A 57,671-nucleotide genomic window follows, 5' to 3' on the forward strand; every position below is an offset into this window, starting at 1 on the left:
GAACGATTCAGAATTAGCTTCGAGAAACAACTCTTGAGCTTCCTCGACCGACTCAACCGCCTTTAATTTTGTAACAAAGTTATCTTCAATCAGCTTGGTCGAGATCTGAGCCAGTACCTCGATATGATGGTCATCATTGTTGTCAGGCGAAGCGAGCATGAAGAACACATCAGACAGTTCACCACCATCAGCACCATAATCAATACCCGCTCGGCTAATCCCAACCGCAACGGCAGGCTTAGCAACCGCGGTACTTTTCGCGTGTGGAATGGCGATACCATCGTCAAAGCCCGTATTACCAATGGCCTCACGCTTCCAAATGTCATCAAGGAATTCACTTTTATTGGAAAGCTTACCAGCACGGTCGAGCAGTTCGACAAGCTCTTCAAATACCGCCTGTTTTGAGTCTGCTTTCAATTCCAAGCAGATAATCTCGGGCTCGATAATGTCAGTGATATCCATGTGCTGCCTCGTCCGAGTACCAATTTGAATGAATGAGATAAAGAGGTTAATAAGATGAAAAGATTAACGGTGTGGGGGCACTCAATATATAGGACGAAAGGTGCATTAACTGGATTATTGTAACCAAGAACTCAGAGTGTGACTTTCACCTTGGAATAAAAAACGCCAATCCATAAAATCCACAGAACCCATAACAATATCGCCCCTCCCCTATGCGAGCTTTCCATACTGGATTTCCCACGCAAGATAGCTTTTGCAAAATAGCTTCTGAAAGGTAGCTTATGTAACGTAACAGGGACGAGATTAAGCCGAGAATAATAATGAGAATTGTAGCGGTAACTGCGTGCCCTACAGGCATCGCACACACCTATATGGCAGCTGATGCTTTAAATAAAACAGCCCCTAAATTCAACGTTTCAATCAAAGTTGAAACACAAGGCGCTATGGGTATTGAAAACTTACTCTCTGCACAGGACATTAGCCTCGCAGACAAGGTGTTGATCGTCTCTGATATCGACATTGAACAGCCAAGCCGCTTCGACCCAGCTAAAACCTTATTCATTCCAATGGAAGAAGTGTTGTTGAGTGTCGATAAAGTCTTTATTAAGCATTGTCGAACCTAAACCTTTCATGAACGAATATCAGATCACCTTCTTCGTTGACGATCCTGCAGCTAACTCACACGTTGCGCAGCCACTTAGCCGCTTAGCAAAGAAATTCAAAAGTACCATCCGAATTATCAACATCACTCAAAATCGAACGGCTGATCTCTCCAAATCTGTTGCGATGTTGCAAGTGGGCCTACTTCGTGGCGATTTGTGCCAGATCACTGCCATTGGCATCGATGCCGAGCTAGCGTGTTTCGTTCTTAAAGATGTGATTGCTGAGCATTACGCCATGGTCGGCTCACAAGTGAACCATGAGTTCTCGAAAGACTTAATCCAGCGCATGCCGCAGATATGCCCGCCTTGTGACATCAAGTGGCACCATGCCAAAGCACAAACTCAACTGACCAAATTTGAATGCTTGAAAGGGCTTGCTCATCTGGTGTATCCACAAGATCCGGATGAACTGATTCTGGCGTTTATTAAACGAGAGGAACGCTCTTCGACGTGTGTGTCACCTGGGATCGCACTGCCGCATGTGATGTTTGAATCGACTCAAGATCTCTCGATTGCAGTCATTGTCAGTGATGATCCTATTGATTGGGCATCACGCATTGGTGAAGTGCATGTTGCAATCGCTTTGGTACTGCCTACCAAGTCACAGCGAGAGCACATTGTGGCGGCCACTAATCTAACCAGAAACCTGCTTCACGATCAGGTCAACGAGCGTTTACAAAAGACCCGTAGCAGTGTCGACCTACAGGCCCTATTGATGTACATCTCTTCACGCCTGATTTAGTTCATCTCCCCCTTTTAAATTCATTTCCCTAATCAACTAAGTTACTCACTCTATTGGTTATAATCTCAATGGCTCACACAATAAAAAACGGCTGAGCAATCACGCTCAGCCGTTCTATTTCTAAATTGCCTATCTTGTAGGTTTAGTTACCTAAGCCGTTTTGTTCTCTTGTTTCGCATCTTCCACCGAATCGTCCACGGCTTTCACCAACATTAGACCAACGATAAACACGATACCGCCACATAGCACGAACATCATTCTTCCCCAGAATGGGTTCGGTAGAGCAAACATCGCCATTACTGCCACACCAGATACTGCAATCAGTGAGCCCAGCATGTGACGTTGTTTGTTATCCAATTTCTTCTGTGCTGTTGATTCAGAAACCAACGGTGTCGCAAGGTTGTTGAAGAAGGTATCGACATCTTTCTGACGAGACGCTTCTAATGGTTTGTAGAACAAAGTCGACAGAATGAAGAAGCCACCGGTAAACGTTAAGTGAGCAATCAGACCTACCGCTACTTTCAAATCAGACCATTCACGGCCTGTTAGCGGCTCTAGATTGAACCAGTTTTGTAGCATTTCAGCGGTAGTCACGAAACCTACGATGTAAGACACAATCGCGCCAACCACTAGCGTGCCCCAACCTGCCCAGTCCGGAGTCTTCTTAATGAAGAAGCCACAGAATGCTGGAATCGTCATTGGGAAACCGATTAATGCACCAACGTACATCATAGTGTCGAACAAGCTCAAACCTTTCAGCGAGTTGATAAACAGTGCGATAAGGATGATAGCGACACCGAAAACCGAAGACATCAACTTAGACACAACCATCAACTCTTTCTCTGTCGCGTTTGGACGAAGAATAGGTTGGTAGAAGTTGATAACAAAGATACCTGAGTTACGGTTTAAACCTGAGTCCATTGAAGACATAGTTGCTGCAAACATTGCTGCGATGAGAAGCCCCACCATACCTGCTGGCATGTATTGCTCTACGAAGTATAGGTAAGCGAAGTCGCCCGCTTTAGAACCAGCATCTGGGTAATGCGCCGCAAGATCAACGCCTTGCCCTGCCACGAACCAAGGTGGCATGAACCAAATGATTGGACCAATTGTCATCAGAATACACGCCAACAGAGCCGCTTTTTTCGCATTCTTTGAATCTTTTGCAGCTAAGTAACGATAAGAGTTCAACATGTTGTTGGTGATACTGAACTGTTTGAAGAAGATGAAGAATGCCCAGATTCCGAAGATGCTTACGTAGTTCAGATTGTTACCAGAAACAAATGACGCGCCTTCTGCAACAGGGAAATCGTTGATGATTTCAGTAACGCCACCACCCTGCACGATAGCCACAGCTGCACACGTTACCGTTACCGCCATGATGATAACCATCTGCATGAAGTCAGACGCGATAACCGCCCATGAACCGCCAGTAACCGACATCACCAGTACAACAAGACCGGTTAGAACGATGGTTGTCGTCATATCGAAGCCAAAGATGCCCGATGCAATGATCGCCAAGCCATTTAACCAGATACCCGCAGAAACAATACTGTTCGGCATGCCAGACCAAGTAAACACTTGCTCGTTGAAGCTACCAAACCGCATGCGTATCGCGTCAATTGGCGTTACTACACGCAGTTGACGAAATTTCGGAGCAAAGTACAGGTAGTTCATCAAGTAACCAAATGCGTTTGCTAGGAAGATTACCGCGACAGCCATACCATCGGCATACGCTTTACCTGCTGCACCGGTGAAAGTCCAAGCACTGAACTGAGTCATAAACGCAGTTGCGCCAACCATCCACCAAAGCATGTTACCGCCCCCGCGGAAATAGTCACTGGTTGTACTGGTGAACGTTCTAAACATCCAACCTATTGCGATAAGGAAAAGGAAATAAATTCCTACGATCAGAGTATTGAGTTCCATGAATTAAGTCTTCTTTATTATTAATATCTGAAGAGCATATTATCCATAGAAAATTTAATTTGTAGTATTATAAGTCAAGATTGTGATGGGACATATAAACCTGAATATTCGATTTCGAGGCATTAATTACGCGCTAGTAAACAAAGAATAATCCGACATGAAGTAAACATTTAAAATCAATCACTTAAAAGAACCTCAATCAGTAACTCGGACAACAATAACAAGATTTTGTCGTCTCGATAAGTGGTTTTTAATTTACTTAACATTCATTAAATGCATCGCGTTAATACATCAACTCTCACACGTTTAATTCAATTAATAGAGAGCGGAAATAATAAGCAACTCGCAAAGCTAACTCTTAATGTTATTAATTAGGGGTATTTAGTGAAGTGGGATAAATAGAAAAACGAGCTTAGAGATGAAGCGTAGGAATAAACACTAGAGGAAAACACAAAGTAAGTGACCACCACAGCTCAGAGCCAGCAGTGATGCTCTAGTCATACAAATTTCGGTCGTATAAGCTCAGGTCAGAAAAGGGAACTTTAGAGTATATTAGATTGAACCACGATATTCGGTTGGGGTTTTTCCTGTTCGGTTTTTAAATACTCGGCAGAAGTAGTTCACATCTTTAAAGCCACAGCGGACTGACACTTCATTGAGTTTGAAGTTGTACTTCTTAAGCATGAACTTAGCGCGGTCGACACGAACACGGGTAATGTACTCCGCCAGGGTCATGTGGCCTTGTTGACGGAACATTCGCGACAAGTGGTTCGATGAAATGCTAAAGCGAGAGGCAATGCTGTCTCGGGTTATTTGGCGGTGGAAGTTCTCTTGAATGTAGATACAGATCCCCTGATACACATCCTGTACTCGGCTATGAGATTTTTCTACGGGCGCTTCCAACATCGTCTTGCTGTATTGCAGTAGAGCTTGCAACAATAACTCATCCATCGGCTTCTTGTTACTCTCTCTCGCTAACGAACTTAGCGCCTCCAAAATGTTATCAATCGCAAACCCAGAACGAGTCTGAATACTGTGCTTTTGAATATCGTAAAAGCTCTCCTCGCCTTTGCGCTTACTCACCAAACTTAAACCCAGCTGACGACGACCAAATAGCATGCTCAACACCGAACAGTCGGTATCCCAGTTAGGTTTATTCCAACAGTTCGGAGGGATGAAAATTGCGTCTCCGGCTTTGGCAATAACGTTGGTTATTTTGCGATCATGACTCTCCATTTCATTAACGTACTCTCCGTCTAGCACCAACTCTAAACGTGGAAAGTTCACCTGGTAACTGCACGCTGGAGGCGTATGAAAATCTCCAGCAAACCAGATGTTGTGAAACGGTTCTCGCTCATTTAATACAGAGGAGATTAAGTCATGAAATATCATTTTTAAAACTCTTATGGGCAGCAATAAAGCTATGGGAATAGATATACTCCTTAGTGAAACATAGTGCTATTGAGCAAAATCACAATTTGAGATCTAGGTTACAAAAATCCAGTTTTAGAAATAAATCTCCAGTACAAAAACTGATGAATCACGTTATTTCCCAGATAACAAAACACGCCGAATCCCTTATAAATAAAAGCACCAAAGCATGATAAGTCTTGTCAACACAAGCCTAAAAACGACCACTCGACCGATCAAAATCACACTCCATTTATAACGCAACAATCATCCAGTAAATGCATTTTTTCTTCACTACAGAAGGTAAGCCATAGATTCCAGAATACCCCTAACAAAATAAAAACAGAGTAGGGGTTCATTATGATCACAACATTGATCAATCAAGATTTGATTAAGCTTTCGCTTAGCGCTGATTCAAAAGAAGAGGTATTTAAAGAGCTGATAGACATACTTTATGCGCAAGGTCGAATTTCAGACAAAGCACAGTTTCTTGCCGACATTAAGGCGCGTGAAGAACAAGGCAACACAGGGTTTGAAGAAGGCATCGCCCTGCCACATGCGAAAAGCGCTGCGGTGATCAAACCCGCGGTTGTTATCGGCGTCCATAAACAGGGTATCGAGTACGGCGCCGATGACGGTCAGCCATCAAAACTGTTCTTCATGATTGCCTCTCCTGATGGCGGCGATAATCACCACATCGAAGTACTGGCAGAGCTTTCTTCAAAACTGATTGAAGAAGGCTTTATTGAAAGCTTTATGAATGCTCAATCTGAACAAGAAGCATTAGAACTGCTGCTTAGCAAACCTGAGCCTTCAGCAACCGAAACCAACGTTGAGAAACAAGGCTTCATCATTGGTGTGACAGGCTGCCCAGCTGGCGTTGCGCACACTTATTTGGCAGCTGAAGCGCTAGAGAAAGGAGCGGCGGCTCTTGGCTACGACATCAAGGTAGAGACCAACGGCTCTATCGGGGTTAAAAACAGCCCAACTCAAGAAGAGATCGAACGTGCAGACGCGATTGTCGTGGCTTGCGATAAACAGGTCGACATGGCTCGCTTCGCTGGAAAACGTGTCATTAGCACTAACGTAAAAGCACCAATCAAAGACGCACAAAGCTTGATTAAGCAAGCGCTCAACGCACTTAGTTACCAAGCTGAACAAGCGCCGACCAACCAATCTGTTGTAGAAAAAGCCTCACAAGCACGTTCAGACCTTTACCGTTACTTGATGAATGGCGTATCTCACATGATCCCATTCGTCGTGACTGGCGGCCTATTGATAGCCCTTGCACTGGCGATTGGCGGCGAGCCAAGTGAATCAGGCATGGCGATTCCTGCTGGCAGCATGTGGAACCAAATTCTCGAAGTCGGTGTGGTTGCGTTCACCCTGATGATCCCAATCTTGGCTGGCTACATTGCTTACGCGATTGCTGACCGCCCTGCCCTAACCCCTGGCCTTATCGGTGGTTGGATTGCTAACAACGGCTCTTTCTACGGCGCTGACGCAGGTACAGGCTTTATTGGCGCAATCATCGCTGGCCTATTAGTCGGCTACTTCGTTAAATGGATTACCTCGTTTAACTACCACAAGTTCGTTCAACCGCTTGTGCCTATCATGATCGCTCCGATCACAGGTTCTCTATTCATCGCGGGTCTATTCATCTTTGTTATCGGTGCACCTATCGCAGGGCTAATGGATGCTCTAACTGCACTACTAACGAGCATGAGTACAGGCAACGTGGTTCTGCTAGGCATCGTACTGGGTGGCATGGCCGGTTTCGATATGGGCGGTCCGTTCAACAAGGTGGCGTTCCTATTCTCAGTCGGCATGATTGCCAGCGGTCAAACTCAGTTCATGGGTGCAATGGCATGTGCAATTCCTGTCGCTCCACTGGGTATGGCTATCGCAACCAGACTTGGCCGTAAGTTCGACCTGTTCGAATCTTCTGAAATTGAAGCGGGTAAAGCAGCAGGCGCGATGGGCTTAGTAGGTATCTCTGAAGGTGCAATTCCTTTCGCGGCTCAAGACCCGATGTCGGTTATCCCGGCGAATGTACTTGGCTCAATGACGGCAGCGGTTATGGCGTTCTCATTTGGTATCACCAATAGCGTTGCTCACGGTGGTCCAGTGGTCGCTTTACTAGGCGCAATGAACTACCCATTGCTGGCACTTCTGTGCATGGCATCTGGTGCGGGTGTGACTGCGGTGACTTGTATCGCGCTTAAAAATCTACGCAAAGCCAAGCTAACGACAGCAGCGGCTTAAGCCATTTCAACTCCAATGGCTTGAACCCTTCTACTCTCCTTTTTTTAGTCGCTAATACTTTAGTTGCAAATAGGTCGAATAGAGCTCAAGCCATGTTTCCCTTCATGGTGATTTCGATGTCTGATTTTTCTTTAGCGAACGATTCGTTCGTACAACGCTTTTTCTACCCTATGACCAACGTGATTCAAAACTACGCATGGGGTAGCCCTTCTTCGTTTAGCCAACTGTTTGGTATTGATAACCAGTCTGGTGAGCCGCAAGCGGAGATCTGGATGGGTGCTCACCCGAATGGTTGCTCAATGGTCACTGATAACGGGCAGCAGACCACATTATCGAGCTTGATTTCTAAGAACCTCAACCTGTTCTTAAGCGAGAAAGTAGCAAGTCGTTTTGGTGAGCTGCCATATCTATTCAAGGTGTTAGCAGCAGAGAAAGCGCTGTCTGTTCAAGTTCACCCGAACAAGCAACAAGCGGAATCTGGATATGCTCTTGAAGAGCAGCAAGGCATTCCGATGACAGCGGGTAACCGTAACTACAAGGATCCCAACCACAAACCAGAGCTGGTGTATGCCCTAACCGACTACACCGCGATGAATGGCTTTAGGTCGATCAACGAGATTCTTGAGCACTTCCATTACCTTGATATTCCCGAACTGCATTCGATGGTCAATGACCTCGCGGGCGACCAAACGCCTAATGGATTAGCGAGCTTCTTCGCGAGCTTATTGTCTTTGCAAGGTGAACAAAAAGGCATGGCGCTGACCATGTTGCTGGTGAAGGCGAAGCTTTCAGATACACCTGTGTTTCAGTTGATTTCAGAGCTGGAAGATCAATACCCAGGTGATGTCGGCCTATTCGCACCACTGCTATTGAACGTGATCACCCTAAAGCCGGGGCAAGCCATGTATCTGGATGCCGAAACGCCCCACGCTTACATCAAAGGGACAGGCTTAGAGATCATGGCGAACTCAGACAATGTGTTGCGCGCTGGGTTGACGCCTAAATACATGGACGTGAATGAGCTGGTTTCTTGTACTCGATTTAATGAAAAGCCTGCGGATAGATTACTGCTCAGCCCTATTGAACAAGGTGATGTGATGGAATACGAAATTCCAGTGGAGGATTTTAAGTTCTCTATCGTGCAAAACTCACATCAACGACAGATCACCACCGAAGGTGCCGAGATCCTATTGCCGCTTGACGAATCTATGGTGCTCACTCACCAATGTGGCGAAACCTGCGTGATAGAGAAAGGCCAGTCCGTGTTCATTCCTGCTTATGCAGAGAGCTATAAACTGGATTGCGCTGGACGCGTAGCGCGCGCTTACAGCTAGCTCCCTTAGAACTCAGTACAAAGTCTTACTGCCCTGCTCATGCGGGGCATTTTTGTTTCTGAGGAGGTCGCTCGGCGTATCAAAAACATAATCAAATATGACCTATCTCGCACTGCATTAATGATGCAAATCACACTTAATTTTGCTGGATACAAATGTACAGTGAAGGGCTTTTATTTGCTATTTCGCGAATGCCGTTAATCCATTAATTTTAATTCAAGAACTTCAAAAGTGAATGAGTTAATAAATGATCACACAGCTAACTAACGTCAACTTAATTAATAACAACCTTCAAGCGAATAATAAAAAAGAACTGTTTGAAGAATTGGCAGGTATGTTATTTGAGAACAACCGAATCAGTAATAAAGAAGCCTTCTTGGCAGACATCGAAATTCGTGAATCTCAAAGCATTACCTCAATGGACGGTATCGCTTATCCGCACTCAAAAAGCAAGGCTGTCACTGAGCCAGCAATCGCTGTCGGTGTTAAGCGTGAAGGCATTGAGTATGGCGATGAAGACGGCATCAATCCAACCGTGTTTTTTATGATCGCATCACCCGACAACGGTGCTGACCATCATATTTATGTACTACAAGAACTGTTTGGAAAATTCAGCGATGAATTTATCCAGAATATCCATAACGCAAAAGATGAACATCAAATCCTTAATATTTTAATTAATTCATAAGGCGTAGAAAATTATGAGCACCCTAGCAAATCAAGCTACGAATACCAGTAGCAATTCTAATAATAGAAATAGTAGTAGCGACTATAAAAAAATCCTCAGTACCATGAAAGGCCATCTGCTTTTCGGAACCTCACACATGCTGCCTTTCATCGTAGCCGGTGGTGTTCTGTTGGCCTTAGCGGTCATGGCATCAGGCAAAGGTGCGGTTCCAGCCGACGGTTTGCTGGCAGACATCTCTAATATCGGTATCAAGGGCCTTGTTCTTTTCCCAATCATTCTTGGCGGCTTTATTGGTTACTCAATTGCAGATAAACCAGCACTTGCTCCTGCGATGATCTCTTCTGGCATCATGGCTGACATGGGCGGTGGCTTCCTTGGTTGTATCGTGGCAGGCTTTATCGCCGGTGGCGTGGTGTTCCAACTTAAGAAGATCCCGCTTTCTGCAAACATGACTGCGCTGGGTGCTTACTTCATCTACCCGCTTCTAGGCACGTTAATCTCTGCTGGTATCGTACTGTGGGGCATCGGTGAGCCAATCAAACTGTTCATGTCTTCAATGAACGAATTCCTAGCTTCAATGGCTGGCGCATCTAAGATGGTTCTAGGCACAATCCTTGGCGGTATGACGGCGTTTGATATGGGCGGCCCTATCAACAAAGTAGCGACCCTATTTGCTCAAACTCAAGTAGACACGCAACCTTGGCTAATGGGCGGCGTAGGCATCGCAATTTGTACACCACCTCTAGGCATGGCACTGGCGACTTTCCTATTCAAAAACAAGTTCTCTAAACAAGAGCGAGAAGCAGGAAAAGCAGCAGCAATTATGGGTTCTATCGGTATCTCGGAAGGTGCTATCCCATTCGCAGCAAACGACCCAATGCGCGTACTTCCTTCAATCGTTGCCGGTGGTATCGTGGGCTGTGTATTCGGCTTCATGACAGACGTTCTACTGCACGCACCGTGGGGCGGCCTAATCACGGCACCAGTATCTAGCAACATTCCAATGTACGTTGTCGGTATTGCGCTAGGTTCACTGACAACAGCGGTTATCGTTGGTTTCTGGAAACCTGTAGCAGTTGAAACCGAAGAAGACATGGTTGAAGCACCAGTACAAGCTCAAGCAGCTCCTGTAGCAGGCGAAGGCGAGTACGACATCGTAGCCGTAACATGTTGCCCTTCTGGTGTTGCACACACCTTCATGGCAGCGAAAGCTCTAGAGAAAGCAGGCTTAGCAGCAGGCCTTAACATTAAGGTAGAAACTCAAGGGCAAAACGGTATTCAGAACCGCATCACTGACCTAGATGTGGCGAACGCAAGACTGGTTATCTTGGCTCACGATATTCAAGTGAAAGACGCTCACCGCTTTGCGAATGCGAACGTGATTGAGTGTTCAACGAAGGAAGCAATGAAGAAAGCTGCGACTATGGTGGCTATCTAAAATCTGAAACAAGTTAGAAGATAAAATTACTACCCCCTAGTAGCTAAAATCCCCATTCGTTTTGTCAGCGAATGGGGATTTTTTTATTGGTAGACCGACAAATCCTTCTCGATAATCAGTCATCTGAGTGTCTGTCATATAATATGAAAAGAAACTCGTTATGTTGCTGAACATGGTTCTGTTTCAGAAGTGATACTTTCTTTTAACTGTTTGGACGGCACCGGATAGCCAAGATAATAACCTTGGGCTTGTTCGCAATTTAACGTTTTTAAAATTGACAACTGTTGGGCATTTTCAACCCCTTCAGCCACCACATGAATGCCAAATCCTCGAGCTATATCAATGATCCCAGACGTTATGGCTCTAGAACGATAATCATCTTCTAACCCATTGATATAACTGCGATCAACTTTAATCTCATCAACATCCAACTTACTGAATATACCAAAAGAAGTGTAACCAACACCAAAGTCATCTATCGAAAAAGATACCCCATGCTTTTTTAATTTTTGAACAGCGATTGCACACTGATCTATATCTTTTAAAATAGCGGTTTCAGTGATTTCAAGACAAAGTAAGCGAGCAAATTCGGGGTCCTTTCGTAGATAATTATCCAGATGGTCCATGTCATCAACGCTATTTAGCTCTACCGCTGAAATATTGACCGAGACACTATTAAGGACACTCCCAAGCAAACCACAAGCTCTTAGTTGTACCGCAGTTTTCTCTAGAACTAACGTGGTCAAATCTCGACAAAAATGATTCTCTTCTGCTAGCGCGACAAAGATATCAGGTGAAACAACACCATAGCGTTCATGCGTCCAACGGGATAACACTTCCACACCTGAGACGAGTCTATTTTCAATGTTGTATTTCGGCTGAAAAACAATATCAATCGCTTTGTCATCAATCGCTTTACGTAACTCTTGCACCATTTCTTGACGCTGACGTTCAAGCTCTGTGAGTTTGGGGTCATGAAATTCAATCGAATTTTTGCTTTTTTTTGCTTCCGTTAAAGCATGGGTCGCTGACGCCATAAGTTGTTTGGCATTATGACCATCCGAAGGAAATAGGGCGGCACCGATACAGCAAGTTGCGTTGGTATTATAACGATAAGCACATTGGTTAAATCTACGATGTACGAGAGCAATGTAGGATTCAATATCTTCTTTATCATTGAGTTTGACTAAACACGCAAAACCATCGGAGTGTACCCGAGACGAAAGCGGTAGATGCTCAATAGGAAGTTCAATAGATCGTGCGATATCTTTTAAAAATGAATTAGTGTTTTCAAACCCAATCTGGTCAGCGACAGATTTGAAGTTATCAATGTCGAGTAAGAAGAGGACATAATGATCAGTGACCTGGGATTTTTTCAGTCTTTTGTTTAAATATCGATAAAAAACTGATGGGCTATGAAGTCCAGTTACACTATCAAGGTCGTTGGCGCTCTCTAAATCACGATTATTTTTCCGAACCATTATCCACAATAAAGTAGACGTCAGAACGATAAAGATCAGACCTTTGATTGTCTGTGCTAAAGCATGTTCTTGTAAGTCATTTGATAGTGATTCAACCACAAGATCAGAGAAAAAAACCCATAATGATGACAGTATTAAGTAGCTGAGTACTATATTTACCGGATATCGTTTTATCTTATTCATCGTTAGCTGCTGTCTCTCAATCTAATGTGTCATGACTCATATGTTATAAATTGTACATAACGTAGCACTAACATAAGTCACAATCTACCGTTCGAGCTTTTATTTTTTAACCTTAGTTTTGCAATTTTCATCACAGCTCTAAGCAACAAAAACATTTTAAGGTTAAAACATTACAAAAACAATTTGTGAGAATGCTAGGTATCCACTGAACTAACTCTTAGTCAAACTAGGAGTTGCTTACCGCTTTTGTTGGTATCGAGTAATTGTTATGTGACTCTTCAATCACAATGGTATTTCGTCCTTTGAGCTTTGCTTGATAAAGAGCTCTGTCCGCGCGCGCGACACAGTCTTTCCAATTTTCATTTTCTGATAGCAAGCTAATACCAAAACTTGACGTAATTTTCAGGGATGGTTGTTGCTCAAGTCTGATCTTCTGAATCGCCGAGCGTAGCTTTTCTGAAAGCGCAGCGGCTCGTTCCAGGTTCGAATTGGGTAACCAGATAAGAATTTCATCTCCTCCAAGCCGGAAGACCGTATTAGGTAAATCGATTAACCTCAATACCGTTGTCGCTAAAGCTTTAATCGCATCGTCACCTACAAGATGCCCAAACTGATCGTTCACTTGTTTAAAGTTATCGATATCCAGTAATACAATGCAAACCGGCTTATAATTCACCTGTACTTGATGTTTTTTTACTGCCTGATCCAGAGCTCGACGGTTCTTTAGTGCCGTAAGAGGATCCTGTTGTGAAAGGCATTGAAGTGAATGTACGAGCCTCGCGTTTATCAACCAAAGCATTGAGAAGGACATAGATACAATAAGAATAATACTTAAAATATACGTATATTCATTTAAGTAGTTCGCGCTGATAAGGCTATTCATCTCGTTCAATGAAAAATGCGTTTTTATAGCTCGAAAAGTCATAAAAAAGCTATAAATAATAAAAGGCAAAGCCATCATATTTACAGCCAACGAAAGATCATTCCTTTTCCCGTTCAGTATCACTATAGCCGAACTTGCGGTTACGAATGCTAAGTAGAGACTCATAACAATAATGCGGTTTTGAATAGACTGTTCGTAATAAGTAAATTGAACAAAACTTACTAAAACCAAAAACAGTGCAATGCGACTATATTGAACAATCTGACGTGAATGACGACGAAAAACAGTCAAACTATGTAGTACCAAATGAAAACCATAAGCAATGGTTAAATTTCCAACAATAATACTCATAAAGTCCGAGATAGAGCCTCTCAAGCTTAATAGTATGGTACCACTGCCAATCACGAACATAGATGATGAAAAAAGGGAAAGCCCCAGGACTTGTTTCTGAGCTGACTGGAATAATAACAAGCCAATACTAAAGATAAGTGAGAATATAATGAAAATTATACTTAGAGTTCTTATATCTAACGGGAGATTATCCATATTTTTCCTTAAATAGGATAGAAAATCATATCATATTGCTTTTATTAAACATGACATGTTGCTTTCTACCTTCCTTCTCTCATTTCAATTTTTCATCAAGCAAATTAAAATGCACTAAACTGCATAGCACCGCAACAATACAGGCGGCCGAGTATAGCAATTTTTAATACAAATCACATCTCTGAACCATTTCTCCTACCTTGAGAGATTTTGTTCTATGGAACGAACTGATATAAGGGTTAGTAAAAAATCAAATAGCTCCATAAGCGATAATCCAGTTCTTTAAGTTACTGCCTTTCTTAGTTAATCCATTATAAATAAAGTGGGTAACAGTTGAAATATGTCACTACCTGAAATAGGGTTAAACAGGTATTTTCATAATAAGAACATCAGAAGGACATTGATCAGATATTGATGATCAACGTCCCTTTTCTTCTATTTCTTATTTCTATTTTTATACTCAATGCCTTCGCTTCGTCATATCAGAGCTCGCATCAGGATTATCTATTCTTTTATATAAAGATCCTTAGAATAGATGCGCCCTTCAACGTTGTTCTTAGCAAAACCACCGACACTTGGTCGCACTAGGCGGGCCTGCATGTAGTAATAGATTGGCGCGATAGGCATATCTTCAGCCAGTAACTGCTCGGCTTGATCATAGAAACTTTGGCGATCTTGCTCATTGGTTGCGGCTAATGCGCTGTCCATCGCTGAGTCGTACTTGTCGTTGTTGTAACGAGCAAAATTACCCGATGACTCAGAGCGCAATAGGCTCAAGAAGGTCGACGCTTCATTGTAGTCACCACACCAAGACGCTCGCATTACATCAAAATCACCTTGGCGACGTGATACTAGGTAAGACTTCCACTCTTGGTTTTCCAGCTCAACTTGCGCGCCTAGGTTGCCTTTCAGCATTGAAGCGATGGCCACTGCAATCGACTTGTTCGACTCACTGGTGTTGTAGAGCAATTTGAAATCCAATGGATTAGCTGCATCGTACCCCGCTTCTTTCAGTAGCTCTTTTGCTTTTTGGTCACGTTCCTTTTGAGTCCATGTGCTGTATTCAGGCTGAGTCGCATCAAAACCTGCCGTGTACTCATGGGCAAAAGTATAAGCAGGTAGGTTACCCACCTGAGTGACACCATTGGTGATCACATCACGCATCATTGAATACGATACCGCTTTACGCACTCGTGAATCGTCAAACGGTGGACGCGTGGTATTGAACGCGTAGTAGTAGGTACACAACAAAGGTACCGCGGTAAACGCATCTTGGTATTTGGTTTTAAGCTGCTGCGCCATGTGTGTTGGTACGTCAGACGTGATATCGACCTCGCCCACCGCATAACGGTTAATCGAAGCGTTTTGGTTTTCGAACGGAATGTAAGTCACTTGGGTTAGATTGGTATCTGAGCTATCCCAGTAGTTAGAATTCTTCTTCAGTTCAATCCGTTCGTTAACCACCCACTCATCTAAAACAAAAGCGCCATTCCCTACAAACTGCTTAGGGTCGCTCCACGGCTTATCGCTGTTTTCTAGCGTTGCCTTATGAACGGGCATCATAGATGTGTGACCCGTCATCGCAACAAAGTATGGCACTTTGCTATCAAGATCGAACTTCACCGTGTGTTTATCGACAGCAGAGATACCGAGCTCTTCGACGGGCTTTTTACCTTCTGCTACGTCAGCAATATTGTTGATTTTGGTAAGCTTGAGATACCAAACATTCGGCGAAGCAAGTTTCGGGTCTACCGCACGTCTTATCGCATACACGAAATCATCGGCTGTCACCGGATCGCCATTCGACCATTTAGCATCTTTACGTAGGTGGAATACAAACGTCTGGTTGTCTTCGGTTTCCCAAGATTCCGCAACACCAGGAGTAATGTTGCCATCGCGATCTTGAATCACTAAACCTTCAAATAGGTCTCGTAAAATGTGCATTTCAGGCAGGCCTTCAGCTTTCGCAGGATCGAGTGTCGCCGCTTCTGCATCATTGGCACGAACTAAGTGTTGGTCTTTTGCCAATGAAACACCAGCAGGTAAGGTTTCAGCAACGGCTGTCACTGCGATAAAAGGGGTCAATAGAGATGAAATGAGTAAAGCCGTTGAATGTTTTTTAAAATCCATGTTTGTTTGCTCTCCTAGCCTATCTTTGAAGCAAGTAATAAAATTAACAATGTGACGGTTGACGAGTTTTGACGCTATGGTTTATTAAATAGAGGTCATCTAAATAGTAGTTATAGCAATCACAGTAAGGAAGTGTTCAAAAATAGCGCAGGAAAAAAGCTTGAGAACAAGGCGGCTTTTTTCGATAAGTAGTTATTCTACAATCAAAAAATCTAACGACGTTATCGAGATTTTTAACAAGCTAGGGTGAACAGTTATTTACTACGATTGGTTTTACTATTTGATAGTACTTGATCAATCAGGAGATTAAGGTGAGTTTAATTCCAAGAACGGAAAGAGCTGCGTTTTCGATAAAGCCGCTGTCATATGGAAAATCGGTGTTAGGTGCGCCTTTGCTCTACTTCCCCGCACAAATAGAAAGCGAATCTCGCGGGCTGATTTTAGCAGGCACACACGGCGATGAAACCGCTTCTATCGCGGGTTTGTCTTGCGCCCTAAGAAGCTTGCCTGCCGCCAACTTACGACACGATGTGATTCTGTCGATGAACCCAGATGGCAATCAGCTAGGTACCCGCGCTAATGCTAACCAAGTCGATTTGAACCGCGCCTTTCCGACTCAAAACTGGACTGAAAACGGCACCGTCTATCGCTGGAGTTCCCACACACCTGTCAGAGATGTCAAAGTGAAAACCGGCCAAGCCAACCAGCTCGAACCAGAAGTGCAGTCACTCATCAACCTCATTGAGCAACGCAAACCCAAGTTCGTCATCTCTTTCCACGAACCTCTCGCCATGGTCGACGACCCAAACCAATCAGAACTCGCCTCTTGGTTAGGCAAACAGTTCAACCTACCAATCGTCGAAGACGTTGATTACGAAACCCCAGGCTCATTCGGCACTTGGTGCCAAGAAAGAAACCTACCGTGTATTACCGTAGAATTACCACCCGTTTCTGCGGATTTGACTATCGAGCAGTATTTGGATGCGTTTGTGGTGGTGTTGAGGTGTGAGGGTATTGTTTAGAGAAACACGTTTGGGATATTTCTGAGTTAGAGAGAGGCGTAAAAGAGTTTCATATTTTTTACGCCTTTTTGTAGATTAATTTAGAGCTAGCTAATAAAAAACACTAAATCGCCAATAGATACGATTTCACAGACGCAAGACGTAAAGTGGCCCCACCAATGATGTCTATAAAACCGAGTATAGGGTAAGGCTTAGACGCACTGATCCATGCTGAGCCTGTCGCGCCAATCGGTATTTTTTTCATCGTTTCTTCATCAATTTCTAAAATAACGGTTCGACCAATTGCTGGAGAGCCCCTTTGAATGTGTGCCGAAACTCGCTGCTCTTGTGGTAGTAAATTTCCTTGAGCCTCACCGGTTGCTTTTACTTTACTGTGAACTCGAGAGCGGAAAATTTGCCCTGGAAAAGTATCAATAAAGAACTCGCTAAACTGACCTTTTTCGATATTGGCAAACGCTTGATCAGGGATACGCATTTCGACAAACTTCTTCGATGTATCCCACACATGCAGAGAACCAACTCGAGATCCATCCGCAATAAAAACATGGGTGATCATGCCATCAAATGGCGCTCGAACCGTAAGGCGGTCAAGGTCAAACATCAAGCTTTGTTTCTTAGCGAGCAAACCATCTTTCTTGGCATGCAACACGTTCAACTCAGCCATAAAAAACTCAACGTTGTCTTGAGTTTCTTCTAACTCTTTAAGGCTAACATGTTGCTCTAAGTTCTGGTTACGCGATAGGTTTCGCTTAGCTTGGGCCACTTTCACTTCTTGAGCTTCAATGGTTCTATCAATTTCAATCAGACCAGAATCAACCTCAGAAATCGACGCAGAGATCAGATCATCTTTGAGAGTGTAAAGTACTTCGCCTTTTTTCACATCGCTATTATGATCAACGTATATTTTGTCGATGTGTTGACCAAGCGTTGGAGACATCACAGCATGGGGGGCTTTGACAGTGGTTGAATTGGTCAAATCAATCGGCGAATAGAAACGATGGCCGACAAACAAACTCACCAGTAACAGCAAGCCAATCACAACAGACACAAAGTAATTCTTAGGGGTTCGTTTGAGTACATTAAATTTGAATAACAACCAAACCACTAATATGTAGGGGAGCATGATCTCTTTCATTGCGAAGCGCCTCTAATCCACTGTTGTAATTTATCCCAGTCCGTCACAATCGCGAGCACCGCAATAATCCAGAGCGGTTTGTAAAACATGCCCAATATGCACAGCCAAAAAATCAACTTGGCCTGAGCCAAACCACGCTCTTTAGCAAGATGTTTGGGAATAGAATGGACATACCATAGCTTGCTCAATGTCCATACAAGGATGCCCAACGTGACTGCCACAATGAACCACATGAACAATGTCGATTCTAGAATGTTGTAGACCGAAGGATACGCATCGTAAACCAAGGTAGTTGGATGAATCTTCATACGATTTCCTAAATTATCATCCCGTCTCTAAGGCAAAGCCATTGGGACTATTCCAATCACTTAAGCACTTATGTACTTATGTACTTATGTACTTATGTACTTATGTATTTACGCACTTAAGTACTGAGCCCGGAATGAACGAAAAAAGCCGTCTATCAATACCCATTGTCATCGGTATCAATAGACGGCATACACTTTATTGTTCTAGGTACTTAACACGAACTTCTTTGATTTTGCCGTCAAATTTGAACGGCATATCATCATAATAAGCTTGTGATACTGGCGAGCCTAAATCAGAGCCAATATCAAACCCATCATTGAATGAGAAGAACGAAGGCGCTGTTTTTGGAACCACACCAGAGGCGAACGTTTCACCATTCACCTTGATGGTGATATCGAAAGGCGTAAACGGCCCCGGCTTAGTCGCTTTAGATTCAACTTCTATCGTCACTTCACCTTCTGGTAACACTTTCTCAGATTGGATATGTGTGTGTTCCATCAAAAACAGGTTGTACTCATAGTTAAGCTTTCCGTCTTTCACGTACACCGTCATACCACCTGAGAATGCACCGACCGCGTAGAGCACACCATTCGTATCAGGAGTAACCACCGCATCAAACTCGACGAGCGTAGAACGGTTGCCGACTTTTGGTGCTGCAATTTCAGGGATTCTGGTGATTTCATCAGGATACGTCCATAGCGTATATTTACTCTCTGGCGCATCTTGCGGGCTGTGTGCTGCAGTAGACCATAATGATCCACCAATCGGGAAGGCTTTGTTATCCTGCGCTTCTTGCTTGAAAATCGCCTTCATTTCTTCCAGTTTTTCAGGGTACTTATCAGCCAGATCAACCGCTTGAGACCAGTCCTCATCAATGTGGTATAGCTCCCATTTATCAGTTTCAGGGCTCCACTCTCTAAAACCTTCGGGCATACCTTGAACCCAAGGTGCTCTTGGCCCAAACGCACTCGCAAACCAACCATCATGATAGATACCGCGACTGCCTAAGATCTCAAAGTATTGGGTTTTCTTCTGCCCTTTCACATCCGCATCGTCAAACGAATAAGTCATGCTTTTACCATCGATTTCATCTTGAACATGACCGTTGACCACTTTAGGTGGTGTAATGTCTAAGATGTCGTAGATAGTAGGCGCGATGTCGTTAACGTGATGGAATTGCGAGCGTGGCGTCGCATCGGGTTCAATTTTCGCTGGCCAACGCACCGCAAGAGGTTGACGTGTTCCACCAAAATGAGCCGCAACTAACTTGGTTGATTTATAAGGGGAGCTGCCTGCCCAAGCCCATGCCGCATGCGCCATGTTCTCAAATTTAGGACCGCCTAGCTCATCAATTGAACCGACCTTGTTCATCGCTTCAATTTGTTGCTTTGTCGTGGTTGGAATGGCGTTTTGAGCGAGCAATTCAGCAAGCGTGCCGTTTTGCCCTTCCGATGACGCGCCATTGTCACCCCACAAGTAGAAGAAGACAGTGTTGTCTTTGTAGCCAAGCTCATCGATTTCATCGACCAAACGACCAACCTGAGCGTCGGTATGCTCAATGAAGCCGGCGTACACTTCCATTAAACGTGCTTGGAATGCTTTTTCATCTTCAGGTACATCGTCCCACGCAGGCATACTTTCTGGCCTTGGTGTTAGCTGCGCGTTTTCAGGAATCCAGCCCATTTTCTTGGCTTTTTCGTATACGTCTTTTCTGTATTCATCCCAACCAGCGTCGAATTTGCCCTTGTACTTATCAGCCCATTCTTTGGTTACATGGTGAGGGCCGTGTGCCGCACCACTAGACCAATACATCATGAAAGGTTTGTCAGGCTGCAAAGACTTGTGCTGACGCATCCATTTGATCGCTTGATCCGCAAGATCTTCACTCATGTGATAGCCTTCGCGGTGGATTTTTTCTGGATCAACAAACGTGGTGTTTTCCACCATAGTCGGTTCATATTGAGATGCACCAGCACCAACAAACCCATAGAAATATTCAAAACCATAACCCGTAGGCCAATTATCAAAAGGCCCCGCAGCTGTGGAATCTAACGGGTGAGTGTTGTGCCATTTACCAAAAGCAGAGGTTGAATAACCGTAGTTTTTAAGTACTTCAGGAAAGGTCGCACTGGTTTTCGGGATCACCCCTGCATAACCATCCCAATCGTTAGCATATTCCGCAATAACACCCGCGCCAACACGGTGATGGTTTCGACCAGTAAGCAATGAAGCTCGTGTAGGCGAACACATCGCTGTCGAGTGGAAACGGTTGTAGGAAATACCTTCACCAGAGATTTCATCTAATGTAGGCGTATCGATTGGACCGCCGTAAGTCGACGTTTGGCCAGGACCTACATCATCGATCATCACGATGACGATATTAGGAGCATCTTCAGGTAAATGGTTGGAAATAGGACGCTTGTTATGAGTAGATTCAGCAAGAGTATGTTTGGCCACCGAGGTCGATGGCTGACTAGGAAACGGTAAGACCTCTTGTGCGACAGAACCCGCAGCAAAACAAGACATCATGATGGCACTAAGCTTTTTCATTCGGACACCTTTGAGAACAGGAATTAACTCCGGTCTACCTGTTGTGCTAAAGACATCCGTATACCGTCATTTAGCGAAGCAAAATAGATCAGAGATGTAAAACTCAATGGCGAGGGGTCAAAGAAAATAGCCTCAGCACCAATGTAGTTTTTCAGTGCTAAGGTTATTCAAAAGGGGGATATGCAGGTAGAGCGTGGCGTTTATATCAGCAATAAGTGGGGTTTATAGTACTAATCCGCGCATCCTAGGTGTGCTCGAATAGTTTCTCTAACTTTTATGTGGTTTTCTGTTTTTTGATAGCGTCGATGGTAAGCCAGACAGTATTCCAATGGCTTATGCTCTATCGGGTTTTCCAGTACTTGAAAATTTAAACGCTCTTGCCAATTGAGTGCAAGATGTCGAGGTACGATCGCAACTCTATCGCTGATGGTGACATCAAGCAGCATCGCTGAAATTGAATGGGTCTTGCATTGGATATTCCTACTTTTTGGACTCTCCAAGCGGATATGTTCGAATCCATCCATTCCTTTCCATTGGGTAGCTAATGCGACATGCCCCTCTTCATAGAATTGATTCCGTGAAATATGACCATGAATTCTTGGATGGTCACGACGGCACACAATAACGGTCGATTCCCTGAATAACGGCTCAGTGACAATGGAGTGGTCTTTGACCATAAATATACCCACGGCTAAATCGACAGATAACGATTTAAGTTGGTGCAGCAGTATTTCCTGATCTAATGGAGTATGTTCTATCATCATTGACGGTAGAACGGGCAAATCCAATGCCAGCGCCTCGTTCACATAAACCGAATAAGTAAAACGCTCACTCAAGGCATTTTGTATTTCATCAAACCCAACGCGAAATCGAGTGGCTAAACGAATGGCCATCGCGGTCGGTTTCATCGTCCGCCCCTCTCGATAAAACAGGGGCTCACCAATCTCTTGTTCCATTCGCTTTATAGATGCACTCACCGCTGGTTGCGTGATACCTATGGTTTCAGAGGCTTTGGTATAAGAGTGATACTGGTAAACTTCTAAGAATACTTTTATCAAATTCAGATCAAAATCCATGGTTTACCTTCTTACTCCGCAGCAATGTTTGTATTTTATACCACTTCCACAAGAACAGGATTGATTACGACCAATGGTCACCGAGCTTTTGCTTACAACTGCTGTCAGCTTCACATCTTGATAAGCCAATGCCCACATGATTTCATCTGCAAAACGACCAACAGATAATAGCCTACGCATTTCTTTCATGTATTGAGCACTGTACTCGAAGAATTTTTTATAGCCTTGGCAAAAATAGTTATGCCCTGGATGTCCGCTTGAACTGCGTTCAAAACGATGTTTTGGACACCCTCCATTGCAGGCAAACTGAAATGGGCATTTTTTACAGTCGGGAGTCAATGTTGTTTGTTTTTGTAGACCGAATTCAATGGCTTGCTGGCTGTTATTGCATTCAGAAATCGATTTATGATGAATATTGCCCAAACGATGTTCAGGGTATACATAATGGTCGCAATTGTATAAGTCCCCGTTCGCCTCAAGAGCAAAAGCATGACCACAACGTTCAGTAAAATGACACATTCCAGACTGCTGTCCGCACCAAGCACTCAACGTACTATCAAACATATTCACAAAAATGGAGCCCACATCTTTGCGTACCCATACATCAAAAATATCACAAAGAAATTCGCCATAGGCTTGCGAAGGCACCGACCATGACGTCACTTCCGCTAAAGACTCATCGGGTAAGACAAGTTTTAAATCCGTTTCAGAACATGTTTGCTTCGCTCGTTCGACCAACGGAATAAACTGAATATACGTTGAACCAATCTCTTTCAAATGCTGATACACCCGCTTTGGATGCTTTACATTTTCATTATTGACGACGGTAAGCGTATTAAACTCAACACCATGCTTTTTTAACAATTCGATACCTTGCATAACTTGAGCATGTGTTTGTTTACCCGAGCGGGTGACTCGGTAAGCATCGTGTAGATCTTGTGGCCCATCAATGGACACACCGACTAAAAAGTGATGTTTTTTGAAAAACTCACACCAAGCATCGTTAAGCAAAATACCGTTGGTTTGAAAGGTGTGTTCAAGTTTTTTTCCCTTTCCGTACTGTTCACATAACTGCATGGCTTTTTCAAAAAACGCGAGCCCCATCATTGTTGGTTCACCGCCCTGCCAAGTAAATTGAACATGGTTGTTGCTTTGAGCTTCAATGGTCTGCTTTATATAGGAACTTAGCGTGTCATCACTCATTCGCCAGTTTGTTTGACGTTCAGGATAGAGTTGGTGTTTTTCAAGATAGAAACAGTAACTGCAATCAAGATTACAGACAGAGCCGGTCGGCTTGGCCATTACGTGACAATTGTGAGGTGCTTGCATGAGTGAACCTTATAGTCAGCCCATCCATTGTGGCTAATTAGTGAGAAGCGTCCATAAGTGTGTATCACCATTCTATAGGTTCAGTTTCTGGCTAAATAGTCGGTGGTGGTTACATTTACTATAAACAGGATTTATAGTTCATACCTCTGAATAGCTCAAATCCACGACCACCGACAAATATCGACACATTTTAGTGATTAACCAAAGCCTTCTTCTGCTCTCTACTCTTATATTCTTCTGCTTTGGTTCTGGGTGAGTTTAAAGTGTATAACTCGACATCTAGGCTTGTTAAACGAATCAGTGACGATAAGAAAGGGTCACAAAGTGAATACGGTTATCTTCATAACTTCCTGTTGGCTGGAGTGTCACGTTGTCGGCTGTGATATCCGCGGTTCCATTATTTTGATATTGATACGCTAAACCTAACTTGTTGCCAGATTCAAGCTCATACTCACTACCAAACCCAACGCGCCATTGCTGGTCAACGGGCAGTAGTACGTCTCGCTCATTCTCGTTCACTGGAGAAGAGTCGTAGCTAGCGCCACCATAAATCGTAAACTTATCCATCTTATGCGCTGCGCCAACGCCTACAGAATAGGTCCATGTATATTTGTCGTCATAATCTTCCCAGTTTTCAAACTTAGCGTTAACCATTACATCGGTTTGTTTGGAAAGAGCATGCTTAAGCCCCAAGTCGATACTAGTAACCCAAGACAAATTCGCGGTTGGATTCACATCTAGCGACGTTTCAATATCAATTTCATGGTCTGTTTTATGGCGATATTGCAGACCCAAGTGTGTATTGTCGCTCAACGTGTAGTAAGAGCTCAGAGCAAAAGAAGGAGCAACACTGTCACCGGTAGCAAGTTCTTCCAATTGAGTGTTCACGCCACCAACGACGTCTATCTTCATGTATTGAAGAATCAAAGAACCGCCAAGGGAGAGCTTGTCTGTAACTTGATATGAAACACCAGTTGTAATATCGACGACAGCAATAGCATTCTCTGAAATGGCATTGATTGGATTAGCGCCGACACCATTGCTATATTCAGCACCTAAGCCACCCGCGGAATGAAGACTAATTCCAAGTACCGCTTTCTTATTCACTCTTTTAGCATAAGAGGCGTGAGGTGCGATTAATCCCTTTGAGGCTTCAGTGCTTTCTCCTGAATCATCACGAGTGAACTGGTTGAATACATTGATATACTGAGCGCCCGAAACATACGAGCGATCTTCAATGCCAGAAAGTGCAGCGGCGTTTGAGATTGTTGCAGAAGAGTCAGAACTATTTGTAACGTTGGCGGCCCCTGCTGTTGCAACGCTTTTGGTTGTCGCTATTTGAGACATGCTTAAGCCAGCACTATTGACCCAAAAGGGGGAGAGAGTGGCACATGCAACCACAACATTGAGAGCGACTTGCGTCATCTTCATTTTATAGATTCCTTAGGATGTTTCGAGAGAATTTTTCGGCGTATTGCACACATGCAACAAGCCCACACTTGAACCATCCGCAATAAAAGCTAGAGCGTTCACGTAATTAGTAATTAAGTGGCGCCCGAACCTTTCTTGTCATTCAACTCAGCCACAAAACTCAATATTGTCTTGGATTTCGTTTAACTTAGACCAATTTCACTTGTAGATTTTCGATGCCCCGATTCATATCCGCATTTAACGTGTCATCACTCATTTAACAATTGATTAGGTGTCCAGGACAGAGTTGGTGTGTTTCGAAATAGAAAAGGGAGTTGCAACCAAAATGACAAACAGAACCCGTCGACTTGGCCATTAATGAAAACGGTCCATATAAGTGTGTTCCATTATTCTATAGGTTCGGTTTTGGTCTAAATAGTTGGTGGTGATTACATTTACTATAAACAGAATTTATACTTACTAACTTCGCAGTAGCGGGCTGAAGTTGGTTGCTTAGTCGGAGGTAATCTTGGGGAATATATCCACTTAATGAGGTTACTATTTGTAAGTCAGACTCCACTATCTAGAATAAGTGGGAGTAGACAACGTAACGCAGAGTTGGGCACTTTTGAGCTAGAAAGTGCCACGGTAAAAGTTCAACCTGAGAAGATTCTGGACAGAAACTTGCTAGCTCTTCAGCTCTAATTACAGCGTTCCGGTTAATTTTTAGTATCGCAAGCCATCATTAACAGCCAGTAAACGAGTAAAGGAATATTGAAAACCTAAAAAGCGACTGTTCGTTATTGCCTTTCCAACAGTATCTTTCTCAACAAACTTGCCAACTGATCTTGTTCTTGGCTACTAAGTACGCTCAGCATGTTATCCATATTAGCAACATGTGCATTTAATGCTGTGTCCACCAACTCAACTCCCTTTTGAGTCAGGGTAACTTTACAGCTGCGTCTGTCTTCTTCACTGGCAATACGTTGGACAAAACCACGTTTTACCAACTGTTCAATACGTGTACTGACCGCACCAGACGAAAGCATCAGAGTTTGATACAGCTCAGTAGGAGTGACCACAGTATCGCTGCGGCGCATAGTAGCCAAAATATCAAACTCAATACTACTCAGCCCATGTTCTTGAAAAACCGACTCCAAATTCTTCTTCCATATACCACTGGTTCGACGTAATCGCCCGACAACACCCATTGCTGAGCAATCCAGATCCGGCCTGACTGCAAGCCATTGAGCAAGAATTTTATCAACTTTATCTGATGTCATTTTTATCTCTCAAGTAAATATCTTTTCAAAAATATACTTGATTAAAGATTAGGCTTCCATTACTTTAATAAAAGTATCTTTTGTAAAAGATACTTTTATTAAAGTAATAACTAGTCAGTTAAGGAGAGTTATGAACAGGATTCAACAAGTTAAGACAATAGCGTTAACCGCAATTGCACCTATTATCTGGGGCAGTACCTATATAGTCACAACGGAAGCGCTACCTCCAGAAAGTCCGCTTATTGCTTCAACAATCCGTTCGCTTCCTGCTGGTATATTGCTTGTGCTTATTAGCCGAACGGGGCTAACTGGATTGTGGTGGCTCCGTATGGCAGTGCTAGGTTTTCTGAACATCGGGCTATTTTTCTATTGCTTATTTTTCGCGGCAACCTACCTACCGGGTGGCATGGCATCGATGGTGATGTCTATTCAGCCGGTGATTGTAATGATCATGAGTTGGTACCTATTGAGTGCCAACTTCTCTTCACAACAACTGACCGCTAGTGTGTTGGGAATTCTCGGCGTAGGCCTGCTAGTGCTTAACAGCTCAGCCGAAATCAATATTGAAGGTGTGGCTACCGCCATACTTGGAACGCTGAGCATGGCTTTAGGCGTGGTGCTGACAAAAAAATGGGGACGTCCTACGGGCATGACGATGCTTGGGTTTACAGGTTGGCAATTGTTATTTGGCGGCATCATTTTGCTACCAGTCTCGCTTTGGCTAGAAGGCGTTCCAAACCAACTTACGTCAATCAACTACCTAGGCTATGGATACCTAAGCCTGATTGGTGCCGTTTTGGGTTACTTTCTGTGGTTTCGCGGTATCGAGAAACTGCCTCCGGTGACCGTCTCTTTTCTCGGATTTCTAAGCAGTGTTTCTGCCTGTTTTCTTGGATATCTAATCCTAAATCAAACACTGACCTGGCCCCAATTACTTGGTGCCTCTGTAATTCTATTTTCAATTGTGCTGGCTACGCCTCGCTCACCATCAAACCAATCAACTAACACAATTTCAGACCGTAAAAAGGAATTAATATGAATATTACAATCGTATCAGGAAGTCAAAGAGCGCATTCTCAGAGCCTAAATGTTGCCTATTACCTACAAACACTGGCTGAGCCTCATTTTGACAAGGCAACCGTTCTCGATTTACACCAACTGAATCTACCGTTTTGGAATGAAGGAGTATGGCAAGACAGTGAGGAGTGGAAACAATGGAAACCTGTCGCTCAAATCCTTAAGAAATCGGACGCGTTCATTTTTATTACCCCAGAATGGCATGGAATGGCAACGCCGGCATTAAAGAACTTTTTGATGCTGACCACTGACGAGGAACTGGCTCATAAAGCAGCGCTGCTGGTGAGCGTTTCAGCGAGCGTAAATGGTGTCTACCCGATCAGTGAATTACGGATGACGGGTAATAAAAACAATCATGTGTGTTTTCTGCCTGATCATCTGATGTTTCGTAACTGCGAAGATATTCTGACAACTGAACACGAATGTACCGACCTGAATCTGCATGACCGCAGCGAATATACCATGAAGCTACTAGCTGCCTACGCTAATGCACTAGCTCCAGTGCATCGCGATATGATCAATATAGGTAAAAAGTTCCGCTATGGGATGTAGCCACTAGCAATACAAAAGTCACCTGCCCAAACATGTGGTTCTTGTTAAGAACGAAGATGAGTAGTCATACGCTCGCTTATAATTATCCTAATTATTCGAATACACCGTATAAGGATAAAGTGAGCGTAGTACCCTATTCATCTTCATATTAGCTCTGGGATTGAATGCCTGAATTAACAGCCTATAAATAAAAATTAGCACTAACAATAATTGGATCAGAAGCGGTTTAGATAGTTCCATTGACTGTGCTTCCACAAGCTCTTACTACAAAGGGGTCACTTCAAATGCCTGCCGCCATCAAGGTGCAAAGTCCTTCCTGTCATATAATGACTAGCCAGAACAAACTTAATACCATCTATCACTTCTTCAAAGCCTGCCTCGGCCGGAATCAGAGCTTTTTTCAGAGCTTTGGTTTTGTACGCCTCATCGTCATTTTCATTAAACTTAATCATAGCTGGAGAAACGGTATTTACTTTCACCTTGGGAGCCAGCATTGCAGAAAACGATAGCGTCAGGTTGTTGAGCGCTGCTTTACTAGCAGCGTAGGCAATGTGTTTTTTACTGCCTTTTTCCGCAACGTAATCACTGATGTGAATGATGTCTGAAGTGTGATCGTCAGACATCAGTTGGTCTTTGAGTGTTAAGTTGATCAGATAAGGCACGGTGGCGTGAATCGTCATCATCTGGTGCATGATTTGTGATGCATTTTCACTTGGATCTTTCTTGTTCTCAGGCTTCCAGTCGGAAGCGTTGTGTATGATGGCTCGAATTACCTTGTATTCTTGACTAACGTAGTCAAGAAAGCCCTCTAAGCTACTTTGTTGATAAAAGTCTACCTGTTGCAAGTCTGCCCCGTTGTCTCGCAATAGCTGTAATTGGGGATAGTGGCTGCGGTAGGTGCCAACCACTTTGTACCCTTCCGCTAGAAGTTGCTGCGCCAAAGCGAAGCCTAGACGTTTTCCAACGCCAGTTATTAGTATGGTTTCACTCATCGTAAAAACTCAGCTCTGGTTTGAGGGTTAGTTTTGAAGATACCACCGAGAGCGGTTGTTGAAGTTTCAGAGTTGGCGTCCATGACACCTCTAGATTTAACGCAATAATGGGTTGCTTTAATCGTCACGGCCACGTTTTCTGTTTCAACTAGAGTCTGTATCGCGACCAAAATTTGCTGGGTAAGGCGCTCTTGGACCTGAGGGCGCTGAGCAAAGAATCGTACAATGCGGTTTATTTTAGACAGCCCAAGAATCTTGTTTTCAGGGATATAGGCCACTTCTGCTAAACCATCGATGGTAATGAAGTGATGTTCGCACGTCGAAGTTAAATCTATATTCGATACCTTGACCATTTCATCAACCGACATTTTGTTGTCTATCACACTGATTTTTGGAAAGTTATCATAATCTAGACCTGAAAATATCTCATGAACGTACATCTTTGCAATGCGATGGGGTGTTTCAGCGAGACTGTCATCGGTTAGATCCAACCCAAGCGTACTGACAACTTCCGTTAAAAGTCCTTTAATGCAGTTGTACTTCTGATCAGGATTCATTTCGCTCGGTATCATCGGGGTTTCAAGTCCTTTTTCGAGCAAAGCTTCTCTTACTTTTTCGGCTTCCGTATTTAACATGACTCACTCCTTATGAATTATTGTCGTTATCTGCTTCATAGCTCAGGGTGAGCGAAACAGAGTCGGCAAAACGCAGAGCATGAGGCTTGTCAATTCTCACTTGAGCGTATTGAACCCATGGATGGTCGATACAAATGCCGAGTACGTCGCTTGTTAACTTTTCAAGAAGCAGAAATCTTCCTGATTCGACGTGTTGAATAATTTTTTTGCAGATATTTTTGTAGTTGAGAGCATTGTCCACATCATCAGAGAGACAAAGTTTATTAGCGGGGTAATGGATTTCTGCATTGATGACGATGTCTTGCTGCTTGGTTTTTTCTTCTTCGTTAAAGCCGATGAAGGTTCTTAATCTGAGATTTGTGATGGTAATGATAGCGTTGTGATTCATAACAGTGTCCAATCCTTAGAAAGTGAAGTCAGTTACGTGCATGTTTTAAGAAAAGATCATTAGAACGCGAGCGATTACAATTTCAGTCATTCATTTTGCAGTCGTTGCAAGGGCTTAATGAAACTGAGATCAAAAGGGATGGGTTTAGTTTTCTGACTTAACTGGTCAAAATTTTTCCAGATCTGTTGAAACGAAATGTCTAGAGTGGGGTGAAGTGTTTGCGCGGCAATATCGACTAACGGCCTGAGCACAAAAGCGTATTCGGTGATTTCGCCTCTAGGCAGTTCTACCCCGTCGATCATGCCCACTTGATTGCCATAAAGAAGTATATCGATATCCATCGTACGTGAAGCATACGCTTTAGTCTGACGCTTACGATCATTCTCTATTTCAATTTGATGTAGAACCTTAACCAGTTCTGCGACAGAGAAGTCACATTCGAATCCAACGACTAGATTTAGGAAATTATCCCCTTCAAAACCAACAGGCTCGCAATCGTAGAAATTAGAAATGTGTAGGGGTGCAAAGAGGTGACTTAATGCCTTAAGAGATTCTGTGATGTGATGTTCGCGGTTAATGTTGCTTCCGATGCTTACATAGACTGTAGCCATATTATTTTCTTCCTTTTTAGTTGGCCTATACGTCCAACTCGCTATGAAGATCAGCTATGTACTCCTTTTAATGTCAGGAAGATAAAAGAAAAATACGCATCTGTGGCAAATTTAGATATTCACGCAATAGAACCATTATCTAGAACAATTCCCATGCGAGCGCATATGACGGTTGATAAGCTGTAACACCAATCTTGAAGATGATGATGCACAGAGCTACAAATAGCATTAGCACTAGACGCACCCCACTGAAAGCCTGCTCTGAGCACAACAAGCATGGTGTGCTCCTCATCATGATTATCGACTCTTTTCGATGCATGCTTGGAGGGGGTGCCATCGTGGATAAGCAGTATCGGTTTGATTTTTGACCTAAACCATTGTTGGACAGAGCTTTGTCAACATGAATAACACCGATTGAGAGGTTCGATAGGGGTAAGCGAGTTTTATAACCCCCTACCCCATTCGCTTACTCTTTGGTCTGGTGCCCCGTCTTCTTCGCAAACTTTTGCATCGCCTCGGCAAACGTTGTTGTCCCGCCTTTCGCTTGAACTTGCACCACCTTATATCCCATATTTTCCAGCGCTACACGCTCTGCTAACACGGCTTTGTCATCTTGTTGACTGCCTTTAACAGGCTGATGAATGTAACACCCCTCTAGTTGACCATCTTCGACCAGTTGGTGGTGTTTCAGTGCATTGATATCAAAATTCATAGTAAGTCTTTTAGTTTAAGTTGGGGAGTCACTGCAGCAAGGCCGGAAGTATTTACAACTTTATCGCATATACCAAAAGGCATTTTAACCCCAAAAAGCTGACGCTGATACAGGAATCCACTGACATGTAATCGAGTACTATTTACCTTAGAAAGGGAGAGGTATGCAACGCTCCACCAAATGGTTCGATCCATGCTCAAAACACAAGAAACGCGAGCTAGACCTTGCTCAGTGGCTCACAGACGATGAAAACAGGTTGATAATCACTACGCCAGATAAAATCAAAGCGATGCCAATGATCGCGAAGATATCGAGTTTTTGTCCGTAGACCAGCCAAGACAGAGCTGCGACCAGCACGATCCCTGCCCCACACCAAATCGCATACGCCACACCCAAAGACATGGTTTGCACTGTTAAAGACAACAGATAAAAGGCACAGCCGTAGCTAGCCAATACTGCGGCAGTAGCCGGTAAATAAGTAAACTGTTGCGTTTTAGGCAATAGAGAAGTCGCGACAACTTCAAGCACGATGGCGAGTGACAGCATCACTGGCGGTGGGAGAGATAAAAGCATGTTTAGGTCCACAACATTAAATTCGGCGGCTAGAATATTGTAGTTTTATGTCTAATTCATGTGTTTTTCAGTAAGTAATTATTATGACATACCCTAAGAGAGCTTAACCAGAAAACCAATGAATAAGTCCCAACCCACTCATTCATTTAAAAACAAAAGAACCCGCTAACTCATGGCTAACAGGCTCTTTTTAATCGAGATATCAAGACACTTAGTCTTTAAAAAAGCAAAGCTGCAACGTTTAGTTTACTGTCGTAGAGCCTCTAAGAATATCGCGCTTCACTTCACCTTTCAGATCGGTCAGTGTTTGCTGGTCGATATCAATCAAGAAGTGGTCACTCGCTTGGCCTGTTGCGAATTTTTCAAGAATGACAAACAAGCTACCAAAACGAGAGCGGAATACCTCTCCCACGGTATATTGGCCAAGGTCACCCAGTTCAGAATCCACCGTACCATCAAATTCTGAAAGCTCTCGGCTTAGCAACTCGTATTGGCGAAGTTGTGTTTCACCGATATCACGGAATGCCAGTTCGTCTGCATTACGTAGTCGGTAGAAATCTGTCGCTAGTAGCTCACCGCTCCACTCTGCAAAATCAGCTAATTCTAGTCCTTCTAAAGAAGCCAGCTTTTGAGCAACAACCTTAGCTGTCTCCCAATCTCGTTGGAATTGCTCGTAGTCATCCACACCATTTTCAACACAAGTACCTACGTCGTAGCCGAGTTTGTTCGCTAGCTGACAGACCGTGAAGTTGGTTTGTAGCTGAGACATAATCATCATCTCTTCACCGTTCATTTCCATGATCATAGCGCGCATCTCTAGCGGCCAGTCACCCGGAAGGAAACGCAGACGCGTTAGTTCACGGATGTGCCAATCAGTCAGTTCGTAGTAGTTTTCTGAATCCAAAATGTCTTTGTTCCAGATTTTCGCTTGTGCTTCTGGGTCTCCGACTGCAGCTTGAGTAAGGTACTCATGCTCTTCTTCATAGTGACTGAATAACTCGTTGTAACGTGCCACTTGGTCGATAATTACTGTCTCAACTTCGATCTGATTATCTGGGCGAATATTTAAGAGCTTATATGCAGGAACATAACCCGCTAGCGATGGTGCTTGGATATTAAAAAGGGTGTGCTGAACGCCATCAATATTGAAGCTCTTCTTACCTGTATCGTTAAAGTGCATGTGACCGCCAACGTGGATATTTAAGCCAGTCGCTGCCAATGCGCGGCTGGTATTGTCGTCAGGCTCACGTGCAAGTTGGTGGCTACCTTCACCAAACAAGTCTTCAATCTCTTCAGAAGCGCCGTTATAGAAATCGGTCATCGGGAAGTGCGAGAAGGAAACCAGCGTCTTGTTCTGCTCTTTCGCCGCCTTTACCACATCAGAGATCCAATCGATCACATGCTCTTTGTGAGTCAGCATCATGTTGTAACCAGCGTTGCTTGAACCGTCAAACGTGCCACCATCGACAGAATTATCAGACGAGTTTTCTTTCGGGCGATAAACGTTCGCGTCGATCGCCAACAACCAAAGTCCTTTCACTGGCTCTACTAAGTAACTGGTATCCGGCACTTCAGAACAACTTGTGTAACCATTTTCTTTGTAACTGCCACCTGTGCCTTCGTAACAGATCTCATACATGCGTTTATCAAAGGCCGCTTCTTCTTTCGCTAAATCATAGCTGTAATTAGTTCGAGCTTGGTCGGTGCTGTAAGGGGTTTCAAAGTAGAGGTAATCTTGTTGAGGGTAGAAGCCGTGAGTACCAAGGATACTCATGATCTCTTCATAGCCCCACTCACGTACTTCTTCAGTACAAATCGTGTCTAAGCTGTCACCTTGGCCTGGAATAGTTGTCCACTCATCGTCATAACCAACACACTCTTCTTTACCAAGGCTGAAGATGCGTTGTTCTTTACCACCTTCTCCTAGGTAATCAGATTTACCTGCGGGAATTGTAAATGGACGCACTGGATCGTGGTTACCAGGTGCTGCGAAAAATTCAAGGCCGTGTGTATCACGGTAATGGTCAAAAATACTAACCAAACCACGCATATGGACTGGCTGCCCGTCATCACTAAAGTCACCTGGCAAGGCCACATACTTCACACCACGCGCAACCACATCATCAAGTCCCGCTATCATCGCAAAGTAGTTTTCATTGAAAAGACGAGTAGAGTTCATTTGAGATTCCATCGTTCGAATTGTCGCATACTCACGACTATCCGAGTTGTAGAGTCCTGCGAACGAACCGTCTTCAAATTTACCGTAAACATCATGGAAGTGGATATCTGGCATGAATGCGACTTGTACTGCGCTCTCTAGATTACCGTTGTCATCACCTGGTGAACTATCACTTGGCGAATTCGAATTGCAACCAACCAGTGTGGCTGCTATCAAGCCTGACAGTACGGTCAATGTACTCTTTTTCATTTTCTCTTCCCAAAAAGTTAGAACTAAAAATTTGGCGAGGAGATTAGGTGAGAAAAATGACATTATTGTTTCGGATATCTTACAAAACGTTGCAGACAGAGCACTTATGCGACCTTGCTTCAATCCTTAAAATTCAATTAGTTAGTAACGATTATAAGTATTGATAACTCTATCGTAGGAATCAGTTATTAATATATAAGCTGGCATAACACAACCACTAAAACATCAATGATAACTATGCATTCAGACTATTTGGATAAGTAGCCCTCCATCAAAACCCGACTCGATCTGAATAAAGTAATTACTGGGAACACAGAGCAGATCTTCATACTAACTATTACAAATACGTAATAATCATTTTCTATTTAAGGGGATTATCAAAACATGCACTCACACCTATACTAGCTCCAACAAAACGAGAGAGCGGAAACAATTAAGCTCAACTACTCTTAACGGGTTGAAGCTAATTGCACAGTTATCCGCTGTACTGACATATATAGGAAGCATCCAATGACAATCGAAATTAAACCTGGTCAAACTCATATCAAATCAAAAGCAATGGTTGCATGGGCAGCTGGCGAGCCACTAAAAATGGAAGAAGTTGATGTACAACTTCCTAAAGCTGGTGAGGTTCTAGTTCGCATCGTTGCTACTGGTGTTTGTCACACTGACGCATTCACATTATCAGGTGACGATCCAGAAGGTATCTTCCCTTCAATCCTTGGTCACGAAGGTGGCGGTATCGTTGAGATGATCGGCGAAGGCGTGACAAGTGTTGAGATTGGCGACCACGTTATCCCACTTTACACAGCTGAATGTGGCGAATGTAAGTTCTGTAAATCTGGTAAAACTAACCTATGCCAAGCGGTTCGTGAAACGCAAGGTAAAGGCCTAATGCCAGACGGTACAAGCCGCTTCTCTATCAATGGCGAAACAATCTTCCATTACATGGGTTGCTCTACTTTCTCTGAGTACACGGTACTTCCAGAAATCTCTCTAGCGAAAGTAAGCAAAGAAGCACCACTTGAAGAAGTTTGCCTTCTAGGTTGTGGTGTAACTACAGGTATGGGCGCGGTACTGAACACAGCTAAAGTTGAAGAAGGCGACAACGTTGCTGTATTCGGCCTAGGCGGTATCGGTCTTTCTGCAATCATTGGTGCTCGCATGGCTGGTGCTAACCGCATCATCGGTGTTGATATCAACGAGAGCAAGTTCGAGCTAGCTAAACAGCTTGGCGCAACTGACTGCATCAACCCAACTAAATTCGACAAGCCAATCCAAGACGTTATCGTTGAGATGACAGACGGCGGTGTTGAGTACTCTTTCGAGTGTATCGGTAACGTAAACGTAATGCGTCAAGCACTTGAGTGCTGCCACAAAGGTTGGGGCGAATCAGTAATCATTGGTGTTGCGGGTGCAGGTCAAGAGATCTCAACTCGTCCATTCCAACTAGTAACTGGTCGTGTATGGCGTGGTTCTGCTTTCGGTGGTGTTAAAGGCCGCTCTGAGCTTCCAGAAATCGTTAACCGTTACATGGCAGGTGAGTTTGGTCTTCAAGAGTTCATCACTCACACAATGGGTCTGCAAGACGTAAACGAAGCATTCGACCTAATGCACAAAGGTGAATCTATCCGTACTGTTCTACACATGGATAAGTAACACCCCTCGGTCTTGGCACTTAGGTGTCGAGACCACAATTCTGACTTAAACATCAGAGCGAAACTGTCTTCACCACCTCCTGCCCGGTGGGTGGTGAAACTTTAAGTGATATAGACAAATTTACTCCCAAACCATCAACCTAACGGAGCACAATAGATGACAATCGAAAACATTAGCCAAGCAAAGGTTGCTGGTGGTTGGCACAAACAATACACCCACTTTTCTGCAACGCTTGACTGCAACATGCGTTTTGCGATTTTCTTGCCACCTAACGCAAGCAAAGAAAACCCAGTTCCTGTTTTGTATTGGTTATCAGGCTTAACCTGTACCGATGAAAACTTCATGCAAAAAGCCGGTGCTTTCAAAGCCGCGGCTGAGCAAGGTATTGCTATTGTCGCGCCCGATACTAGTCCGCGCGGCGAAGGCGTTGCCGACAACGCAAGCTACGATTTAGGCCAAGGGGCAGGCTTCTACGTGAATGCCACTCAAGCACCATGGGACAGTCATTACCACATGTACGATTACGTGGTAACAGAGCTTCCAGCCCTGATTGAATCATTCTTCCCAGTGACTTCGGTGAAATCGATTTCTGGTCACAGCATGGGCGGACACGGTGCCTTAACGATTGGCATTAAAAACGAAGATAGCTACCGTTCTATCTCGGCATTCAGCCCAATCACCAACCCAATGCAATGCCCTTGGGGACAGAAAGCATTCAACCAATATCTAGGCTTAGATATTGAAGAGTGGAAACACTACGACGCTTCTGAACTTCTAAAAACCAAAGGCACTAAGCTGCCAATGTTGGTAGACCAAGGAGAAGCGGACAACTTCCTAATTGAGCAGCTAAAGCCTGAGCAATTGGTAGAAGCAGCAAAGACAACCAATGCCGATTTAGAACTACGTATGCAGCCAGGTTACGACCATAGCTACTACTTCATCTCTAGCTTTATTGATGAGCATATTGAGTTCCATGCCGCTTACCTAAACAAGTAATCACCGTTATTTAACCCACGCCTTGCAACCGTAAGGTGTGGGCTTTTTTATGACTGTTCATTACTCGCACAAATAAATGTAAACCAAGGTTTATGAACAGTGTGTCAATTCATTCAAACTTCCTAACAGACAGGTGATACTTTCACTCATTCATACTCTTACAATCAGCAAATCAAACCTGTTACCATAGCGCCTTCAACATCACCTATTTTGAAGGTTGCTATGAAAGCAATTAAGATTCTTTTCTTCCTGATGGTTTTATTGAGCGGTCTGTTTACCGCTTGGCTGTTTATTCCAATTCCAGCGACCATGGACAAGCAAACGCTCGATGTTCCATTAACGGAACCATTCAAGCTTGTGGCGTACCGCAGCAACCCGAATGACGCGAGCAAGCCGCTGACATACCACTACTATGTGATTTCAGATGTGGTTGGCGTGGACGACATGGACCCGTTCCTAGTTACCACAGACCAGTTCGTGAAGCTTGGCGAATTCGACGAAAACACGTTCAATTTAACGGTTAACGGTAAGATCGAGAGCTACACCAACGATTTATGGATCAAAAAATCTGACGGCAAGCTTCAGCACTGGTACGTGAGTATTGATGCAAACTATATTCGTTAGCGTCGAACTCAAATAGACCCGATTCTAAAACTGCGCTTAAGCTTCCAAGCGCAGTTTTTGTTTCTAGCGCAATTTTTTCAAGCCGCCCGCTTTAAACTCTCCATCACTTTTCCACCACTGCCGTGTTCTTAAAAATACTACAATCAGAGCAGGTTTTATAAGCTCTTGAGATAAGATAAGCTCCACCTATACTCGACTCCCAATAAATCAAAAATAATAAAGGATCACCCGTGGAATTTACGCTCGACAAATTTAACGGCATCATCATTGACCCAGCAACAGCCCCTCACGATGCTGATTCATTCAATGCCGAACTCAGCGAGATCACCGAATTTTCAAATCAGAACAACAAAGGCATCATTTGGATTAGCTTGCCTATTTCATTGTCGCACCTTATTCCGGTGGCGACTGAACTTGGCTTTGTATTTCACAACTGTCTAGAAGACGAGATTACGCTGATCCATAAATCTGAGATTGTAGAGTTTGTGCCTTTCATCCCCACCCACACTTTGGGTGCAGGCGCATTGATCACTAACGAACACAACCAAGTGCTGATGATCAAAGAGCACGGTATGACTGGCTACAAGTTACCTGGCGGTCATATTGAGTTGGGCGAAGGCATTGAAGAATCAGTAATTCGAGAAACATTGGAAGAGACAGGTATCGAAGCCACATTCGTTTCTGTGGTTGGCATGGCGACAAGGCACCCGTATCAATTCGGTAAATCGAACCTCTACTTTATTTGTCACCTTATCGCTCAAACCCAAGAGATTTCGATTCAAGACACTGATGAAATTGCAGAAGCTAAATGGATTGATGTTGAAGAATATATTAACAACCCCGACAGCTACCCGTTTAACCGCCAGTTGGTCGGTACTCTGATCGGAAAGCAAGGTTTGGAGCTCACTCAGTTAGAAGGCAACTATGGCCCTGTCCACAAGCCAGAGATCTTCTTTTCGCAAAGCTAGAACGATTCAAGCATAAAAACGCCCAACTCAAATGAGTTAGGCGTTTTGCTTTCACTTTTTGTTTTTCTTAATATAAGCCAACTGCGTTGTTAATTATTCTTTGTACCCATGATTCATTCTCATACTTTTAAAACAAACCAGTATTAGAAGAAGCCCAACGGATTAGTATCGTAGCTAATCAACAGATTCTTCGTATTTTGGTAATGATCGAGCATCATCTTGTGCGTCTCACGACCGATACCCGACTTCTTGTAACCACCAAACGCCGCGTGTGCTGGGTAAGCGTGGTAGCAGTTCACCCAAATACGACCTGCTTCGATGTTGCGTCCCATGCGATACGCTAGATTTGCATCTCGAGTCCACACACCTGCACCCAAGCCATATTCGGTATCATTGGCAATTTCTAGTGCTTCCGCTTCGTCTTTAAAAGTGGTTACCGCGATAACAGGGCCGAAGATCTCTTCTTGGAAGACACGCATCTTGTTGTTGCCTTCGAGCATGGTTGGTTGAATATAATAACCGTCCCCCAAATCATCAGGTTGTTGCGCAATTTCACCACCAGTTAGCACTTTAGCGCCCTCTTGGCGACCTATCTCAAGATAGCTCAGAATCTTATCAAACTGCTCTTTTGAAGCTTGCGCACCCACCTGAGTATCGGTATCCAATGGGTTACCTTGCTTGATGGTTTGCGCACGCTCGATCACCTTGGCGATGAACTTGTCGTACACCGATTCATGGATAAGAACACGCGACGGACACGTACATACTTCACCTTGGTTGAAGAACGCAAGCAGCATGCCTTCGACACACTTATCTAGGTAATCGTCTTCATGATTGAAGATATCTGGGAAATAGATATTTGGAGATTTACCACCAAGCTCAACCGTTGAAGGAATCAAGCTTTCAGCCGCACATTTCAGAATATGATGTCCAACTTCAGTTGAGCCAGTAAACGCCAATTTAGCCAAACGATCACTGGTTGCCAGTGCTTGACCCGCTTCGCTACCAAAACCATTAACAATGTTGACCACACCTGCAGGTAGAAGATCGGCGATCTTCTCCATCATCACCAAAATTGATGTGGGTGTTTGCTCAGCTGGCTTCATCACGACACAACAACCCGCCGCTAGCGCAGGTGCTAGCTTCCAAGCCGCCATTAGAATCGGGAAGTTCCAAGGAATAATCTGCCCCACCACACCAATCGGTTCTGGGAAATGGTAGCTTGCTGTGTTTGAATCTAACTCTGCTGCACTGCCTTCTTGCGCTCGAATACAACCTGAAAAATAGCGAAAGTGGTCAACAACCAAAGGAATATCTGCCGCTAGCGTTTCACGAACTGGCTTGCCGTTTTCCCACGTTTCAGCAACTGCAATTTCTTCTAGGTTCGCTTCAATACGATCGGCAATTTTAAGCAGGATGTTTGAGCGCTCCGTCACGCTAGTCGCAGCCCAACTTGCACGAGCAGCATGCGCGGCATCCAATGCTAAGCTAATATCCGCCTCTGTTGAACGTGCCACTTGACAGTAAGCCTGACCGTTAACAGGAGAAATATTATCAAAATATTCGCCACTCACAGGCTTAACCCACTCACCACCAATAAAGTTATCGTATTGAGCTTTAAAGTTCACCACTGCGTTATCACTACCCGGCTGTGCGTAAATCATAGTTCGATCCTTCTTTGATTTTATTATTCAATGTTGTATTTGTTTTATTGAACTTGTGTTGTTGAAAATACACGGCGCTTTCTCGTGAGAAGAGAGTCACCATATTTATACTTCCTGTTTAAAACACTGATACTTCATGTTTTCTTTACAACAGTAACAACGCAAATCACACGCCAGAACTTCAAACCTTGTTGTTAATAAAATGTAAAACTATGATTACCAAACGTTTACAACCTAAAGTGAGTTGGCATTGAACGGACGTATGGAGACCACTCCAGTGTTCAACTGTTCCAATTTGGTACACCCTCACTGTTACGACATGGAACAGTCATGCACCTTCAACAAGCAAACACATCAGATTGGCTTTCATCCTCTTGGCATCGCAGCACAGAAGCAGGCCTAAAACAGAGACGACTTCCCGAAGACATTCGCCTGCCGCAATCCATTCTTAAGCAGCGACGTCACCAATCATCTGACTTGATCCACATTGTCGAACGTAATGCCCTGCCTTTGTTCAATCAGATGTTTGCTCGTACTGACAGCCGCTTAATTCTGACGGATATAGAAGGGGTGATTCTGGCGAGCTGGGGACAAGAGCGGTTTAAAGAGAAACTAACTTCTATAGCACTCAGCTCAGGAGCGTGTTGGCAGGAACAACTTAAAGGCACTAACGCAATAGGCACTGCGATTGTAGAAGCCAAGCCAGTAACTATCATTGGCGAACAGCACTTCATCCACCAGCATCGATTTATCAGTTGTTCAGCAAGTCCGGTGTTCAATCATCAAGGTCAAATGGTTGGCGTATTAGACATTACCAGCGAGCAGCAACAGCACGACAGTTCGGTGCAATTGCTGGTACAAAATATGGTTCAGCTTATTGAAAACCAACTTTTGAGCCATATCCCACAAGGCTCGACTCGTATTGACCTCGCATGTGAGAAATCGTTGCTGCACAGTGGTTGGCAAGGAATTGTGATAGCAAACGAAGCTGGCGAAGTACTAGCGCACAATCAGGTTGCCTCTCAACTACTGGATCAAACCTCGATCGTTGGTGAATGCATCGACACTCTTTTCAACCGAACCTCATTAGATACGCCATTCGTATTTGAAAAACAGCATCTCAAGCAGCCAACCGCAAAACGCACTCGCTCTATTTCGGCATCGTGCGATTTGCACCATGGCGAGCAACAAATTGAACATGCTTGGCAGCAAGCCAATAAGGTAATCGACAAAGGGATCAGCCTCCTAATCTTAGGAGAAACGGGCGTTGGAAAAGGCGAATTTGTTAAAGCATTACACAAGCAAAGCCAGCGTAAATCGTCGCCCTTAGTTGCAGTGAATTGCGGTGCGCTACCGAAAGATCTTATCGAATCCGAACTGTTTGGTTACGCACCAGGCGCGTTTACTGGCGCAAGCCACAAAGGATTCCAAGGTAAGATCCGCCAAGCAGATAAGGGAATCCTGTTTCTAGATGAAATTGCCGACATGCCTTTGGAAGCTCAGTGTCGATTGCTGCATGTTCTGCAAGACAAATCTGTAGTGCCTGTGGGTTCAAACCAAAGCTATCAAGTAGATTGTCAGATCATCGCCGCGACTCATAAAAACTTAGAGCAGCTAGTCACAACCGGAGAATTTCGACAAGATCTTTATTATCGCTTGAACGGCTTAGCCTTCACTTTACCAAGCCTACAACACAGACAAGACAAACAAGCCTTAATCGAAAACATTCATAATAAATACGCTGAAAACCAACAAGCAATCTGCCCACATTTGATGAGTTTGTTATGCGCCTATTCTTGGCCTGGCAATATCCGCGAGTTAGACAACTTACTTAAAGTCGCTGCCCTACTCGCCGGTGAGGAAGCACAACTCACACTAGAACATGTACCGAGCCATCTTGCTCAACAGCTGACATCGCTGACATCGCTGACAGAAGATAATCATCATAAGCCCATGGCGCTTAACACCATCGAAAGTACGCCAAAGTCAGATTTAAAAAGCACCGTTGAAGATACTTTGCTACAAACCTATCAAGCCAACCAAGGAAATATCAGCAAGACATCACGAATACTCGGCATCAGCCGCAACACTATTTATCGAAAACTGAAGAGCTTAGGGATTATTAATAAACAATAAGTACCCGACACTCTTATTTGTGGCTTTTCTTAGCAATAAAAAATTGCACATCTAGTGAGAAATTTTGACCTCTGCTACGTAATGCTTCAAAACGACAGAGGGTTCAGATGCAAACAATTAACATAGTGTGGCTAAAACGAGATTTACGCCTTACCGATCACGAGCCATTGCAGCAGGCTTTATCAGAGCAACACCCAACGGTATTACTTTACATCTTTGAGCCCATGCTGTTAGACAATGCGCATTATTCAGAACGGCACTGGAGATTTATTTGGCAATCGCTCCAATGCATGAACCTGTCATTGAGCGAGCATGGACATCAAGTATCAATACTCTATGGTAACGCTATCGACTGCTTCGAAGCGGTCCAATCTCGTTACCACATCCAAAATGTATTCTCCCATCAAGAGGTAGGCTTAAATTGTACTTTCGATCGTGACAAGCAAATTTCTGACTGGTTTCAAGAACACAACATCTATTGGCAAGAGTCTGCTCAGGGCGCTGTCGTCAGAGGGGCGAAAGACCGAATCGGTTGGGATAAACACTGGAACAGTGTCATGCGCGCCCCCATAATCCAAACCAAATTGACAACAGAATCATTGCATACTCTGGATGCTAATGAGCTTGGGTTAGCAATAGTGCCTCCAGAAGCCTGGTTAACCAAAAGCAATGGTATACAAACGGGCGGCAGTACGTTGGCATGGGCAACCTTGCATGACTTCTTTCAGCGACGAGGTCGCGATTACTACCGCAGTATCTCAAGCCCAGAAGCATCGAGACATGCTTGCACTCGCCTGTCCCCGTATTTGGCTTGGGGTAACATTTCGCTGCGTGAAGTTTATCAACATCTGTTGGAACACTGGCAGGTCGCAGGCTTTCGTCGTAGCCTCATCGCTCTCTCTTCAAGGCTTCATTGGCACTGTCATTTCATGCAGAAGTTTGAATCTGAATGTGACATGGAATTTCGCTGTGTAAATTTCGCCTATGAGGCGCTGTTGTACAATGAAACGGTAAACGACCCAACACGATTAAAAGCATGGAAACTCGGTTTAACGGGAGTGCCATTGGTCGATGCCTGCATGCGTTGTTTGCATCACACGGGGTATATCAACTTTCGGATGCGTTCGATGTTAGTGAGCTTTCTCACTCACCACATGAATATGGACTGGCGAAATGGCGTGACTCATTTAGCGCAACTCTTCCTCGATTTCGAACCCGGTATTCATTATCCGCAGTTTCAAATGCAAGCTGGAGTAACTGGAATCAATACCATAAGAATTTATAACCCAACGAAGCAAGCACAAGAACACGACCCCGATGGTGATTTTATTCGAAAATGGGTTCCAGAACTCTCAGAGGTTCCGACGCCATTATTATTTGAGCCCTGGAAGATGACGCCGATGGAAATGATGATGCATAAATTTGAACCTAACTCTCCTTACCTCAATCCTGTCATAGATCTCGAAACCAGCGCAAAAGAGGCACGGGTACGTTTATGGTCATGGCGAAAACTGACTGAGGTAAAGCAAGAAAATAGTCGGGTCTTATCTCGGCATGTCAGGCCATCAAAGAAGAAATCTAATTAGTTCCCAACTCGACAAGTTGATTGAGCACTTCTTTATCCAATACTGGGTGAGGTTTACTGGCGAGAATAAGCACAATGTCCACCGAAGGCAGTGGAGGCATGTCTTCAAGGATCTTCAAATCAGGGGTAACACTGAGCTTACCCATCGCCCCAATAGCTAAACCGGCCTTCACGATTGCACGCTGCGCCGAAGCAGTATTACTGCATGCCAACAGTTGGTAAGACGTACCTTGCTTGGTTAAACCGTTCACCGCCGCCGCGTGATACTTACAATCAGTCTGAAACAGCGCCAATGGAACTGGCCTAACGTCATCAAACGCAAACTCAGGGCTACTAATCCAAACTCCGACATCATGAGTCAGCCAATATCCCTCTTCGCTGTCAGGCGCTCGGGTGACAATCGCTGCATCTAATCGGCCATCATCTAGCCACTCTCTGAGCGTAATACTTGGTAGGCTGAATACTTGAATAGAACAGGTGGGTTCTGCTTGCTGCAACAGTCGAATCACTTTCGGAAGAATGGTGTCGTTGTAATCTTCTGGGCAACCTAACCGAAGCGGCTGTTTGTCCCCATATCGCTTTACCTGTTTCAGGGCCGAATTGTGGAGGGCAACCAATTGCTCCGCGTGAGAACGTAGCGCTAAGCCCGCTTCAGTGAGCACAAGATTGCGTCCTTCTTTTTGAAAAAGAGTTACATTAAGTTCTTCTTCCAACTTACGCATCTGAGCACTGAATGCCGATTGGGTGCGGTTGATCTGTTTCGCGGCTCGCGTGAAGCTGCTGGTTTCCACAAAAGCGAGAAAGCCTCGCAACGCATCAATATCCATATTGAACTCACCACCCATCGCTTTTATTAATGTATTCCATCAAAATTATCCGTTAGTGCTCCGTAATACAATCCCCTAAGCTCAAAACATACTCACCAAACGCAAGGAAGCACCTATGCAGCTTTATATTGGAAACCAGAATTACTCAACTTGGTCATTACGAGCATGGCTGATATTTGATAACTACAACCTGAATACAGACATCATCAAGCTTAAACTTTTTACCTCTGATTTCTACGATACGTTGGCTGCCGTTACACCAACGGCCAAAGTTCCAACCTTAGTCGATGGTGATATTGCCGTCTGGGATTCGTTGGCCATTCTTGAATACGTCAACGACGCACATTTGAACGGCGCGGCATGGCCTAATTCAGTTGCAGAGCGCGCCCATGCCCGAGCAATTTCTGCCGAGATGCATTCTGGTTTTTTTTCCGTCAGAAATGAAATGCCGATGAACTGCCGAGCTAAAAGAAAGCTCGTTTTGAGTGAAGATGCACTGAAAGACATCGCTCGTATCGATGCAATATGGTCTGCACAAATGGAACAATACCCAGAGGAATGGTTGTTTGGTGAATGGTCGATTGCCGATGCGATGTTTGCACCTGTGGCTTTACGTGTAGAAACCTATGGAATACAACTTTCCGAAAAGGCATCACAGTATCAACAACGCGTGCTTAACAGCCCTTCAATACAAAAATGGTTAGCAGAAGCAAGCTTGGAAACCGATGTGGTTGAAGAGGATGAAGCCGGTCAACTCGCTTAAAATATGAAGTTCACAAGCTTAAAAAGGCCGCTGGTAAACAGCGGCTTTTGTAACTGAAATGAAAGAGGACTATTCATCCAACCCTTTAATTGAACTCATCGAGTGATAAACGGCTTCCATGTCACCGGCAATCGACAACAACTTCAAATCATCGATGAAGAAACGACTGGTCATTGTATGTTTACCGCCATTGATAAAAATTTCGATCACCGATTTATCGACATAAACTTCGATAGTTTGCTCAACACTTAACCTCGGCGCTTTTCTCACACAGCCAAACTCTTCCGCGTAAAGTTGAGACATCTTACTGCGATCAAGCATGAATTCCGTCTCTGTGGCACTGAACACGATATTCTCGCCCGCGGCATTGGCAAGCGTAAACTCAAACTTGTCCGCACCTGTTTCGATCTCAATCATGAAGCTGGTTGTATTCAGTTCAAGAGTGTTCTCAACCACCACAGCCTCACCCTGCAGCGCTTTCGATTCAGGTAAAGCAGATTGAACAAGATAACCATCTTGGATTTTCAACTCACGAGGTAATGACAACATACCCGCCCATTGGTGCGCTACAGATGGAGCGTCGATATCAGGAAGGCCTACCCAAGCAATCAAGATCCGGCGACCGGAATCGTCTAAGTAAGTCTGAGGTGCGTAAAAATCAAATCCGTAATCAGGCTGCGCGATATCTTGATGGTTTTCAAATTCCATCGAATCTAAATTCAAACAATCACCAACAATGTAAGCCACTGAGTAAATATTTTTAAAATCGTACGGATTATCGCTAGAGACACCTTGTGGAGAAAACAACATCACTGACTGGGTATCTATCTCGAAAAAGTCAGGGCATTCCCACATATAGCCAAGATTGTTGTAACGAGTTTGAATAGAACCTTTATGCTGCCAGTTCATGAGATCACGACTTCTGTACAGCGCCATTGAACCACGTTTTTCTTGGGTCTGAGCCCCAACAACCATCAAGTAATCGTCACCGTCCTTCCACACTTTTGGGTCGCGGAAATGTTCTGTGTAGTGTTCATTTTCGATAACCACACCATGCTTTTCTATTTGCCCTTTGACGGACATCTTTGCAACACACTGAGTTGAGGACCTTTCCCAGTTTTCATCACGATGATTTCCCGTGAAGAATAAAATAGCTTCGTCGTTTTCAACGAGAGCTCCACCAGAATAAACCCCATGAGAATCGTAATCTTGATCTGGATGCAGTCCAATGCCATGGTCTTCGAAGTGAACAAAATCTTTTGTAGACAGGTGATACCAATACTTCATGCCATGAACAGGGCCAACCGGCGTCCATTGGTAAAAAATATGATGCTCGCCGTTGAAGTAACACAAACCATTCGGGTCATTCAGCAAGCCAAATTTGGGAGCAATATGGTAACTAGGGTATCCAGAATCTTGCTTACGCTGTTTTACCATCGCATCCATACTGTCTTGAGAAATCTGCTCTACGCGACAGTACCTTTGCTCTACTGTCCAGTTCGAATTCAAACTCATACACTCTCCTCTACGGCATTCGTATTTGAAGAGTCTTTTTGAATAAACTGAGTGAGAGCCTCTTGCGTGGGAAGTGCGGTCATCGCGCCTTTTTGCGTGGTTGCCAATGCACCACAGCCATTTGCCCACTGGATTGCAGAGTCAACGACTTGTTGATTATTCCACTCTTCATGTTGAGAAAGCTTTGCAAGTAAGCCGCCAACAAAAGCATCGCCTGCGCCTGTGGTATCCACAGGCGTCACTGAGCGACCTGAAATCAACACACCTTGGTTTTCAAATACTCGCCAAACGCCTTTCGCGCCCTGCGTAACCAAAACAAGCGTGTTGTTAAGATCTGCAATGTTAGCCAAACCTTGTTCCACCGAAGTTGAATCGGTTAGGAAATCCAGTTCTTCTTCTGAGAATTTAACCACATCAGCCAATTCAACCGCTTTCATGACCACAGACTTAATTTCAGATGGGTTTTGCCACACTTCATCACGAAGGTTTGGATCGAAGCTGATGTAACCGCCCGCGGCTTTCATACGTCGGATTGCTTCAAAAGTGCTGCTTCGGCTTGGTTCATTAGCCAAAGAGATTGAGCAGACGTGTAGCCACTCGTTTTTCTTACATTCGGGAATGTCTTCAACAGACATAAACTGGTCGGCACTTGGCTTAACCATAAACGTAAAACTGCGCTCGCCTTGGTCATCAAGATCAACCACCACGGTTGATGTGCGTTGTTCAGGGTCCTTCACCAAACGCTCGGTATTCACACCTTCCTTTTGCAGAGTCACTTCCATAAAAGTGCCAAATGGATCGTTACCCACTCGGCCAAAAAATGCGCTTTTGCCTAAAAGGCGAGAAATCGCTACCGCGACATTGGCAGGCGCACCGCCCGGACATTTCAATAATGTCGCGTCAGTCTCCGGAATGAGGTCGACGACGGCGTCTCCAGTTACCCAAACTTGATTCATCTTTCTTACCTTAAAACTGAAAATCATGACAACCGAAAGCGATGGCAATCGAAAGCAGTAGCAACCAAAAGCAAGGTGACACTTCACGCTGTCATGTAAAAATATAAAAAGGCTAGCTAAGCCAAATCACCTAGCTAGCACCCCAAAGCTTAGGAAATGAAGTGAAAAGGGGGGCTTCACTTCTAGGGAGAAACGTTAAGCTGTTGCTTTAATGTTTTGCTTGCTGCGCTCACGCAGACCTAAAATAACGGTCAAAGCAAAGGCAGTCACGAACGCGATAATCATACCTACCACGTAGTAGCCAATTTTTTCTGGTGATATTGAGATGATGCCAGGAATACCCGCCGCACCCAGTGCTTGTGCTTTCACATTGAACATAGTGATAAACGCGCTTGAAACCGCAGCTGCACAAACCGCAGCAATGAATGGGTAGCGAAGCTTCAAGTTCACGCCGAACATTGCAGGTTCAGTAATACCAAGCAAGCCAGTCACACCAGAAGGAATCGCGATACCTTTCATTTTCTTATCTTTACTCATGAAACCAACCGCCAGTGCCGCTGCACCTTGTGACACGTTAGACATCGCCGCGATAGGGAAGATGAACGTACCGCCAGTCGTTGCGATATCCGCAAGCAGCTGAGTTTCAATAGCAATAAAGCTATGGTGCATACCAGTAATAACGAACGGCGCATAAATTAAACCAAATACCGCACCACCAATGAAGCCAGCGCTGTTGTATAGCCAGTTAAGACCGTCACCCAGTAAGAAACCGATATCACGTGTAAATGGACCCACAACCGTAAATGTCAGAAGGCCAGTCACGAAAATAGCCAGTAGCGGCGTTAGCAAGTTATCCAGAACCGAAGGAATAACTTTACGTAGGCCAAGCTCAACTTTCGCTAGAATAAACGCAGAAACAAGAACGGGCAGTACTGAACCTTGATAGCCCACTTTCTCGATTTCGAAACCTAAAATGTTCCAAACTGGAATACTGCCCGAAACCGATGCGCCACCGAAGCCCCAGCCGTTAAGCAAGTCTGGGTGAACCATCAACATACCTAGAGCCGCGCCAAGGTATGGGTTACCACCAAACTTCTTACTCGCTGAAAATGCTAATAAAATAGGTAGGTAGACAAAAGGAGCATTAGCAAATGTATTGATCATGTTTGCTAAGTCGGTCAAACCCGGATTAGCGTCGATTAAAGATTTGCCATCAATGAACAAGCCTTGAGCCGTCAATAAGTTGTAGATACCCATCAAAAGACCACCAGCAACAATCGCCGGAATGATTGGTACAAAAATATCAGACAGACCTTTCACTGCGCGTTGCAGGATATTTTGGTTGTCAGCACCTGCAGACGCTACATCGTTGGTCGACATTTCCGTCATTTCAGTCAGCTTAGCCAACTCAGCATAAACTTGGTTTACGATGCCTGAGCCAAAGATGATCTGATATTGACCTGCCACTTTAAACTGGCCCTTAACCCCTTCTAGGTTATCAATCGCCTGCTCATCAATTTTATCTTGGTCTGCAACCGCAAGACGCAGACGAGTCGCACAGTGTGCAAGTGCGGTGATATTACTTTTACCACCTAATAGAGAAAGCAGCTCTTTTGCTATTTTTGGATAATTCATTACATACCCCATTGGATTATCATTTGAGCTTTTGAATTTTCGGGAACGTTTGCAAAACAAATTTTTGCCTATAAATAACAAATGATCAAAGATAATGGCTCCATAATGTGAGAATGATCTTTAAATTATCTCCCTAGGATGAAGTGACAAGGTTAAAATCGCCTTACAAACAGGAAATGTTATTCCAGGTTTGCAAACAATCCCAAAACTAAAATTACAAATGGATAATGAATAATGGCTAGTCTTCATGATGTTGCTCGTCTCGCTGGAGTTTCCAAGTCGACGGTTTCTAGAGTAATCAACGATGAATATGGTGTAAAAGACGCGACCAAAGTGAAGGTGCGTAAAGCGGTCGAAGAGTGTGGCTATCTCCCAAACCAAGTCGCTAAAGACTTGAAATCTCAGAAAACCAATCTCGTTGGTGTGATTGTCCCTAGGGTTTCTTCCCACGCTACCTCTCAAGGTGTCGACGGTTTAACCGCAGTCTTAGAGCAAGCGGGCAAGCATGTTTTATTAGCGAGCACACACCAAACACACCACAAAGAACTTGAATATATTCAGATATTTAACCAAAAGCGAGTAGAAGGCATCATCCTATACGCGACTCATCTAGACAAGCAATTAGTTAAAGCCATTCAAAGCTCTGCTGTGCCGGTGGTATTGGTTGGTCAAGACGGATCTATGTTTAACATCCCAAGCATTGTGCACGATGATGCACGTGTAGGGTTCGAAGCGGGTAATCGCCTAATCGCGAAAGGTTGTAAGAATATGGGGTTCATTGGCGTTCAAGGCGATGACATCGCGGTCGACAAGATGAGATCGGAAGGATTTACTCAATCGCTCCAATTCAACGACCTCACACTGCAATTTCACGCGCGAGGCGACTTCACCATAGATTCCGGCTACCAGCTGGCTAAGCAGTCTCTCAAAGAGCACAAGAAGCTCGACGGCCTGTTCTGTGCCACTGACCGTATCGCAATCGGTGCGATCAGAGCGATTCAGGAAGCAGGGTTCATTCCAGGGAAAGATGTATTGGTGCTCGGTGTGGGTGACGATGAACTCGCTTCCGTATGCACACCAACGCTGTCTACGTTTAACTATGCGTTTGATAAAGCGGGAGAAAATGGAGCCAAACTGTTGCTCGACCGTATTGAGAAAAAAGGCTTTGAAATGAGTAAAATGGTGCTGACCTTCACCACCATTGACCGAGAATCTTGCTAGTTAATCAGTTCAACAGCTAGCTAAAAGAGCCAGAGTATTAACTAGTCAAACATCTAAACACAGATGCCAAAATGCCAACCTACAAGTTAAAATGATAAGGTTGGCATTTAATGATGCAAATATCACATCATGATTGACGATCTCTATCTCAACGATATATCAAGCAATTAGAACCAAGTTTCCATCTGCAGTGCAAACAGAACCTCGCCGCCCTCTCCCATCGTTGCTGCATCTGCCTCAGTGCTGATCGAGTAACCATTCAGGTCTTCACTCCAATCTACATAGCTTACAGCGAAACGTAGTTCTGGTCGGTCAAAAAAACCAGTGCTGGTTGAAAGCTTCAGTGTTGGTGCAACTGTCGCTTTGTAGAAACCTCCGCTCGCTTGCTCTGTCGAGTTGTCTAAATCCATGTACTGCAATGAACCTTCGTAAACCATCTCAAAGTTTTCTGAGAACTCTTGAGCTAATCGAACGTTTAAAGAAGCCCATGTGAACTCGTCATTCTTCTTCAGACGGTCTTGGCTATGCTCTGCCATCAATGCAGGCGCTAAACGCCAGTTGTCGCCAATACGAGTGACGCCGTAGCTAAACAGGCGAACGGCTTTTGCGTCATCCAGCAGGTCACCATTGGAACCGATGCCTTTTAGCTCTGCACCTAGGCCGCTACCCACTAACATGCCCGTTTTAGAGAAGCCTTCGCTCAAACCAAAGAAGTTGTCTCCATGGTACGCAAACATTGCGTGTACACCGCTTTCAGCAGCACCATTTAGGCGACTATCGTTGTCTGCTGAAGTCATGCCACTCAACATAACTTGCCATTGGCCAATACGGTTATTCATCGTTGCAATGTAGTTTTCTACATCTGTCGATGAACTATCAATCTCACCAAAATCTCGGCCATAAATAGAGAAATTCGCTTTCCAGTTGTCGCTCATCTGAACGTCGTAAACGCCCGCACCAGTACCTGATAAGAAGACAATATCCGAATCGAAAAAGTGAATATCAAAATTGTCACGATCGAATCGTTTACCCGCCCAAAACGTTGCTTCAGAAAACGCTTCGGATTCAGAGAACATGCTCAGACGGTTCAGTTCTGAATACACTTGTCGTACATTCAACTGGCTTTCACTGGCTGTCCACTCGTTATTTGTTTCAGTACTGTCGGCTAGCATGATACGAAACAAGGCACTAGAACCATCATTCGCAAAACGCTTGTGAATCAAGTTCGCTTCAACGTAATGATCATCTTCCACACCAAGTCGTCCAATAGGCGCACCAATCGCACCCGCCGCAGTCATGTAAGGACCAGTACCTGTCGCGCCGTTTAGGTCGTCGTTGATCAATAACCCAGAGCGCGCATAGCCGTGAAACTCAAACGAAGAAGCCTTTTCATTGGCTTCGGTAGAAACCTGCTCCGTTTGTGCAACTCTTTGTTCTAATTCATTAATACGTTGCTCTAATGCTGCAACGTCTTCACTTGCTAATACCGATGTAGTCATTAGCCCCATTGTTACAGCAACCGCTAAAATGTGTAGTTTCATTCTTATGTTCTCACGTTAATTGTTTTGGATTACCTGCAAACGTTCCCAAAATAATTCGTAAGCGCATTTCGGCTTATAATTTTGATGTATAAGCTCTATATCGAAGAAGAAATAGAAATCAGTCGTGTTGATTACTTCACTTTTGTATCTGGGTGGATGATAGATCGATAATTTCGGGAACGTTACCGAAAATGCATAATTCTGATAACTTTGTCACAAGTGAAATTGATTAATGGGCGAAAAATAGTGTATCGCGCACATAGCTCAACGAATAAAAACGAGCCTATGATTGAGCCTAAGCGTATTAAAGCCTTCCATTGAAGCGAAGGTAACAATTAAGTGAACATCAATTAGGAAAAGCAGAGGCAAAGCCTGAGGTGAAATTTTCAGGCTTTTTAAATGCAGAACATTCTCACCAACAGTGGGAGATGTTTTCGAAGCTAGGTTAGCCTTTCTAGCCGTGGTTGAAAAAGGTATAGATTCGTTGAAGCCGCTACTTTCTTTTACCCTGCTCAACTAGCTTTTCATTCCATGCCGTATTACCGTCACGTTTAGAGACATCGTATTCAGAACAGAACTGCGAGATAGTCATATTGTTATCGCCAGTCGCTAGCTTTAATGCTAATTGGACTTGTTGAAGTTTGCTTTGCAGGCGCAAGATTTGACCTGCATTTGGACTTTTCTCTTTGGCATACTTTAAGGCGGCATGTTTACGCTCGGCAGCACCTGCTCGGCGATCCGCTTCTGATAGCAGATATTTTAGCTGAGCAACACTCTTGCCTTTCTTGAAAGCAGGGTCGAGCAGCTCAACACATTCATCAAACGACGGATTGATAACATATGGGTCAACTTTATGAGCTTGTTGACGCATCCACTCTAGTGCGAGTTTTTCATCTGACATAATTGAATCTTTACCAAATAAATAGCCTTATATGGTATCGCTCAATAGCAAACTGCTGCAATAGCAAATTGAGCGAGTTCGTACATTTTTAGACTTTCCGCGTAGCTGCTGTTATCAGCCTCAGCCCCAAGAAGCTATCTTACTCCGAATTAAAGACGCGTATTTCATCTGATCAACGCATCACAAATAATTCTTCATGGTAATTTTTTTCAATATTAAATTGATACGCATCGAGCTCTTTTTTCAGTGATTTTGAGAATAACTCAGGCCCACAGAAATAGAGTTCGTAATCATTTAGATCACCACATCGGTTCAAAATTTGCTCTGCGTTTAACCGTGGTGAATGAGCAGTATCTATCACGTTCAACTTCACGCCTACTTGATGTGCGAGATGCCATAGTTCATCGACTAAGTTTTCATCAACGCCGCGAGTGCAATAAAACAATTCAATCCGAGGATGACTCGTCTTTATTTTGAGAGCTTCTAGTGTCGCAAAAAATGAAGCGATCCCGACTCCACCAGCAACCCAAATTTGTGGCTTACTTAGGTCAAACTCAAGACGCCCATAAGGCCCCTCAATTGTGACGCCGTCACCAATATTAACTCGACCATACAAATCTGTAGTAAAATCGCCTAGCTCTTTGATCAAGAAACGGAGTTCTGACTCTTCACTACCTGAAACGATGGTAAATGGATGCGGGTCTTCATTGCCAAAGCATAAATACGCGAACTGTCCAGCTTTATGGCCTTGCCAAGATACATTCGGCTTTAATATCAATTCCATTACTGATGCTTGGGGGAAATAGCGAGTCGAAACTACAGTGGAAGAATGGCGATTACGACGCCCAACAAAACCTAATAAGCTGTATACCGCCGCAATAGAACCCATCACAGCAAAAGCCAAAGTTAGGTAATAAATAGGCTCACCCCAATACGCTCGTTTGATAAGTAACACCGAATGAAAGGCGAGCAATAGATACGCCAACGACATAAGGCGATGTGACAGTTTAAATGGTTTGTACTTGATTGCCGCCCATAACGAGGCAACAAGTAAAACAAGCAATAAATAGAACCCCCACTCCCCGATGTTCTGAGCAAAACCACGTAATTCATTGGCCCAAGCTTCCCAACCAGACAAAACACCTTGAGGGCCTAAACCGTCATGATGAATCGGTTTCTCCAGCACTCCAGACATAAGCAACCACTTAGGGACTTGGTACCACAGCCAATGCGCGACACCTAGAGACACCCCACCGATACCAAGCCACTTATGCACGCGATACGCTTTGTCCATACCGTTAAGCCAATTCTCGATCATAGGAAAACGCATCGCTAACAGCATGGCTATCGACATCAACATCAGAGACAAAATACCCGAATACTGAATCATGGCCGAGCGCCATTCAAATACGTTATTTGAAGCGAAGAGTTGCGGTTCCATCGCAAACCAAAATACTGACATCGTGGCAACCATTACCCAAATGACATTACGAACTGTTTTCATTTTTCTGCACTCTCATAGACTATAACTTTACTTTAGTTTCTGGGATGTAAAGGGAAGTCAAAGTGCGTAAATCTATGCAAAGAGTTATCGCTGCGGAAAGAGAAACACCACATAACGAGTAATGACCTCGCGTAGTTGTCACTAGCGTCACTCTAAATCGCTATTTAATGAAAACCTGTTGATCGATAGAGAGTAGTGCTGCGTACATATTGATCCGTTAGTGAGCAAAGTTGTGATAAAAATGAAAACTAGAGAAAACATGAAGGACATCACCCTTGCAAAGCATGATCTGCAAACAATGGATCAAAGGCATCGGACTCGCTTGATTAACTCTCTGTCGGGGTTCAAAAGCGCTAACCTTATTGGTACCTGCGATAAAGAAGGCTTAGATAACCTTGCGGTTATCAGCTCGGTTGTTCATTTAGGATCGAATCCACCATTGTTTGGCTTTATCGTGCGCCCCTGTGAAAGTAGACGCCACACATTAGAGAATATTCTAGAAACGAAGCACTTCACCATTAATAGCATTGGTGCAGAATTTGTTAGAAAAGCGCATCAAACTTCGGCTCGCTATCCTAAACCAATCTCAGAATTCAATGCGGTCGGTCTCACGCCATATTACGACGATGTATTTCCAGCCCCGTTTGTCTTGGAAAGCCCACTGAAAATAGGCTTAACCTTCAAAGAGAAAATTACAATAGAAAGTAATCAAACTCAGATGTTGATTGGTGAAGTTATTACGATTCACGTACCAAAGCGCGCCATGATGCCGGATGGCTACCTCGATTTAGAAGCGTTAGACTTGGTCACAATATCAGGATTGGATAGCTACCACGTCACTCAAAGACTGCATCGTTTAAGTTATGCAAAACCACACGAGTCTTTGTTTCCTCTGACTCGCGAAGGTAACCCAACCTCATGGGAGGCTTTTGAATTTCATCTAACTCATTTTGATCGGTAATTTGCAGTCAAAAAGTGCTAACTTCCTTTAATTACAAGAGATGCAGCTCAAAGTGGCTCTAAAAGGGTGCAACTAAACATCATGCAACCCCAAAATAGCATCTCATTCAACCCTATTTCTGTTTCCAAGGCACCCTTTGAAGCTAACCCACTTTAAATACAAGACTCGTAAAGGCCCAGACTACCGACATGGCGATCAGGTGTCTTTTATGGACATCAAACAGACCTTTGGTATGGGAAGCATTCGTGTCGGAGCTTGGGTGACGAAAGAAGAGAAAGAATTGGCTGCAAATCTGATATTCGATTCTTTAGCAGATTTGGCCTATATCTTGGCTCTACCACCTGAAGCAATTGGCCTTCGAGGCACGTTAGGTTTAGCATTCGGCAGTGGTGGTAGAAAAGGTGTACAAGCACACTACGCCCCAAATCAAAGAGAACTCGCCCTAGCCAAGAACGCCGGCGCTGGTGCGCTAGCGCATGAGTTCTGGCATGCCTTTGATCACTATATAGCTGAGAAAGCATTTGAGATTGGCGATACCTCAGGTCCTCGTAAGCAGATCTTGTTTGCCACCGATTGTTGGTTACACGATAGAAAAGTACGGCCTCATCCATTAAACGAGTATTTGATGTCTCTCTTCGATGCTACCCTGCTAAGCGACAACAACCTGGATAAACACGATTACGTTGCACGTAGTGTTATTGCAGACAAAGCAATGTCTACCCGTTACTTCTCACTACCTACAGAGATGATGGCGCGCGCCTTTGAAGCTACCATAGAATCTTGCTCAGAGATCGAAAACTCTTATTTAGTCGATGGTACGACCAAAACGGATATGCTCCCTCTCTATCCAGACCTCACGCATCGCAAAGAGATTTATCAAGCACTCCAAGGTTATTTCGCGCCGTTGGGTCGTTCTCTAAGTAAGTAACGTTTTAAATCGTTAGGAGGAATAGGTGATCCAACAGCGGAAAGTGTTTATAGTCGGTACTCAAATTTCAACATCCATGATTTAGAGGCAGTAATGATCAGTTGGCCATCTTTGGTAAAACTCGACGGTGACGATGAGCTTATTTACGTCGCATCCGAGAACGATTTTCAGGCAGAATGCTCAGACATGATCTTGGGCGAAGATGATTATCTCATTGATTCTGAAGGCGATAGCTACTCGCTTCAATCAAACTCAAATCAACTGTCTCTAGCGAAACGAGCAAACCAATATTCGGTTGAAAGCGTGACTAAACTTATTCGAAATCACGAGTTCCAGAAGGCAGAAGTGTGTCTGATGAAGATCCACTTCCTGACCATTGAAGAAGCGATTCAGTCTTTGGCTTTTGAGCCACGTTAATATTGGTTTAGAGCTCGTATCAAAGCTAATGCCCAAGACAGATTAAACAAAAACAGCGCCTCAATAGGCGCTGTTTTTCGTTTCTTATCTCGTTATCGCTAGTTTAATTAAGCGATAAAAATCTGAGCCAATGCGTAGCCTAAACAACATGCGCCTACTACACCGATTAAACCAACCGACATGAATGAGTGGTTGAAGTACCACTTACCAATCTTGGTTGTGCCAGAGACATCGAAGTTCACTGTTGCGATGTCTGATGGGTAGTTCGGGATAAAGAAGTAGCCGTAAACTGCTGGCATCAAGCCGATAAGCATTGCTGGGTCTAGCCCTAAGCCAAGGCCAACAGGTAGCATCATACGTGCAGTTGCTGCTTGAGAGTTCACCACAACCGATACAATGAATAGCGCTAGTGCGAACGTCCATGGGTAGTTAGTCACCATTTCCACGATGCCCGACTTAAATTGAGGCATTGCATATTGGAAGTAAGTATCCGACATCCATGCGATACCGAAGATAGCAATCGCCGCCACCATACCCGATTTGAATACCACGCCGTTTGGCACATCACGCGGATCAGTTTTAGTTGCCAGCAAAATGATACCGCCGAAACAGAGCATCATCATCTGGATGATCAC

Annotated in this window: 49 protein-coding genes (2 of these 49 cut by a window edge); 20 read left to right on the plus strand and 29 right to left on the minus strand. The window is 44.1% G+C overall.

Going from position 1 to position 57,671, the window contains the following annotated elements; genetic code table 11:
* On the minus strand, positions 1–462 hold the beginning of the coding sequence (locus ACFI6G_RS13770; protein ID WP_462710308.1) for a fructose-specific PTS transporter subunit EIIC. Its footprint begins 1,404 nt before the window's first position; 462 of the gene's 1,866 nt are visible here — the first part of the coding sequence; its start codon is at positions 460–462; the stop codon falls past the left edge of the window.
* A 320-nt stretch (positions 463–782) separates the two neighbouring features.
* Here ACFI6G_RS13770 and ACFI6G_RS13775 point away from each other — a divergent pair, with 320 nt between their 5' ends.
* Positions 783–1,085 carry a PTS fructose transporter subunit IIB gene (locus ACFI6G_RS13775; RefSeq protein WP_010432939.1) on the plus strand — a complete coding sequence of 101 codons (303 nt, stop codon included), beginning with the start codon at positions 783–785 and terminating at the stop codon, positions 1,083–1,085.
* A 7-nt stretch (positions 1,086–1,092) separates the two neighbouring features.
* The gene (locus tag ACFI6G_RS13780) at positions 1,093–1,866 is read left to right on the plus strand and encodes a PTS sugar transporter subunit IIA (protein WP_462710322.1); all 774 of its coding nucleotides are present in this window, start codon (positions 1,093–1,095) and stop codon (positions 1,864–1,866) included.
* Between the two features lie 150 nt (positions 1,867–2,016).
* Here ACFI6G_RS13780 and ACFI6G_RS13785 read toward each other — a convergent pair whose 3' ends face one another.
* Positions 2,017–3,795: a sodium:solute symporter family protein gene (locus ACFI6G_RS13785; protein ID WP_462710309.1), complete on the minus strand. Its 1,779-nt coding sequence runs from the start codon at positions 3,793–3,795 to the stop codon at positions 2,017–2,019.
* Between the two features lie 552 nt (positions 3,796–4,347).
* Positions 4,348–5,187: a helix-turn-helix transcriptional regulator gene (locus ACFI6G_RS13790; RefSeq protein ID WP_102421525.1), complete on the minus strand. Its 840-nt coding sequence runs from the start codon at positions 5,185–5,187 to the stop codon at positions 4,348–4,350.
* A gap of 378 nt (positions 5,188–5,565) precedes the next feature.
* Here ACFI6G_RS13790 and ACFI6G_RS13795 point away from each other — a divergent pair, with 378 nt between their 5' ends.
* From ACFI6G_RS13795 to ACFI6G_RS13810, 4 genes are all read left to right on the plus strand, one after another.
* Entirely contained in the window at positions 5,566–7,470 is a 1,905-nt protein-coding gene (locus ACFI6G_RS13795) for a PTS fructose transporter subunit IIABC (protein ID WP_462710310.1), read from the plus strand.
* A gap of 116 nt (positions 7,471–7,586) precedes the next feature.
* Positions 7,587–8,804, plus strand: a complete 1,218-nt coding sequence (manA, locus tag ACFI6G_RS13800) for a mannose-6-phosphate isomerase, class I (RefSeq protein WP_010432916.1) — start codon at positions 7,587–7,589, stop codon at positions 8,802–8,804.
* 247 nt (positions 8,805–9,051) lie between these two features.
* Positions 9,052–9,492, plus strand: a complete 441-nt coding sequence (locus ACFI6G_RS13805; protein WP_016787567.1) for a PTS sugar transporter subunit IIA — start codon at positions 9,052–9,054, stop codon at positions 9,490–9,492.
* Between the two features lie 13 nt (positions 9,493–9,505).
* Positions 9,506–10,930, plus strand: coding sequence for a fructose-specific PTS transporter subunit EIIC (locus ACFI6G_RS13810; protein WP_029203050.1), 1,425 nt, complete (start codon positions 9,506–9,508; stop codon positions 10,928–10,930).
* A gap of 158 nt (positions 10,931–11,088) precedes the next feature.
* Here ACFI6G_RS13810 and ACFI6G_RS13815 read toward each other — a convergent pair whose 3' ends face one another.
* The 3 genes from ACFI6G_RS13815 to ACFI6G_RS13825 all read right to left on the minus strand — a co-directional run bounded on the left by ACFI6G_RS13815 (position 11,089) and on the right by ACFI6G_RS13825 (position 16,153).
* The gene (locus tag ACFI6G_RS13815; protein ID WP_022570956.1) at positions 11,089–12,594 is read right to left on the minus strand and encodes a putative bifunctional diguanylate cyclase/phosphodiesterase; all 1,506 of its coding nucleotides are present in this window, start codon (positions 12,592–12,594) and stop codon (positions 11,089–11,091) included.
* A 226-nt stretch (positions 12,595–12,820) separates the two neighbouring features.
* The gene (locus tag ACFI6G_RS13820) at positions 12,821–14,023 is read right to left on the minus strand and encodes a GGDEF domain-containing protein (protein WP_050613238.1); all 1,203 of its coding nucleotides are present in this window, start codon (positions 14,021–14,023) and stop codon (positions 12,821–12,823) included.
* 504 nt (positions 14,024–14,527) lie between these two features.
* Positions 14,528–16,153 carry an ABC transporter substrate-binding protein gene (locus ACFI6G_RS13825; protein ID WP_016766993.1) on the minus strand — a complete coding sequence of 542 codons (1,626 nt, stop codon included), beginning with the start codon at positions 16,151–16,153 and terminating at the stop codon, positions 14,528–14,530.
* A 320-nt stretch (positions 16,154–16,473) separates the two neighbouring features.
* On the opposite strand from ACFI6G_RS13825, the gene mpaA reads away from it, so the two are divergent.
* Positions 16,474–17,175, plus strand: coding sequence for a murein tripeptide amidase MpaA (gene mpaA / locus ACFI6G_RS13830; RefSeq protein WP_230554750.1), 702 nt, complete (start codon positions 16,474–16,476; stop codon positions 17,173–17,175).
* Positions 17,176–17,278: 103 nt separating this feature from the next.
* On the opposite strand, the gene ACFI6G_RS13835 is transcribed toward mpaA, so the two are convergent.
* The 7 genes from ACFI6G_RS13835 to ACFI6G_RS13865 all read right to left on the minus strand — a co-directional run bounded on the left by ACFI6G_RS13835 (position 17,279) and on the right by ACFI6G_RS13865 (position 26,267).
* Positions 17,279–18,310 carry an HlyD family secretion protein gene (locus ACFI6G_RS13835; RefSeq protein ID WP_010432896.1) on the minus strand — a complete coding sequence of 344 codons (1,032 nt, stop codon included), beginning with the start codon at positions 18,308–18,310 and terminating at the stop codon, positions 17,279–17,281.
* Complete coding sequence (locus ACFI6G_RS13840; RefSeq protein ID WP_010432893.1) at positions 18,307–18,618, minus strand: hypothetical protein; 312 nt, start codon at positions 18,616–18,618, stop codon at positions 18,307–18,309. The genes ACFI6G_RS13835 and ACFI6G_RS13840 overlap by 4 nt, the downstream gene beginning before the upstream one ends.
* 196 nt (positions 18,619–18,814) lie before the next feature.
* Complete coding sequence (locus ACFI6G_RS13845) at positions 18,815–21,169, minus strand: sulfatase-like hydrolase/transferase (RefSeq protein WP_462710311.1); 2,355 nt, start codon at positions 21,167–21,169, stop codon at positions 18,815–18,817.
* 230 nt (positions 21,170–21,399) lie between these two features.
* Positions 21,400–22,245: a LysR family transcriptional regulator gene (locus ACFI6G_RS13850; protein ID WP_462710312.1), complete on the minus strand. Its 846-nt coding sequence runs from the start codon at positions 22,243–22,245 to the stop codon at positions 21,400–21,402.
* A 3-nt stretch (positions 22,246–22,248) separates the two neighbouring features.
* Positions 22,249–23,574: an anaerobic sulfatase maturase gene (locus tag ACFI6G_RS13855; protein WP_016790095.1), complete on the minus strand. Its 1,326-nt coding sequence runs from the start codon at positions 23,572–23,574 to the stop codon at positions 22,249–22,251.
* Between the two features lie 297 nt (positions 23,575–23,871).
* A complete protein-coding gene (locus ACFI6G_RS13860; protein WP_462710313.1) occupies positions 23,872–25,005 on the minus strand; it encodes an OmpP1/FadL family transporter in 1,134 nt (377 codons plus the stop codon).
* A 779-nt stretch (positions 25,006–25,784) separates the two neighbouring features.
* Positions 25,785–26,267, minus strand: a complete 483-nt coding sequence (locus tag ACFI6G_RS13865) for a MarR family winged helix-turn-helix transcriptional regulator (protein ID WP_010432882.1) — start codon at positions 26,265–26,267, stop codon at positions 25,785–25,787.
* Between the two features lie 130 nt (positions 26,268–26,397).
* Here ACFI6G_RS13865 and ACFI6G_RS13870 point away from each other — a divergent pair, with 130 nt between their 5' ends.
* Both ACFI6G_RS13870 and ACFI6G_RS13875 read left to right on the plus strand, forming a co-directional pair.
* A complete protein-coding gene (locus ACFI6G_RS13870) occupies positions 26,398–27,306 on the plus strand; it encodes a DMT family transporter (RefSeq protein ID WP_016785536.1) in 909 nt (302 codons plus the stop codon).
* The gene (locus tag ACFI6G_RS13875; RefSeq protein WP_016787557.1) at positions 27,303–27,896 is read left to right on the plus strand and encodes an NADPH-dependent FMN reductase; all 594 of its coding nucleotides are present in this window, start codon (positions 27,303–27,305) and stop codon (positions 27,894–27,896) included. The genes ACFI6G_RS13870 and ACFI6G_RS13875 overlap by 4 nt, the downstream gene beginning before the upstream one ends.
* 275 nt (positions 27,897–28,171) lie before the next feature.
* On the opposite strand, the gene folM is transcribed toward ACFI6G_RS13875, so the two are convergent.
* The 7 genes from folM to ACFI6G_RS13910 form a co-directional block, all read right to left on the minus strand.
* Entirely contained in the window at positions 28,172–28,888 is a 717-nt protein-coding gene (gene folM / locus ACFI6G_RS13880) for a dihydromonapterin reductase (protein ID WP_016766986.1), read from the minus strand.
* Positions 28,885–29,523 (minus strand): GTP cyclohydrolase I FolE, encoded by a 639-nt coding sequence (gene folE / locus ACFI6G_RS13885; protein WP_102363393.1) that lies wholly within the window; start codon positions 29,521–29,523, stop codon positions 28,885–28,887. Before folE ends, folM begins: the two co-directional genes overlap by 4 nt.
* A 10-nt stretch (positions 29,524–29,533) precedes the next feature.
* On the minus strand, positions 29,534–29,911 hold the full coding sequence (gene folX, locus ACFI6G_RS13890; RefSeq protein ID WP_010432847.1) for a dihydroneopterin triphosphate 2'-epimerase: 378 nt from the start codon (positions 29,909–29,911) through the stop codon (positions 29,534–29,536).
* A gap of 86 nt (positions 29,912–29,997) precedes the next feature.
* Positions 29,998–30,522 (minus strand): 2-amino-4-hydroxy-6-hydroxymethyldihydropteridine diphosphokinase, encoded by a 525-nt coding sequence (gene folK / locus ACFI6G_RS13895; protein WP_016766985.1) that lies wholly within the window; start codon positions 30,520–30,522, stop codon positions 29,998–30,000.
* Between the two features lie 466 nt (positions 30,523–30,988).
* Complete coding sequence (locus ACFI6G_RS13900) at positions 30,989–31,234, minus strand: hypothetical protein (RefSeq protein ID WP_010432840.1); 246 nt, start codon at positions 31,232–31,234, stop codon at positions 30,989–30,991.
* Positions 31,235–31,462: 228 nt separating this feature from the next.
* Positions 31,463–31,807, minus strand: coding sequence for a DMT family transporter (locus ACFI6G_RS13905; RefSeq protein WP_016786018.1), 345 nt, complete (start codon positions 31,805–31,807; stop codon positions 31,463–31,465).
* Between the two features lie 241 nt (positions 31,808–32,048).
* Complete coding sequence (locus ACFI6G_RS13910; RefSeq protein WP_102385033.1) at positions 32,049–34,235, minus strand: metallophosphoesterase family protein; 2,187 nt, start codon at positions 34,233–34,235, stop codon at positions 32,049–32,051.
* Positions 34,236–34,745: 510 nt separating this feature from the next.
* Here ACFI6G_RS13910 and ACFI6G_RS13915 point away from each other — a divergent pair.
* From ACFI6G_RS13915 to ACFI6G_RS13930, 4 genes are all read left to right on the plus strand, one after another.
* Positions 34,746–35,894 (plus strand): S-(hydroxymethyl)glutathione dehydrogenase/class III alcohol dehydrogenase, encoded by a 1,149-nt coding sequence (locus ACFI6G_RS13915; RefSeq protein WP_102387329.1) that lies wholly within the window; start codon positions 34,746–34,748, stop codon positions 35,892–35,894.
* Between the two features lie 156 nt (positions 35,895–36,050).
* The gene (fghA, locus tag ACFI6G_RS13920) at positions 36,051–36,890 is read left to right on the plus strand and encodes an S-formylglutathione hydrolase (RefSeq protein ID WP_010432829.1); all 840 of its coding nucleotides are present in this window, start codon (positions 36,051–36,053) and stop codon (positions 36,888–36,890) included.
* A gap of 222 nt (positions 36,891–37,112) precedes the next feature.
* Complete coding sequence (locus tag ACFI6G_RS13925) at positions 37,113–37,514, plus strand: hypothetical protein (RefSeq protein ID WP_010432828.1); 402 nt, start codon at positions 37,113–37,115, stop codon at positions 37,512–37,514.
* Between the two features lie 230 nt (positions 37,515–37,744).
* Positions 37,745–38,482, plus strand: a complete 738-nt coding sequence (locus ACFI6G_RS13930; protein ID WP_010432825.1) for an NUDIX domain-containing protein — start codon at positions 37,745–37,747, stop codon at positions 38,480–38,482.
* Positions 38,483–38,625: 143 nt separating this feature from the next.
* Here the strand turns inward: ACFI6G_RS13930 and exaC are convergent, their stop codons facing one another.
* Positions 38,626–40,146: an acetaldehyde dehydrogenase ExaC gene (gene exaC, locus ACFI6G_RS13935; protein ID WP_102387353.1), complete on the minus strand. Its 1,521-nt coding sequence runs from the start codon at positions 40,144–40,146 to the stop codon at positions 38,626–38,628.
* Positions 40,147–40,476: 330 nt separating this feature from the next.
* Between exaC and ACFI6G_RS13940 the strand changes: the two genes are divergently transcribed.
* Together ACFI6G_RS13940 and ACFI6G_RS13945 are read left to right on the plus strand one after the other, a co-directional pair.
* The gene (locus ACFI6G_RS13940) at positions 40,477–42,282 is read left to right on the plus strand and encodes a sigma-54-dependent Fis family transcriptional regulator (RefSeq protein ID WP_016800015.1); all 1,806 of its coding nucleotides are present in this window, start codon (positions 40,477–40,479) and stop codon (positions 42,280–42,282) included.
* A 107-nt stretch (positions 42,283–42,389) separates the two neighbouring features.
* Positions 42,390–43,868, plus strand: a complete 1,479-nt coding sequence (locus ACFI6G_RS13945; RefSeq protein WP_016800014.1) for a cryptochrome/deoxyribodipyrimidine photo-lyase family protein — start codon at positions 42,390–42,392, stop codon at positions 43,866–43,868.
* On the opposite strand, the gene ACFI6G_RS13950 is transcribed toward ACFI6G_RS13945, so the two are convergent.
* Positions 43,861–44,712, minus strand: coding sequence for a LysR family transcriptional regulator (locus ACFI6G_RS13950; RefSeq protein ID WP_016766976.1), 852 nt, complete (start codon positions 44,710–44,712; stop codon positions 43,861–43,863). The two genes, ACFI6G_RS13945 and ACFI6G_RS13950, sit on opposite strands and share 8 nt — an antisense overlap.
* A 97-nt stretch (positions 44,713–44,809) precedes the next feature.
* Between ACFI6G_RS13950 and ACFI6G_RS13955 the strand changes: the two genes are divergently transcribed.
* Positions 44,810–45,457, plus strand: coding sequence for a glutathione S-transferase family protein (locus ACFI6G_RS13955; RefSeq protein WP_016795535.1), 648 nt, complete (start codon positions 44,810–44,812; stop codon positions 45,455–45,457).
* A gap of 69 nt (positions 45,458–45,526) precedes the next feature.
* Here the strand turns inward: ACFI6G_RS13955 and ACFI6G_RS13960 are convergent, their stop codons facing one another.
* From ACFI6G_RS13960 to ACFI6G_RS13970, 3 genes are all read right to left on the minus strand, one after another.
* Positions 45,527–46,972: a sucrose-6-phosphate hydrolase gene (locus ACFI6G_RS13960; protein ID WP_016766974.1), complete on the minus strand. Its 1,446-nt coding sequence runs from the start codon at positions 46,970–46,972 to the stop codon at positions 45,527–45,529.
* The gene (locus ACFI6G_RS13965) at positions 46,969–47,928 is read right to left on the minus strand and encodes an aminoimidazole riboside kinase (RefSeq protein ID WP_016795534.1); all 960 of its coding nucleotides are present in this window, start codon (positions 47,926–47,928) and stop codon (positions 46,969–46,971) included. Before ACFI6G_RS13965 ends, ACFI6G_RS13960 begins: the two co-directional genes overlap by 4 nt.
* Positions 47,929–48,123: 195 nt before the next feature.
* Positions 48,124–49,563 carry a sucrose-specific PTS transporter subunit IIBC gene (locus ACFI6G_RS13970; RefSeq protein ID WP_016786638.1) on the minus strand — a complete coding sequence of 480 codons (1,440 nt, stop codon included), beginning with the start codon at positions 49,561–49,563 and terminating at the stop codon, positions 48,124–48,126.
* Between the two features lie 234 nt (positions 49,564–49,797).
* Here ACFI6G_RS13970 and ACFI6G_RS13975 point away from each other — a divergent pair, with 234 nt between their 5' ends.
* Complete coding sequence (locus ACFI6G_RS13975; protein WP_016766972.1) at positions 49,798–50,784, plus strand: LacI family DNA-binding transcriptional regulator; 987 nt, start codon at positions 49,798–49,800, stop codon at positions 50,782–50,784.
* A gap of 167 nt (positions 50,785–50,951) precedes the next feature.
* On the opposite strand, the gene ACFI6G_RS13980 is transcribed toward ACFI6G_RS13975, so the two are convergent.
* The 3 genes from ACFI6G_RS13980 to ACFI6G_RS13990 all read right to left on the minus strand — a co-directional run bounded on the left by ACFI6G_RS13980 (position 50,952) and on the right by ACFI6G_RS13990 (position 54,730).
* A complete protein-coding gene (locus ACFI6G_RS13980) occupies positions 50,952–52,325 on the minus strand; it encodes a carbohydrate porin (RefSeq protein WP_065106891.1) in 1,374 nt (457 codons plus the stop codon).
* Positions 52,326–52,818: 493 nt separating this feature from the next.
* The gene (locus tag ACFI6G_RS13985; RefSeq protein ID WP_010432797.1) at positions 52,819–53,226 is read right to left on the minus strand and encodes a hypothetical protein; all 408 of its coding nucleotides are present in this window, start codon (positions 53,224–53,226) and stop codon (positions 52,819–52,821) included.
* A 172-nt stretch (positions 53,227–53,398) separates the two neighbouring features.
* Positions 53,399–54,730, minus strand: a complete 1,332-nt coding sequence (locus tag ACFI6G_RS13990) for a ferredoxin reductase family protein (RefSeq protein ID WP_065106892.1) — start codon at positions 54,728–54,730, stop codon at positions 53,399–53,401.
* 259 nt (positions 54,731–54,989) lie between these two features.
* Between ACFI6G_RS13990 and ACFI6G_RS13995 the strand changes: the two genes are divergently transcribed.
* The 3 genes from ACFI6G_RS13995 to ACFI6G_RS14005 all read left to right on the plus strand — a co-directional run bounded on the left by ACFI6G_RS13995 (position 54,990) and on the right by ACFI6G_RS14005 (position 57,036).
* A complete protein-coding gene (locus tag ACFI6G_RS13995; protein ID WP_462710314.1) occupies positions 54,990–55,691 on the plus strand; it encodes a flavin reductase family protein in 702 nt (233 codons plus the stop codon).
* 136 nt (positions 55,692–55,827) lie between these two features.
* Positions 55,828–56,619, plus strand: a complete 792-nt coding sequence (locus ACFI6G_RS14000) for a CLCA_X family protein (protein WP_032544918.1) — start codon at positions 55,828–55,830, stop codon at positions 56,617–56,619.
* A gap of 93 nt (positions 56,620–56,712) precedes the next feature.
* Complete coding sequence (locus ACFI6G_RS14005) at positions 56,713–57,036, plus strand: DUF4144 domain-containing protein (RefSeq protein ID WP_010432783.1); 324 nt, start codon at positions 56,713–56,715, stop codon at positions 57,034–57,036.
* 107 nt (positions 57,037–57,143) lie between these two features.
* On the opposite strand, the gene ACFI6G_RS14010 is transcribed toward ACFI6G_RS14005, so the two are convergent.
* On the minus strand, positions 57,144–57,671 hold the 3' end of the coding sequence (locus ACFI6G_RS14010; RefSeq protein WP_462710315.1) for an anaerobic C4-dicarboxylate transporter. Its footprint extends 801 nt past the window's final position; the window shows 528 of its 1,329 coding nt (coding positions 802–1,329); its start codon lies off the right edge, out of view — the gene reads right to left on this strand; it ends in the stop codon at positions 57,144–57,146.

This window comes from Vibrio sp. PSi01 (assembly GCF_054960695.1).

Coding starts and splice junctions, on each gene's coding strand:
- ACFI6G_RS13775 (WP_010432939.1), top strand. CDS start 783: ATGAGAATTGTAGCGGTAACTGCGTGCCCTACAGGCATCGCACACACC.
- ACFI6G_RS13780 (WP_462710322.1), top strand. CDS start 1,093: ATGAACGAATATCAGATCACCTTCTTCGTTGACGATCCTGCAGCTAAC.
- ACFI6G_RS13785 (WP_462710309.1), bottom strand. CDS start 3,795: ATGGAACTCAATACTCTGATCGTAGGAATTTATTTCCTTTTCCTTATC.
- ACFI6G_RS13790 (WP_102421525.1), bottom strand. CDS start 5,187: ATGATATTTCATGACTTAATCTCCTCTGTATTAAATGAGCGAGAACCG.
- ACFI6G_RS13795 (WP_462710310.1), top strand. CDS start 5,566: ATGATCACAACATTGATCAATCAAGATTTGATTAAGCTTTCGCTTAGC.
- manA (WP_010432916.1), top strand. CDS start 7,587: ATGTCTGATTTTTCTTTAGCGAACGATTCGTTCGTACAACGCTTTTTC.
- ACFI6G_RS13805 (WP_016787567.1), top strand. CDS start 9,052: ATGATCACACAGCTAACTAACGTCAACTTAATTAATAACAACCTTCAA.
- ACFI6G_RS13810 (WP_029203050.1), top strand. CDS start 9,506: ATGAGCACCCTAGCAAATCAAGCTACGAATACCAGTAGCAATTCTAAT.
- ACFI6G_RS13815 (WP_022570956.1), bottom strand. CDS start 12,594: ATGAATAAGATAAAACGATATCCGGTAAATATAGTACTCAGCTACTTA.
- ACFI6G_RS13820 (WP_050613238.1), bottom strand. CDS start 14,023: ATGGATAATCTCCCGTTAGATATAAGAACTCTAAGTATAATTTTCATT.
- ACFI6G_RS13825 (WP_016766993.1), bottom strand. CDS start 16,153: ATGGATTTTAAAAAACATTCAACGGCTTTACTCATTTCATCTCTATTG.
- ACFI6G_RS13835 (WP_010432896.1), bottom strand. CDS start 18,310: ATGAAAGAGATCATGCTCCCCTACATATTAGTGGTTTGGTTGTTATTC.
- ACFI6G_RS13840 (WP_010432893.1), bottom strand. CDS start 18,618: ATGAAGATTCATCCAACTACCTTGGTTTACGATGCGTATCCTTCGGTC.
- ACFI6G_RS13845 (WP_462710311.1), bottom strand. CDS start 21,169: ATGAAAAAGCTTAGTGCCATCATGATGTCTTGTTTTGCTGCGGGTTCT.
- ACFI6G_RS13850 (WP_462710312.1), bottom strand. CDS start 22,245: ATGGATTTTGATCTGAATTTGATAAAAGTATTCTTAGAAGTTTACCAG.
- ACFI6G_RS13855 (WP_016790095.1), bottom strand. CDS start 23,574: ATGCAAGCACCTCACAATTGTCACGTAATGGCCAAGCCGACCGGCTCT.
- ACFI6G_RS13860 (WP_462710313.1), bottom strand. CDS start 25,005: ATGAAGATGACGCAAGTCGCTCTCAATGTTGTGGTTGCATGTGCCACT.
- ACFI6G_RS13865 (WP_010432882.1), bottom strand. CDS start 26,267: ATGACATCAGATAAAGTTGATAAAATTCTTGCTCAATGGCTTGCAGTC.
- ACFI6G_RS13870 (WP_016785536.1), top strand. CDS start 26,398: ATGAACAGGATTCAACAAGTTAAGACAATAGCGTTAACCGCAATTGCA.
- ACFI6G_RS13875 (WP_016787557.1), top strand. CDS start 27,303: ATGAATATTACAATCGTATCAGGAAGTCAAAGAGCGCATTCTCAGAGC.
- folM (WP_016766986.1), bottom strand. CDS start 28,888: ATGAGTGAAACCATACTAATAACTGGCGTTGGAAAACGTCTAGGCTTC.
- folE (WP_102363393.1), bottom strand. CDS start 29,523: ATGTTAAATACGGAAGCCGAAAAAGTAAGAGAAGCTTTGCTCGAAAAA.
- folX (WP_010432847.1), bottom strand. CDS start 29,911: ATGAATCACAACGCTATCATTACCATCACAAATCTCAGATTAAGAACC.
- folK (WP_016766985.1), bottom strand. CDS start 30,522: ATGGCTACAGTCTATGTAAGCATCGGAAGCAACATTAACCGCGAACAT.
- ACFI6G_RS13900 (WP_010432840.1), bottom strand. CDS start 31,234: ATGAATTTTGATATCAATGCACTGAAACACCACCAACTGGTCGAAGAT.
- ACFI6G_RS13905 (WP_016786018.1), bottom strand. CDS start 31,807: ATGCTTTTATCTCTCCCACCGCCAGTGATGCTGTCACTCGCCATCGTG.
- ACFI6G_RS13910 (WP_102385033.1), bottom strand. CDS start 34,235: ATGAAAAAGAGTACATTGACCGTACTGTCAGGCTTGATAGCAGCCACA.
- ACFI6G_RS13915 (WP_102387329.1), top strand. CDS start 34,746: ATGACAATCGAAATTAAACCTGGTCAAACTCATATCAAATCAAAAGCA.
- fghA (WP_010432829.1), top strand. CDS start 36,051: ATGACAATCGAAAACATTAGCCAAGCAAAGGTTGCTGGTGGTTGGCAC.
- ACFI6G_RS13925 (WP_010432828.1), top strand. CDS start 37,113: ATGAAAGCAATTAAGATTCTTTTCTTCCTGATGGTTTTATTGAGCGGT.
- exaC (WP_102387353.1), bottom strand. CDS start 40,146: ATGATTTACGCACAGCCGGGTAGTGATAACGCAGTGGTGAACTTTAAA.
- ACFI6G_RS13940 (WP_016800015.1), top strand. CDS start 40,477: ATGCACCTTCAACAAGCAAACACATCAGATTGGCTTTCATCCTCTTGG.
- ACFI6G_RS13945 (WP_016800014.1), top strand. CDS start 42,390: ATGCAAACAATTAACATAGTGTGGCTAAAACGAGATTTACGCCTTACC.
- ACFI6G_RS13950 (WP_016766976.1), bottom strand. CDS start 44,712: ATGGGTGGTGAGTTCAATATGGATATTGATGCGTTGCGAGGCTTTCTC.
- ACFI6G_RS13955 (WP_016795535.1), top strand. CDS start 44,810: ATGCAGCTTTATATTGGAAACCAGAATTACTCAACTTGGTCATTACGA.
- ACFI6G_RS13960 (WP_016766974.1), bottom strand. CDS start 46,972: ATGAGTTTGAATTCGAACTGGACAGTAGAGCAAAGGTACTGTCGCGTA.
- ACFI6G_RS13965 (WP_016795534.1), bottom strand. CDS start 47,928: ATGAATCAAGTTTGGGTAACTGGAGACGCCGTCGTCGACCTCATTCCG.
- ACFI6G_RS13970 (WP_016786638.1), bottom strand. CDS start 49,563: ATGAATTATCCAAAAATAGCAAAAGAGCTGCTTTCTCTATTAGGTGGT.
- ACFI6G_RS13975 (WP_016766972.1), top strand. CDS start 49,798: ATGGCTAGTCTTCATGATGTTGCTCGTCTCGCTGGAGTTTCCAAGTCG.
- ACFI6G_RS13980 (WP_065106891.1), bottom strand. CDS start 52,325: ATGAAACTACACATTTTAGCGGTTGCTGTAACAATGGGGCTAATGACT.
- ACFI6G_RS13985 (WP_010432797.1), bottom strand. CDS start 53,226: ATGTCAGATGAAAAACTCGCACTAGAGTGGATGCGTCAACAAGCTCAT.
- ACFI6G_RS13990 (WP_065106892.1), bottom strand. CDS start 54,730: ATGAAAACAGTTCGTAATGTCATTTGGGTAATGGTTGCCACGATGTCA.
- ACFI6G_RS13995 (WP_462710314.1), top strand. CDS start 54,990: ATGAAGGACATCACCCTTGCAAAGCATGATCTGCAAACAATGGATCAA.
- ACFI6G_RS14005 (WP_010432783.1), top strand. CDS start 56,713: ATGATCAGTTGGCCATCTTTGGTAAAACTCGACGGTGACGATGAGCTT.